The organism is Psychrobacter sp. C 20.9 (assembly GCF_001921765.1).
GTDB classification, from domain to species: domain Bacteria; phylum Pseudomonadota; class Gammaproteobacteria; order Pseudomonadales; family Moraxellaceae; genus Psychrobacter; species Psychrobacter piscatorii_B.
On the sequence record NZ_MRYC01000007.1, the window covers coordinates 57,672 to 115,342 of the forward strand.

The window sequence follows — 57,671 nt, forward strand, 5'->3', positions numbered from 1 at the left end:
GTGATGAGGCACAATCAGAGCCCATGACCCATCTACTACAGAGCATCGGCAAAAAAGAGCAACTGTTGATATTGCTGCCAGCTGCTGGTCTCAAACAAATCAATAACCATGTACAGGTCCATAGCATCATGCGCCCAACCACTGTCTATGAGCGCGAGTGTGCGATATTCGATGGCGGGAACGACTCGATGATTCAGCGTTTGGCAGATGTTCGTAATGCCGTGCTCATGATTGAAGACGAAGATGAGTCAGCGACATAGCAGTATTAATATGGGTAATTTATACTACAATTGTCCATTATATAACTGGTATCATAGTCTTGGTACTCAGGCTGAAATGTGACATATTAAGAAAAAGGATTGACAACTTTCAATAGAGACTTTATAAGGCATATATATATTGATGTATATTTAATACCCTTGCCTAAAAATGATAGGAGTTTGTCATGAGTGACGCTGATATTGACGACGATTTTGATGATGATTTTGTCGACGATGACGACGCAAAGATGGTAGAAGAGGCTGAGACCAGTGTGCGTACGCGCCTAAGCAGTCTCGAGAAGCGTCGACTAATCGATAATTTGCTAGAAGAAAAGCGTTTGGCAAAAGAGTTAAAAGACGACCTTGATGATCTAGATAACTTCGATGAAGATGGCGATGATTGGGATGATGACGATTTTTAATTCATTGGTATCATTGTCTAAGCTGACTAAAGTGCTTTAATGAGTGATAATTATCTACCCAGTTATACCGATTGCTCGCTGTTTGTTATTTTTGACAATGGCTCGCAATCTGCTCTATTCAATAATACTTACTTTATAAAGGCTGCTTGGTTACGATTATTCAAGCAGCCTTTGTTTTAAAACCCTTTTGCCTTTAACCGATCGATCACTGTGATTGACGATAGCTATCTCTCAAGGACTGTTAAGCCATGAATAACCAATTAAGTTTTGATGAACTGCTCGATTATTTGGACAACCAAGAGAGCCAGTTCGTGCTCGATAGTGTCGCCGCGCATGGGTTTTTGACAGCGACGGTCATTGGTCGCCCACTCCCTAACTGGATGGACGCGCTTTTTGAGGGTCATGTGAGTGAGATTCCAGAAAACGTCATCGATGGTATTCAGCGCTGGCGCGACTCGATCATGGCTGAGCTAAAAAATGAGACTCCGATTGAGCTGCCATTTGGTGAAGATGCTGGTGACGAAGAAGTGGCAGTTGATTTTTCAGATGAGTCAGATATCGTGGCTTGGTCGATTGGTTTTGTTGATGCCATGTATGGCGATGAAGCAAGTGATTGGTTTGAAGACGAAGAGACAGCAGAAGACGTGGCTGTGTTGACCTTACCAATGATTGTATTAAGCGGCATTGATGATGAAGATCCAGAGCTAGAAGCAATGCGTCGCGATGAAGATAAGATGGTTCAAATGGCCAACAGCATCGAAGGCAATTTGACCGAGCTGTTTTTGTTGTTTCATACCAATGACTAGTCATTCTAAAAGACAGTACTGCTGATAGTACTATCTTTTATTTATACTGCATCATGCAGCTCTGGTCATTCTTTTAGATACATTATAAGTCACCGATAAGGTCTTACTATGGCTGTGCAACTCTCCAATCTTGAACACTTACCTAATTATCAAATTACCGAGCGCTTAGATGTTGTGTATGGCAGTACGGTGCGCTCAAAGCATGTGGGCAAAGACTTGTTTGCTGGGCTAAAAAACATCGTTGGCGGCGAGCTGACCGCTTATACCGAGCTGTTAGAAGAGTCACGCCAAGAAGCGATCGATCGCATGATTGTCAAGGCAGAAGCGCTTGGTGCCGATGCTGTCGTCGGCTTGCGTTTCTCTACCTCTAGCATTGCACAAGGGGCTTCTGAGCTGTTTGTTTATGGAACAGCGGTCAAAGCGGTACCAGTATCGCAGCAGCTCCAGAACCCACCAAGCGATAATCACTATCCGTCCGGTCAAACACCCAACCCTCAAGTCCAGACTGCGCCAGAGGATTTACCGCGTTTTAATCCTTTTGGTTGATCTTAGCGCTTTAAAAGCTGTAGCACTAAAAACAACAATGCTAAAAACCGTAATGATTTTTATAATGAGAAACGTGCCATGAATGACTCACTCACGCAAGTGCTTATCAATTATGGGCCGTTTATCTTTTTATTCGCCGCTGGTTGGTTTTTTGGCTCACGTCACGAGCGTCAGCATTTGGCACAGCTAACAGTAGCAGAGCAGGCGCTAGGGGATATTACGGTTTCAAGCGAGCGTTTCTACCGTCCTGAGCTGGCTATCGGTAGTGAGGGCGCGCTAGTTCTTGGCAGCGTGGTTATCGCGCAAGACTACTTTAAGATGATTATTGCTCGCGTGCTTAGTCTCTTTGGCAAAAACCTAACCACCTATGAGACCCTGCTAGATCGCGCGCGCCGTGAGGCAATCGTCCGTATGCGTACACAAGCAAAAGCCAAAGGCTACACCCATATTTATGGCGTACGTCTAGAAGTCACTAACATCAACCAATTGGGCAGTATGGTAGAAGCCATTGCTTATGGCACGGCGGTCATCAGTACTGATCACATACCTATCGTTTCTGCTACACACACATCGCCTGCACGTGTACCTTCTGCACTTCCTAGCATCTCTTAATACCTCGTAGCACTGCTATTTAGATTCTCCTCTGTGGTTGTCGCAGCACAAAACCCAACGCTGACTGACCAGTAGTCAGAAAAATCAAATACATACACTTTTACAACGATATACTGACTTTCAATGTTTCGACATTTTTTGGGTGTATGTCAGTAGTGATGATTCCAAAAAGTGTTGTGTACAAAGTGTCGTATAAAAACGCTGACAATGTCGGTGGCTTTTACCCAAGATATCAGCAGGATTGGCTGATTGAGCATCATAACGTTGTCATAAACCTGCCCGTGTAAGGGTTCTATCTACAAGGATGTAGTTATGGAAGGTGTGGAGTTAGTCACGTTTGTCAATTCAAAAGTCATTCCCATTAGTATTTTTTTGATCATGATGGGAATGGGGTTGTCCTTAGTTACCAATGACTTTAAAAGAGTCGTCAAATATCCCAAAGCAGTCGCAATCGGATTGACCAATCAGCTACTATTCTTGCCATTGGTCGGTTTTGCCTTGGCAACTTTCATGTCACTCGAGCCTGAGTATGCCGTTGGCGTTATGCTGCTAGTACTGTGTCCTGGTGGCACGACATCTAACTTATTTACTTATTTGGCAAAAGGGGATGTCGCGCTTTCGGTCACGATGACGGCGATCGCCAGTGTTATCACCGTATTTACCATTCCTATCGTGCTGAGTTTTTCGCTCGTGTACTTCATGGGTGCCGGTAGTGAGTTTCAGTTGCCAGTCGCCAAGACCATGATCAGCTTGATTGCTCTGACGATACTGCCAGTTAGTATTGGTATGCTCATCAAAAACTATAAGCCTAACTTTGCTGATAAAGCACAGGTAATGGTATCCCGTTTTGGGGTGATTTTTTTGAGCTTCTTGGTACTTTTCTTGAGCTATGTACAAAGAGACATCATCGTAGAGGCCCTAATTGCCACTGGCCCTGTATCGCTCATATTGAACGTATCGACGATGGCGCTTGGTTATTACACCAGTAAATGGTTCGGTCTAAATCCTGCGCAGAGAAGATCAATCACGATGGAGGTGGGGCTACAAAACAGTACGCTGTCGATGTTTATGGCATTGACGCTGCTCGCTAACTATAAGATGTCGTTGACTCCAGCTATTTATACGCTAATCATGTTCTTAACCGCAGGTATCATGGTCAGAGTGTTTACCGCGCAACACAATAAAGCAAATAGAGTCGAAAGAGAAAATAGCGTGTTGGCTGCAAGAAGAATGTAGTTTAATCAGAATGTAAGCCGCAGTGCATTGCTAAGTACGCATTGCACGACCCAATAAAATAAGCCCACAATATACTTTTTATGATGAGAGTTATTGTGGGCTTTTATATTTATCATAGTTTCTTAAAGTGTGTGGGTTGATTCAATACGGATAGCATTGTTCAACGCTAAAATCTGCGCCTATCTACTTCTGCTCGTGCCTCGGCTGCTTGTTCTTTGACTCTTTCAATTTCAAACAAGAATGTGCGGTTTTTGAGTACCGCGACAAATACCACGCCGCCGACCGTATTGCCCACCAAGACCACGACTAAAAATATCAAATAGTGCCATAGGCTGACCGTATTGCCATACAGCAATGCTGAAAACACTTCAATATTGCCAACGATACTGTGGTGTAAGCCCAAAAACCCGATACTACCAGTGATAATGGAAACCAAAACAATACGGCTAAGGGTATCGCGTGCAGATGTGACTAGCCATGCCGCCACGCCCATCATCCAACCTGCCAGTACCGCACTACCAAAGATGACCCACCATTCAAATCCCAATATATGCTCAGCGTAAGCATCGATAGCATGGTCGGTAAACAGATGCATATGCAGCCCTAAGCCAATCATCAAGGCAGCAAACAAACAGCCACCGACGATATTACCAGCGATAACGATGCCCCATAGACGCAGCAGCTTATGCAGTGGTTCAATCTTGTTTAGCACAGGTAGACTGAGTAGGGAGGTCTGCTCAGTGAATAATAACGACTGACCAATCACCACGATAATAAAGCCGATCGGATAGAGCAGGGATGATAGTACCATCGCATAGCGACTCGGCAGCACATCATTAAGTAAGGCAAACGCCGATAAAATCACAAAAAAGCTAATACCAATCTCAAGCCCAGCCGTAAAGGCGCTGGTAAACAGTGAGCCAAGCGAGCGTTCAAAGGTTTCTTTGGCATGGATGACTTGCTCGACCAAGATACTGGCGTAGCTTTTTGCTTGACTTAGATTATCATCACCGGCAACTTTTTTGATGGTTTCCTTGTCTTCTTCGCTGATCTCTTCTGGCAGGTCATCATTATCCAGCTCTTCGGTGGCTTTTATATGGTCGTCTGGATGATGGCTGTCCACATGAGGATTGGCGTGACTGTCTTCTGGAGAGTGGCTGTGCTGTAGCGTATGACTGTGCGCCATATTGTCTTTTTTATGATGCTCGCTTGCATCATCATCCTGAGATGAATGACTGGTGGTACTCACGCGCGCGCTATCTGGTAGGATATCCTGAGCATCCTGACGACGGCTTTGGTTAGGTGTGTTATTTTGGGACAAGGGTGACTCACTGTTGGTCGGCTGGTATATGGATAGAGCTGATACAACGCTATCGATGCTATTTTAACGTATGACTGTGGTAGGTTCTATTGAGTGTTTAACCAATTGGGGTTATTAATTGTTCGATAACGGCATGAAAAATGACCTTCAGGCTTTATAAATTGCCTTACCATCTAACAAAATCTGACTATCTGCGTTAAAATCACTCTATTCATTATTTTCCTAATTTTTATATTCTCTTTAATTCAATTAACTTTGATCACATTCAATCAATAAAAGATAATGCCATTATGAGTAACCACAACCTAACTGCCTCTATTCAAGCGGCACTCAATCAATTAGAAAACGCCTATAACCCTGCACAAGTCGAGGCAGGCATGTATCAAGGCTGGGAAGAAAGCGGTTATTTTGCCCCAACGTTTGATAAAGATGAGTCGTTCTCTATCGCGCTACCACCGCCAAATGTCACCGGCTCTCTGCATATGGGTCACGGTTTTAACAATGCAATCATGGATGCGCTCACACGTTTCCACCGCATGGATGGTGATAATACGCTGTGGCAACCAGGTACGGATCATGCCGGTATTGCAACCCAAATGGTTGTTGAGCGTCGCTTGGAGGCGCAAGGCATCCGCCGCCGTGATATGACACGTGAAGATTTCATCGATAAAGTGTGGGAATGGAAAGAAGAGTCGGGCGGCAGTATCACTAGCCAAATTCGTCGTTTGGGTAGCTCGGTTGACTGGTCGCGTGAGCGCTTTACCATGGATGATGGTCTGTCCAATGCAGTAAAAGAAGTATTCGTTCGCCTGTTCGACGACGGCCTCATTTATCGTGGTAAGCGTTTGGTTAACTGGGATCCAAAATTCCAAACTGCGCTGTCAGATTTAGAAGTCGAAAACCACGATGAAAAAGGCAGCTTGTGGCATTTCCGCTACCATTTCACCGATAAAGACCTAACCACTCAAGATGGCAAAAACTATCTGGTCGTCGCCACCACACGTCCTGAGACGTTGCTTGGTGATACGGCGGTCGCCGTCAATCCTAGCGATGAGCGTTATGCACACTTGGTCGGCAAAACCATTACTTTACCGATTACGGGTCGCGTCGTGCCTATCGTCGCTGATGACTATGTCGAGAGCGACTTTGGGACGGGGTGTGTCAAAATCACGCCTGCGCATGATTTTAACGACTATGAACTAGGTCGTCGTCATAGCTTGCCATTGATTAACATCCTCGATGAGCGCGCCAATATCTTGCCTGCGATGGAAGTCTATCCTGACTTGCAGACACGTGAGCCAGAGCTAGAGACTACGCCTAGCGAGTATGCCGGACTTGAGCGTTTTGCCGCGCGTAAGTTCCTTGTTGAGCAAGCAGGCGATCAGGGCTGGCTAGAAGATATCGAGGACTACGCACTTAAAGCCCCACGTGCTGAGCGTGGCGGTACGATCGTTGAGCCATGGTTGACCGATCAGTGGTATGTCGCGGTCAAGGAGCTTGCCAAGCCTGCGATTGATGCGGTAGAAGACGGCAGCATCGAGTTCGTCCCTGCCCAGTACAAAAACATGTATATGGCGTGGATGACCGATCTACAAGACTGGTGTATCAGCCGTCAGCTGTGGTGGGGACATCGTATCCCTGCATGGTATGACGATGCGACGGGTGAGATCTATGTCGCCCGAGATGAGGCGGAAGTACGCACTAAATACAACCTAAGCAATGATGTCAAACTGCGCCAAGATGATGACGTGCTCGATACTTGGTTCAGCTCTGGTCTATGGACATTTAGTACACTTGACTGGGCAGACGTCAACGCTGATCCACGCGTGATGGAGACTTTCCACCCAACCAGCGTGCTGGTGACAGGTTTTGATATTATCTTCTTTTGGGTGGCGCGCATGATCATGATGACCATGCACTTCGTGAAAAACGAAGACGGCACGCCACAAGTACCGTTTAAGACCGTCTATGTGCATGGTCTGGTACGTGATGGTAATGGTCAAAAAATGTCAAAATCAAAAGGTAACGTCTTAGATCCGATCGATCTTATCGACGGTATTGAGCTAGAAGCGTTGGTCGAAAAACGCACCAGTAACATGATGAATCCAAAAGACGCGGCCAAGATTGAGAAGCAAACGCGTAAAGAGTTCCCAGAAGGCATCCCAGCGTATGGCACCGATGCGCTGCGCTTTACCTTTACTTCACTTGCCAGTACGGGTCGCGATATCAACTTTGATCTAAAGCGTGTCGAGGGCTATCGTAACTTCTGTAATAAAATCTGGAACGCCAGCCGTTTTGTCCTCATGAACTGTGTCGATGGTGAAGGTACTGCCAAGCCTATTGACCAAACGGCGAATCCTGACGTATGGGAATTACCAGAAAAATGGATCATAAGTCGCCTCAACTCTAGTATCAAAGACATTCATCAGCATTTCGCTCAGTATCGTCTCGATATGGTCAGCCAAGATATCTATGAGTTTATCTGGAATGAGTACTGTGATTGGTACGTTGAGCTTGCCAAAGCCAGCCTAAATGATGACTCGGTATCGGATACGCGTAAAGCGCAAATCCGCTATGTGCTACTGCACGTACTAGAGACTGCGCTACGCTTCACCCATCCAATCATGCCGTATCTGACTGAGCAAATCTGGCAGACCATCGCGCCGCTACTGGGTCGCAAAAACACTGACAGCATCGTGGTCGCTGACTATCCACAAACTGATGCCAGCCAAATCAGTGAGCAGACTGAGGCGGATATGGCATGGCTACAGGAGCTAATCGCGAGCGTCCGTAACATCCGTGGTGAGATGAAACTGGGCAATGCGGTACGTCTGCCAGTGCTGCTACAAAACGTCTCTGCCGATGAAGAAGCGCGTCTATCACGTATCAAAAACCAGTTCAAAGCGCTTGCCAAAGTCGAGAGTTTGGATATCGTCAAAGAAGGCAATGAAGTGCCACTATCGTCATCGAGTATGGTCGGTCAGCTACGGGTACTCGTGCCGATGAAAGGGCTAATCGATCCAACGGCTGAGCTGGCACGTCTGGACAAAGCGTATGAAAAGCTACAAAAGCAAGCTGATGGTATCGCGCGTAAGCTAGGTAATGAGGGCTTTGTCAGTAAAGCGCCTGCGGAAGTGGTCGAAAGCGAGAAAACGAAACTGGCTGAGTTAGAAGGTCAGCTCGATACGATGAATGCACAGATTAAGCAGTTAAAGGCGTTGTAAATAAAGCGTAAATATCTATAGTAATAAAAAACGCCATCACAACTGTGATGGCGTTTTTTATTGCTCGATTAGTGTCGAGATTTTTTGTTTCTGTGATATAACTGATGGCTAGCGAAATTAGAATGGTTTACTAACTTATCAGCAGTAAATAACGAGAGAGTTTTGAGACATGACATGTACCTTTGAAGGTTGTACAAACAATAAGTTTGCACCTCATGAAGAGTGTGCTCTTCATTGTATAAAAAGCAACTATCAAGATGATAGGTTAAAAGGTGTTTTATCTGAGTTTTACGACTTATTGAAGATTTACATAGCAGACTTGATTGATTCAAAACCATTGACTTCTTCTCCTAATCTTCAGAGTGTACTTAATTCCTCACCTAAGCCATTTGTATTAGGCTCTAACATAAACATTGGAGAAAAAATTCGAGAGGGTGATTTAAATGACATAGAATTAAGAGATTTGATCCGTAAATCTAATAAATCTAACGAAATAACTATTTCTGATATCTATTTTCCTTATAGAGACAATCGAGATGATTTTGATTATTTCAAATTATTAAATTTGTTCAGCAGTGCTCATTTAATTTATTGTCATTTATATATAGATAATTGGCAGCTAGATGATGTGGCTATTTTCTTCGATGATTGTATTTTTTACAACTCATTTGATATAACTCCAATTCAAATGTTCCGAAAAGTTACTAATTGCTTGTTTGCTGAATGTGAGTTTAAGTCTGCAGTAAGAGTTTCACCCATTGAAATGAATAGTATTTTTGAAGATAGTTTGTTTTCAGGCTGTGATTTTAAAAATTCACTTAGATTAGAAAACTCAGTTTTTAAGAAAGAACCTTTTTTAGATGTAGATGTAGATGAAAGAGAATTGAAACTATCTACTCTGGAGGTATATGATTGCAATTTCGATGGAGGATTTAAACTAAATAGTGTGCATATCTCGTATCTTTGGATTGAAAATACGAATTTTTTGGTAGGGTTTTGGATGCTGAAAGCCAATATCACTACTTTAAATTGTATAAATGTAGTCATAGATGGCATGTTCGACGCTTCTAATAGTTCATTTGTTCGAGCAAAATTTACCAGGACCAAGTTTCTTGATGTAGCAGATTTCGAGGAAGTCAAGTTTGGCAAAGCAGATGGAGAGTTCTTAGAGTCTGACGAGCATACAAATCAATTCAAATATGTAACTTTCGTGAACGCTTCAAATTTTAAGAACACTAGTTTTTTCTATAGTTTAGATTTTGAAAATGTAGATTTAAGAGAGCAGCCTAATTTCTTGAAATCATATATTAACTCATACAATACTAATCGAGAAACATTTAGAATTATAAAATATTCATTCGATTCTAGAGGTAATACTCTTGAAGCAAATAGGTTTTTTGTTCAAGAGATGAAAGCATTTAAAAATGAGTTGAAGGAAGAAGGGAATTTCTGGGATAAGTTAGTATATAACGTGAATGATCTAATATCTGAGTTCGGCAGAAATTATATAAGAGCCATTACTTGGTTAATTATTAGCCTGATTTCGTATACGATATTACTATATTTACATGACTGGTATTTTGATAATTTTGATTATTTCATTTGGAAAAAATTGGAATGGATTTGGATATTCTTAAATGATATAGCAAAAAACTTCCTACCTTTTAGTAGGTTTCTTGGATCTAAGAGTGGATTTGAGTTTATTAGTCTATTGTTCTACATTTGGTTTGGCATACTAATTTGGCAAATTGTTGTATCTGTTAAACGACATACTCAACGTTAAGGAACACCATGAACCATCTCACCGTCGGACAACGCTCGCCTTTAAGCAACCTTGCTATTGACGAGACCACACCCATCACGCTCAAATTTACCCGCCAAAGCCCGATAGAGATGGACATCAGCTGCTTTGCCTTAGACGCAGCAGGCAAACTGATCAATGATGATTACATGGTGTTTTATAATCAGCCAACCTCACCTTGCGGACAAATCAAGCTCACCCATTACGAGTCGCAGCCAACAGCAAATAAAGGCATCCAAGCCGAGTTTGAAGTCAATTTGTCTAAACTGGCTACTAATATTGACAGCCTGTTTTTTGTATTATCAGCCGATACACCGCTCAATCAAATCCAGTCGTTAGAGATTGGCATTTGGCAGCAATCGCAAAAGGCACAGGCAGCGTATCAAGCAGCAGACTTCGCCCAGCAGCAAGCCAGTATGTTGATGCAGCTGTATCGTAAGAGTGGCGTGTGGCGAGTATCTAACGTCGCACAAGGCTTTAATGGTGGACTTGCCGCCATCGTGCAGCATTTCGGTGGTGACGTAGAAGAGGGCAGCTCGACAGCAGCTGACGTAAACGCCACGCCAGTTAAAGCAAAACCGTCGCTCGAGAAGGTCATGCTAGAAAAAGCGCCAAAACTGGTTAATCTGGCCAAAAAAGCCACGGTATCGCTTGAGAAACGCCAATTGCAGCAATTAACCGCAAAAGTAGCGTTGGTGTTAGATGCCTCAGGCTCAATGAACAGACAATATAAACAAGGCCGCGTGCAAGAGGTAGTCAATCGCATATTGCCATTGGCAGTGAACTTTGATGATGACCAAGCACTAGATTGTTGGGCGTTTGCCCGAGATCCGCAGTATTTGGGCGAGATTGGACTGAGCAACTATGATGGTTTTATTGACAACGCTCATGGCGGCTGGCGCAAATGGGCACTTGGTCCACGCGTTAATAACGAAGCAGAGGTCATGAAAGCCGTGACGGAGTTTTATCAAAAAGACGGCTTAGATGTGCCTATCTACGTGCTATTTATCAGTGATGGCGGGGTGAATGACAATCGCGGTATTACAAGAGTTATGACGGAAGCGGCGAAACTGCCGATATTTTGGCAGTTTGTGGGCTTGGGTGGTCGTGGTTATGGCATTCTAAAAAAACTAGACGACATGACAGGGCGCGTGATTGATAATTGCGACTTTTTTGAACTTGATGACTTGGATGACATTAGCGAAGAAGCCTTGTATGAAAATATGCTAGAAGAGTTCCCAAGTTGGCTAAAAGAAGCTAAGCAACTAGGTATCGTCAATTCACTATAAAAGTATTAGTGCGCTAACCTCATTATTCGATTACAGCTAAATAAAAAACCGCCATAGCAAACACGATGGCGGTTTTTTATGGTTCAAAATATCTTAACTTCTAAAATGCCTACAGCGTCCACAGCGATTGATACTGCTCATCAGTTAACGTCACGATATCAATCTCTGCCAGCATCTCACGCAGCTCTTCCCACTTACTCGCATCAGGCGTAATCGGCGTGATCAATCTACCCAGCGTATTATCAATGATGGCATCCATCAGCGCGTCCGCCTCAGTTTTACTATAGTTGTAATACATATGGTGGGCAGTCTCTGGATCATTTTTACACAGCTCTGTCATTTGATTGGTCACTTGGATAAAAGTATCTATCGCGTCCTTTTTCGCGCTATAGATCTCATCCGTCGTGAGAATTTCTAACGCCGAAAAATTCGGATAAGGTGACAGATGCTGATCGATAAACGTAAAGTCCAGCCCTTCATGAGTCGCCTCAACGCCCTCAAAGTTATAAAAGCATAACCATGCACCATCGAGACTTGGGTCTTCTTGCAGGTTTTTTATATGATAAAAGTCTTTTTGTATAAAAGTCACATTATCACGGCTGATACTAAAGCCATTTTTCTTGGCATAACGCGCCAATATCTCAAAGCCAATACGATTGGTTTTTTCTTCAGCGGCAGGGGTACAGATGCGGATAGGTTGATTGTTTTTTAATTTGTCCATACTAGACTGCTGCATCAATATGCCGCCGTCGGTCTCAAAAAAGCAGCCCAGCGCGCGTAGATTAGGCGCGTAATGCTCAAACAGATGGATAGGCTCATTGACATGCAGATCAATGCTTTGATTTTGTAATTCGGCAAAGCCATCATAGTGATCGTCTGGCTCGATAATAGTGATATCAAGCCCTGCTTGCTCATACGCGCCCGTCGTCACACCCGCGATAAAAGGCAGGTGATCAGGGTTCAAGAACCATTCGAGAGTGAGAGTAAGTTTGGTAGTCGACTGCATGGTTGTTTCCTTTTTGGGTATAGAAAACAATCAGACTGATGCTGTTTAAATAAAACAAGCAAGGTAAAATCCTGAGATTAGATGCGCCATCATAAGCACACATCACCAAGAGATTTATTAAAACGTGTCACGCTTGTTTCCTACGTCAGTGCTAACTGCTTCAGGTTCACGGGTCTATCTCAGCGATGATATGAACTGTGTTTACAGCGTCAAATCAATGCACCCCGACAAGATTGAGTGGTATTACATTATTTTTGATCAGTACTACTAATGGCTATTATCGATAGCTACTGCATCATCATAGACGACTTGTAAGCGGTGATGCAAGCGTATCAGAAATGACAATGAAAGGTGATGACTGACGCTCGTTAACCGCCCTTTATAACAGTTCTCATTTTTGACGGCTTTTTATAAGCGCTTTCAATCTTATAAGCGCTTGCAATCGACGTGTTAATAGAAAAGCGCAGTATTTGCCATTGGTACTTACCCAATCACTAACCAACGATACTGATCGATAGCAAAAAGCTTGTATAAATGGGCTTGTACAATTTTTGGTGATATTGCATGCTTGGTTACTTATACAAGTAGCCATGTAAATACTTTTGATGGCTACCAAAATCATTCACCGCACCGTCCAACGACATCACTTATATGACCCATAATAAAAAAACGTTTTATCATAGGCCTAAGACCAACCAATCCAGAAGTCCAATGATACGCTGGACCTTTGTGACGCTTGGCTGGGTATTTTTTATTTTAGGTATTATTGGGATATTACTGCCCGTCATGCCGACTGCGCCTTTTATATTACTGGCGGCAGGGTGCTGGGCGCGTAGCTCGCGGCGCTTTCATTTTTGGCTAATCAATCACAAATACTTCGGCAAATACGTCCGTGATTGGGAAGAAAATCATGCCGTGCCGCTGTATGCCAAGGTTTTGGCAACGGTCATGATGGCCGCGTCAACTATTATGTTGTTTTATCGTCTGCCCGCTGATATGACATGGGTGGCATGGCTGGTAGCACTGGTCTGTAGCGGGGTTGCCGTCTATTTGTTTCGTCTGCCAAATGCCAAATAAAGTCGCCAATGTATAGGGCAATAGTTAAGTCCAGTTACATAAAACCTGAGATAAGGCTTGCGATACTAGGATGTTCCCCCTATAATACATCCAAGCTTAAGAGCAGTTCTGCACCAAATCATTACCTCGTAGTATTAGTTATAATCCTTCGTTTTAATATTTATCGTTCAGTAGCTATTTGCAAGCGTTATCGGTCTATTAGACCACAAATAAATTAAATATCAGGGTTATGACTATGTCAGACGTTCAAAAAGGTACAGTTAAGTGGTTCAACGAAGCTAAAGGTTTTGGTTTCATCGCTCCAGAAAACGGCGCAGACGTTTTCGCTCATTACAGCGAAATCTCAGGCTCAGGTTTCAAAACTTTGGCTGAAGGCCAAGAAGTTGAGTTCACTGTAACTCAAGGCCAAAAAGGCCCACAAGCACATAACATCGTTGCTATCTAATTTGTCTTTATAGACAGACAGATGAAAAGATGTAAAAAAGCGAACCTTCGGGTTCGTTTTTTTTCGTCTGTGATTTGGTATTAAATGAAACGACAGATATAAAAATGCCTCCGACTATATGGATAGTTAGAGGTATTTTTGTACTGGGTGCTGAGGTAAGTGAATAAGCGTGAGCAATTGACTTATTATATAAAGCTAATACCGATATTGATCAGACCACCGCCCAGTATTAACCAGCCAAACATCACCGCTCCTAAAATCAAAGGTTTAGCGCCCGCTTGCTTAATCGCGCTTAGATGAGTAGTCAAACCTAGCGCAAACATCGCCATCGTCAGCAATATGTCATCTAGTCTCACCATACTACGCTCAATGCTTGCAGACATTGGCACCCAAGTATGTAATAAGACGATACCGATAAAAATAAACGCAAACCATGGCACTTTGACTTGCTTTACGCGGCTCATAAATGACGCTGCCTCGTTTTTACTGTCCTCATCGTCTATAGCGGCATTATCTACGGGGCGATCTTTGGTTAGCGCAAATGATAATACGAGCAAAAAAGGCGCGAGCATCATAACGCGTATCATCTTAGTCACGACAGCGGTATCGCCAATCTCAGTATTGATTGCATTGCCTGCGACCACGACTTGCGCCACCTCATGTACGGTTGAGCCCGTGTACATGCCATACTGCTCGGCACTGAGCCAAGGCCGTAACCAACCAAGCTGATATAAAAAAGGGTAGAGCAGCATCGCAATAGTACCAAATACCACGACCGTTGCCACAGCAATGGTGACTTTATGGGCTTGCGCGTTGACCACTGGCTCTGCGGCGATAACGGCAGCAGCACCGCAAATACTTGCGCCCGAGCCAATCAAAATCACCGTTTCTTTATCGACTTTTAACCATCTAGTACCTAGCCAATAGGTCAGTAGAAAGGTCGACGTCAATACGAGTGCATCGGTCATAATCGCTGGCATACCAACGCTCGCAACTTGCGTCATAGTCAGCTTAAATCCATAAAACATAATCGCGAGGCGTAAAATCTGACCTTTAGCAAAGCAAACACCGCCGTTTAGACGCTCAGTGAACTTGGGATAAATGGTATTACCCAATATCATACCCAACAAGATCGCGAGCGTTAAAGACGATAAGCCAACGATACGCCCGTTTGACCACATATTCAAACTCGTGTTTAACCATAAGCAAAACAAACCACCGATCAGTACCACAGCCAAACCAGCCAAGTGGCGTTGGCTTGGAATGTAGTTACTCACTGAGCGACTGACTGATTTGGCTAGTGTATGCATAAGAGGCATATCCTATTACTGATATTAAAATAAGCATAAGCTTATGAGTAGACAGTATAAGCTGACTATATTTATAATAAAAACAGATTAATAAGATATAAACTATCGATATTTTAGGTTAGTGTTTACGGTAGAAATAGGTATACCGCGCATGAGTAGCAAAAAAAGATATGTATAGCGAATAAGACAGGCTAAAAAATGACATAAGGCATCATCAATAACATGAAAAAATCTGTACAGACATTGCCAAAGATTACACTTAAGCAGCTCGCTGTTTTTGTCAGTATTTACCAGACAGGTAGCACCAGCCGTGCCAGTGAAGAGATGCATTTATCACAGTCGGCGGTCAGCAGTGCGCTGACAGAGCTTGAGTCTAGATTACAGATGCCATTGTTTGAGCGCGTCAGTCGCAGGCTTAATCAGCATCCCAATGCCCATCCTATTTATATACAGGCACAGGCTATCTTGGGGCAATCGCTCACGCTTGAACATTATCACCAATATCAGGCGGGGCAGATACATATCGGGGCGAGTACCACGATTGGCAATTACGTGCTGCCATCATTGCTTGGTAAGTTATATGAGGCGCTACCAGATGCCAATGTCGATATGTATATTGCCAATACTCAGGAGGTGGTGAGTGAGGTTGAGCAGCTCAATATCGATATTGCTTTAGTAGAAGGGATGCCGCGTCCGATAGACATGAAAGCCATTGAGCAGCGGGAATGGCGAACGGATACGCTGATGATATTTGCCAAACGTGATAGTAAATGGTTAAAGAACGTCGCTACCTATAGCCAAGATAAGGGCTGCTATCAGCTGACTATTAATCAGCTAGCACAGTTGCCGCTACTCGTACGTGAGGCAGGGTCGGGCACACGGCAGATTATCGATGAGCAGTTGCTAAAGTATCTACCCAATGCAGAAGTGGTAAAGGCCATACACCAATCAGAAGCCATCAAACATATGGTGAGTGCAGACATTGGTCTTGGCTGCCTATCACAGCACGTGATTGAGTCAGAGCTTGCAACAGATAAGCTGGTGCAAGTAAGCGTTGCAGGAATCGATCTATCGCGGACATGGTGGCTGGTCTGGCACAAAGCCCGTCATCAAAGCCCCATTTGGCAGACGTTTATAGATATTCTCCAACAAGATTAACTGAGGTAATGTCAAAACATGAGGAATAAAAAAGCGCCGTATCAATCATGATAGGGCGCTTTTTGTTAACTGATAATTCCATATAGCCAAAGCAAATTACTACGTCGAAACCGGTTTATCAAGCCTTACTACAAAGCTGTCGCAAGGCACGTTAGGCAAGATATTATCTGCTGTCGCGCCACTGATCCATGCGGCAATGCCCGTGCGCTTATGGCGACCAATTACCAACAGATCGACGTCGTGTTTATGACAGTAGCTGACAATACCTTCACTGCTAGAGATAGCGGTAGTGACTTCTGACGTTGCCGCATTGAGCTGGTTGCGTTCAAGGAATTGCGCCAGTTTTGCCCGTGCTTCTTGGCAGCGTTCGTCATCAATCTCATCGTATAGGCTAGAGGCGGGTACCAGCTCGTAGCCGAAGCCCACCATGGTATCTTTGACAATATGTAGTACAGACAACTTAGAACCGGGACGGTTTTCAACGATGCGCTTGGCCTTTTGCGCGACGATATCCGCATCAGAGAGTAAGTCGGTGACCAGTAAAATATGTTCGTAACTCATAACGTCTTCCTCATGTCAGATAGTATTTACTATAGCACTACTATAGAGCGCTGTTAAGTAATGCTTGTCTATCTTTGTGACATAGACTTTGATATAGAACAACACCCGAGTGCAGCGCTAACAAATAACAGATTAACTCGAATACAGATTAACTCGAATGTTGAGCCAGACCCCTTATTCTGATACTGGTTCATCAAGCTTGACGACTAGGCTGTCGCAAGGGACGTTTGGCAAGATACTATCGGCTGTTGCACCGACTAACCAAGCCGCGATACCGTGACGTTCATGACGCCCAATAATGAGTAAGTCGACCTTTTTTTCATGACAGTAGTCAACAATGCCTTTACTGTTAGAAATGGCAGCTGTCACCTCAGAGTTGACTGCTTCTAGCTCGTTGCGCTCCAGAAACTGCGCCAGCTTAGCTCGCGCTTTTTGCCATTTTTCATTATGGACATCGCCTGATAGGCTAGAGGAAGGTACTAATTCATACCCAAAGCGCACCATATCGTCTTCCACAATATGCAGGACAGACAGTCTGGCCTTAGGAGAGCCTGCGAGTATACGTTTGGTTTTTAGAGCAACATTGTCTGCATCGGATAATAAGTCAGTAACCAGTAAAACGTGTTGGTAGCTCATGAGGTGCTCCTATTGGTAGTGAACTTCATGGTAGCAGTGCAAACGGTCTCTGTTAAGCGATATGACCATCATTTGAATATGGCTTTTGTTGGAATTGTGTTTGGTCATCAAGATATCAATGTTGACTACGCTAATGTTGACTACGCTATAGAGTATTGCCTGATTGCTGACTTGACTTATCAACGACCAAACCCCACTAATAGCGCTAAGCCAATTCTTTTTTAGCCAATATAGTCACTATAAATACCTGCATAATTGAGTTCAAAAGCCAGTATTGGGTTTTAGCATTCAGTTTTTTCAGAAATTGTAAGTCAAAATGTTTTAATAGCCATTTTTACGACTGATAGTTCAATAATTTTTACCACTCTATTTACCCTGATAGTCAGGGCACACGATACGCATTGTAAGCGATAAGGATAACTATGACTGATACCCCATTTACTGCTGATCTCACGTTGCATCCAGCATTTGAGCTGATTGAGCATCGCCATATTGAGGCGCTATCGATGGATGTGCTGATCAGTCAGCATGTGAAGACAGGCGCGATGCACTATCATTTAGCGCACCCAAGCGATGAAAATGCGTTTTTGGTGGGTTTTCGTACTCAGCCGATGGACTCAAAAGGCGAGGCGCATATTTTGGAGCACGTCGCATTGTGTGGCTCTAAGAAATTCCCAGTACGTGACCCGTTCTTTTCAATGATAAAACGCTCATTAAACACGTTTATGAATGCGATGACCGCAGCCGATTGGACGGCGTATCCGTATGCCACGCAAAACAAAAATGACTATTTTAATTTGCTTGCTGTGTACCTTGATGCGTCGTTTTTTCCCAATATCCACCCGCTTGATTTTGCGCAAGAAGGCATCCGCGTAGAGCTGGACGAAAATGATAAGCCACAGTTTAAAGGTATCGTCTTTAACGAAATGAAGGGCGCGATGAGTGGTGAGATTGATCAGCTTTATCATACGGTTGCGCATCATCTATTCCCAACGACGACCTATCACTACAATTCAGGTGGCGATCCTGCTCAGATTCCTGACTTAACGCATACTGAGCTGACAGCTTTTCATGAGAGTCACTATCACCCATCGAATAGTGTCATCATGAGTTTTGGTAATATTCCTGTTGCTGAGACGCAAGCGAAAATACACGAAGATGCTTTGATTCAATTCGAAGCAGGTAAAAAACACGTATCGCGTCCAGAGCAGCGTTTGTCTGCACCTATTAGTGCAGTTGACACGTACACTGCTGATGAAGCCGGTCCAGATCAGACCCATCACGTGGTCGCTTGGTTGTTGCCGTCGATCACTGATCCTAAGCAGCGTTTGGCATTACGTTTGCTCGAAGGCGTACTGATTGAGCATTCAGGCTCGCCACTACGTGCTTATTTGGACAGCCATCCACTGGGCAAAGCGCCAAGTCCGCTATTAGGGCTGGATGACAGCCATTATGAAATGGTCTTTTATACGGGACTGCGCGGCTCTAACCCAGAGCATGCCGAAGCGGTCGAGCAGGGCATTATTGACTTGCTGACTGAAGTGGCAAACTCACCAGTTGATGACGAAACGATCGAAACTATTCTGCATCAGATTGAAATTGATCAGCGTCACATCGGCGGTGATAGCATTCCTTATGGTCTAAACCTGATGTTAGAGGGCTTTAGTACTGCCATTCATGATGGTAACCCTATCGATGTGTGGGAAGTGGATGAGCATCTACAGTGGTTGCGCGAGCAAGTGGTCGATCCGCAGTGGCTACCGAACTTAATCAAAACGCATTTGCTGGACAATCAGCACCGTGTACGCGTGACCATGACGCCAGACAGCGAAAAATCAGCGCGCCTTGCTGCAGCAGAGCAAGTGCGTTTAGATACCATCGCGATGGACTTGAGCGCTGATGATAAAGATATCTTGCACAAGCAAGCATTAGATCTGGCCGCACGCCAAGCCGCGCCTGATGATTTGAGCTTATTGCCAAAGGTAGGTCTAGAAGACGTACCAACCGATATTAGCTTTAAAGAAGGCACCCAAAAGCAGGTGCGTCTGAGCGGGCAAGATAGTACGCTATTTGAATATGAAGCGGGCACCAATGGTATCTATTACTATCAGGTGATCGTACCGCTCACTGAAGCCATTGGCAATCAGGACACCAGCAGTTTGCCTGTGAACGAGGTGATCAATCATCCATTGTTGCCTATCTATCTGAGCTTGCTGTCTGAGCTGGGCACAGACTCGCTCAGCGCCCATGAAATGCAGGCCAAGCAAGCCGCGCATTCTTCGGGTGTGACCGCGCGTATCAGCCAGCGTACCCACGTGGATGATAGTCAATCGATTAGCAGCTACTTTGTCGTGGCAACGCGCGCGCTCAACCGCAAACCTGAAGCGATTGATTTGCTCAAAGAAGTGATGGAACACAGCATCTTTACTGAGCATGATCGCATCAAAGAAATCTTGCAGCAGCGTCAAGCCAGCTGGCAATCTAATTTGGCAGGTTCTGGTCACTCATATGCAATGCAAACCGCCAGTCGCGGTATGAGTCGTCAAGCGCAGCTAGAATATGTGCGTAGTGGTTTACCAGCACTAAACGCACTAAAAGCGTTCTTGGGTCATGCCAGTACTGATGATGCGCAGTGGGATCAATTAGCGACCAGTTTGATGGATTTGCATCAACGTTTGATCAGCTTACCTAAGCATGCCGTCATCATTTGTGAAGCCGAGCAAACGGAACGCTTGAGTGGCTTAATCGTCGATAGTTGGAAAGATAGCCAAGCACTACAAGCTGCTGAGAATGTAATCAACACTGAAGCTAACATTCCAAGTGAGTTTGCAAATCTGCATTTAGACACTGCTCTAAATGGTGAAAAAGACGCAGTCAAAGCGAGCGAGCATGGGACTGCTCTTGATGTTGCAGATTTAGCGTGGTTAGTACCGACCAACGTTTACCATAATGCCAGCGCTTATACGGTACCAGCGGCTGACCATCCTGATACTGCGGCACTCATGGTATTAGCGCCTTACCTACGTAATGGCTATTTGCACAGTGCCATTCGTGAGCGCGGCGGTGCCTATGGCGGCGGTGCAGGCTATGACGCCAATGCATGTGCGTTTAAATTCTTTAGTTACCGCGATCCGCAGTGCGCTGAAACCTTTGAGCATTTTGAGGCCAGTATCGAGTGGATCTTAAACGAGCCACAAACCGATGAGCAATTAGAAGAAGCCATTTTGGGTATTATATCCGGTATGGATAAACCGGGCTCGCCTGCAGGAGAAGCAATCAAAGCGTGCTTTGCCAACTTGCATCATCGCGGTGCTGACTGGCAACGTAAAATGCGTGCCGCTATCCTCGCCGTGACTATTGATGATTTGCAGCGTGTTGCCAAGCAATATCTGCAAGGTCAAAACCATGTACGTGCCGTGTTAGCACCTTATGATAAAGAAGAGACGGTGAAAGGTCTTGGTTTTGAAGTATGTAGAATTAAGAGCTAAGACAATTAGGTTTGTTCTTTATTAAAAGTTAAATATAAAAAGCCAAGCATGATGCTTGGCTTTTTTGTATGTAGTATTTGCTTAGTACCGTTTGATACTCAAATCTTTGCCGATTTTGTCTTGATGGATCGGGAATTCTGACAACTCGTTATACTGCTTACGATCAGAAAAATAGTTTTTTAAGGTAAGGCGAATGGCCTCAAAGGCGAGCGTATCCCATGGAATATCTTCTTCACTAAATAGCGCACAATCAAGGCTTTCTGAGCCAATACCGTACGCACCATCTTTTAGATCGGCGAGATAGATAGAATAGATCTGCCCAATATCTGGTAGGTCATAAATGCAGTACAGATGCGGATTCAGTACGATGGCATCAGCTTCTTCGTAGCTCTCGCGTGCGGCGCCTTCAGCCATGGTTTCGCCGTTTTCCATAAAACCTGCAGGTATCGTCCATAGTCCATATTGCGGCTCAATCGCTCGGCGGCACAGTAGTACTCTGTCTTCGTGTACGACTAGCGAACCACAGATAACCTTTGGGTTTTCGTAGTGGATATAGTGACAATTGGGGCACACCAAGCGCGGCATATTATCTGTAGGTGGGATTTTTCGTTCTGCTTTATGACCGCATTGGAGACAATAGCTCATACCAACTACCTTTATTAATGAATATTGTGTGTCCACTTATCTTAAAAGTTTTTTTGCCGTTCTGATGTTTGCTTTTGTATACAGCAGCGATAGTGACAAATACTTTTGAGGATATCCTTTTACTTTTAACGAAAAAGTTATTTTATTTAATTTTTATGATTACAACGAAAACGCTCTGACAGCGCATTTTAATTGCCATCAAAGCGTTCTTATATTATCGAGTATATCCTACATAGGAATTGGGTTTTTGTTTCGAGCATCTGTGTGCGTAGTCCACCAGCTACCGACGCAGAAATAGGAATTAATGGCGTTACAGTGGCTTGAAAGTCATGATAAAGATCTTCGCGCGTCGGATATACGACCGTACTTAAATTGCCATCTGCATCTACCTCATGACGCCAGCCGCCGTGCTCAAGATCAATCAAAGTACTGGCAATATAATCCCAAGCTAAGCGGTAGTAATGCTCAAAGCGCGGGTCATCCGTACGGCGCGATAGCATCAGTGCGGTATTAGCCATCTCAGCCTGTACCCAGTAAGGACGGTTTGGTATTGAAATCTCATCATCCCAGCCAATGGTATAGACCATGCCGGACTGACCGTCAGGTGCCCAGCCGCGATCGATAGCGCTATCAAATAATGCAACGGCATCAGGTAGCAGCCAATCAGGTATGTCATAATCATGCGCGATACAAGCAGACTCAACCTTGAGCAGCAGTCCTGCCCATTCTGCAAAGTGACCAGGTGTGAGTCCCCAAGGACGCAGGTCATCAGAAGGTTCATTCGCATCGTAGTCGGGCAACAGATTCCACTCACTATCAAAATGTTCAGGTAGGCGACCATCGTAAGTACTAGGCATATCATGGCCGAAACGCTTGGCTAAGTGTAGTGCGCGGTCTAGCCAGCGCGTTTCACCCGTGGCATCTGCCAGTGCTAAGCAGGCTTCGGTCGTATGCATGTTGCAATTGGCGCCGCGATAATCTTCAGGATCAGACCAGTCAGCCGCAAAGGAAGGTAGCATCGATTGTTCATCTTTTAGCCAGAAATGCTCATCGATAACATTTATCGCAGCTTGCATGAGCTCTGAACCGCGCGGGCGACCAGCAATGCTAGCAGACGCGCCAGCAAGCGCGACAAATGCATGCAAATAGGCGTTTTTGCGTGATGGGTTTTCATGAGTTGAGGAAGCGTCACTGAACCAACCGCCATGTACCGAGTCTCGTAATGGGCCATCAAGTAACGCGTTTATACCATGGTCAGCAAGTGTTGCCGCCCCTGGTATGCCCATTAGTGCCGCTAGCGCATAGCAATGCACCATCCTCGCAGTGATGATGCTCTTTGCTGTGTCATCTACCATGCTCCCATCGTGACCCAAAGTAGCAAACCCTGATGGCACGCGCGCTTTGGCATAATGTTCGAGCAAACGCTGTCCTTCAGCAAGCAACCAGCGGCGATGACTACTGCTATCTGCCCAACAGACAGATAGCAGGTCAGAGGAGTCAGGAGAATCCATGATATCAGCATAGTCTTACTAGCAGCCATCATAATACCCAAATGCATTTTTTGAAATATTACTCAGTTAATGTTTGGTAATTTAAAGATGCAGTTATGATACTTATTATCATTGATAAGTACCAAGCAAAAAGGATATTGAAAAAATCTTAATTAATAAAGCGATCACCGTCTGAAACAGACAGTATGAGATATTGAGTGATTTAGAAAGGTGTAAAGACGCGGCAAAAAAATAGACATTTAGTTGAAAGGCTCACTTGGATAGAGGCTCAGTCTATATAACAAAGCTTATACACAAGCGGTAAGCCGTTTTATATTTATCATAGTGACCACATATATGTATAGCAGTCAGCTGATGCATCAATAAATCGCACTTTGTCGGAAATAGCGTAAATATGAGATACATCTACAAAAGCGATAATCTGATTAATAAAAAAGGCTGCCATACTAGCGACAGGTTATACTGTTATGCTGGCACCGGTATTTTCATGAGTAATATGAAAATGACCACTCATAGGATTTGATAATGACCGTACCCGAAAATATTGATTTTTTTAATAAGTTTAGCGTCGCTGTCCCAAGCTTTATTCGTCATCCCACACTTAGAAAACTGGCCGAGCGAGTACAACACGAGACATTGAATGCGCTCACGAGTCCAGCGATGTACGAGAGTGGCAACACCTCACAAAGTACGCGTATTTTGGACAGCTTATATCAGACACCCATTGCTGATGCATCGATATTGGTCGCGATCACTCATGAACGTAAACCAAAAATATTATTGACGCGCCGAGCCGCTCATATGAACAGCCATGCGGGAGAGGTCTCCTGTGCAGGCGGCAAACATGAGATAGGTGATGGCAACAACGTCGTGACCGCATTACGTGAAGCTTGTGAAGAGACGGCGCTGCCACCTAATAAAGTGCAATTACTGGGACAACTACCGATCCAAACGTCCAAAAGCGGTATGAGTGTACGTCCAATTGTCGCGCTCATCGCCCCAGGTCTGGTATTAGTTCCTGAAGTGGGAGAGATATCGCGTATCTTTTGGGCGGATTTAGAGTCGTTAGTCAACCAGCCAACGGTGGAGTATGCGGTAGAATATAAAATGCAAGAACAGACCGCGACCATACTGACGCCGAGTTGGCAAGTGGATGGTGAGACGGTGTGGGGACTGACAGGGCGCGTCATTGCCAATTTGCTAGAAACTGGGTTTGATCGTCAGCTAGAATGGTATTACCGCGTAGAAAACAAACGCTGATAGATATCATCTACTTATAATAATCATCGTTCTTTTTAAGCCACCAATTCATATTGTCTTGGCGCTTGGCACGAAATGCTTCTAATTTTTGGGCAACCGTTACATTGTGCTGCCGCGCAGTATCAAGCGCAAAAAGTATCGGCACTGAAGACAATACGCCAAAGCGTATCTTTGATTTTGGTAAAGCTAAGCCGTCACCAATGTCATCACCGACTAAGGTGCGTGTCACACTGGCATTGACCATCTCCACAAAGCGTCCACGTCGATTGTCTTCGCCCATCAACTGACGCGGTAGATCATGCAAGGCTTTTGCCAGTGGCTGCCCCGTCTTAAAGTCTAGCTGCTGTATTGATAAGTAGGTATACAGCCATTCCCAGCTAGCCGCTTCATCTTTTGGCAGACGCTCTAAATCAACGCCCATCCAGTAGCTGGCAAGATTCCATAAGTGCAAAATACCTTCCGCTTCCTCAGGGCTAATACGGGCGCCGAGCAGGCGTAGGCCACGCATAATTAACAACGAGAACTGTAAATGGGTGGCAATCATATCGGTTTGGTTAATCGGCACGCCCCAATAATCGGTATTCCAGCTACCATCAGGATTGTGATGTTGCTCGGCGTTTGGTATCACGCCAGCTGCCGCATTGCCCTTACCTTTGAGCAAGTTTTGCCGTACCAATGTATGAATCTGACGTACTTTGATGGATTGTCGCCAGCCCTCAGAGCCAATCGCCAATACTTGATCGATAGGTTGAGAGTGATTGCGCATGCTCATATGTGATTGTGGATGCTCAGACACCGCCAAGATATAGGCATAGGTACGCATGAGCCGTGGTAGCGCATCGTGCATCAACGCGCCCGTCTGAATGAGTGGTAGTGATAGGGCTGGGATGCTATAACCTGCCATCAGCGCGACATTACGCAGTAGCCAAATCAGCATCAGTGGATAGCGTCGATAGGCGACCGCACCGATTTGAGCGAGTTTGGGATCGAACCAATCAGGATGACTGCTAAATTGCTCGTTTAGTGCATTAAATGAGGCATTGGTTGCGAGATCGCTATTTAGGTCTAGACCATCGCCGCCGCTGATAATCTGTTGTAGGGGCTTTGCAAAGCGGATATTGTTAGCGGCCAAATCATCTGTGAGTGGATCGCCAATATCGTAGCCGGCGACTATCTCCTCTAGTAGCGTAGGCGAGATAGCAAAGTCTTTTGGCAGTAGATATCGCTTAATCCGCTTTAACACTTGCAAATCACTATGGTCATCGATAGCAGTCGTACGCCCATGACGCAAATACAACGCTGTTGATGGATGCTGCGTCTTATTGATTGAGATATTTGCAGTATTGCTGATTTTCTTATCCATATGATCAAGCACCTTTATAAGTCAGCTATAAAACAACATTCGTATCGTAAGAGCGATCCATAACCCTCACTTATAAGCGTTAATTGATGGATTCAATGACTCTCGTTGTCTTTGTATCGTACTGATACGAGATTTTAGGTCACGTATTTCATCAGATAACAACAGCAGTCTTGCACGCGCGTCTTTCGCACTAACGATAGGGCAGGCATGATGTATTGGATGTTCTCGTCTGCCCACATTACAATGATTGCTGACGGTTCATTAACAATAATCAACCTTGGCTAAATACCTATTTTTCATTAAAAGGTTTTGCAGATAATAAAAAGCGACTTATAAGCTAATAGGCTCATAAGTCGCTCGTTTTGCTATTAATGAGAGCGAGTCAAATCGACTGATGTGCCGCTGACATTATCTTTCAAGCTCACTTTGAGCATGATGTAACCTGCGATACCAGAAACGATAGAACCCATGATGATACCCAAGCGCTCATCAAACATAGTGGTGTCGCCAGCGAACGCCAAGCCACCGATGAATAAACTCATGGTAAAACCAACACCGCACAATAGCGCTGCGCCGTAGATTTGCTTATAGTTCATACCTTTTGGCATGGTTGAGATACCAAGCTTAAAGATTAACCAGCACATAATCATGACGCCCAACTGCTTACCGATAAACAGACCTGCGGCAATACCTAGTGGTACTGAATGGAATAATTCAGCAAGACCTGCGCCTTCGAGTGAGATACCTGAGTTGGCAAAAGCGAATATTGGCAAAATACCAAAGGCGACGGTGTTATGTAGGTCATGCTCTAGCTCTTCAAGCGGAGAGTGCTCAGGATCAGTGCGGTCAAACATAGGAATAAATAGTGCTAAGACCACACCGGCCAATGTTGCATGGATACCCGATTTGAGCACTGCAATCCACATGATAATACCAATAAGTAGATAAGGCGTGATGCTAGTGACGTTACGACGATTAAGAAGGTACAAGAATGGCAGACATAGGCCAGCCAAAGCTAACGACTCTAGTGACAACTCACTGGTATAAAACAGAGCGATAATCAAAATCGCACCGATATCATCAAAAATAGCAATAGAGACCAAAAAGACTTTTAGAGAGTTGGGTACACGGTTGCCAAGAAGGCTCAAAATACCAAGCGCAAAAGCAATATCTGTTGCCGCAGGAATGGCCCAACCTTTCCAAAACTCAGGCTCATTGTAGTTAAAGAGTAGATAAACAATTGCAGGCATGATCATACCGCCCAGTGCTGCACCAGCTGGTAGGATAATCTGCTTGACGTTAGACAACTCACCAATCAATACTTCACGCTTGAGCTCAAGCCCGACCAAGAAAAAGAAAACGGCCATTAGACCATCATTGATCCAGTGGTGAGCATCTTTGGCAATGGCAAACTCACCAATTTGAATGGCAACTGGTGCGTGAATAAAACCTTCGTACCAAACATTAAGAGGGGAGTTGGCAATGATCATTGCAGCAACGGCAGCCAATGCTAAGACGATACCACCTGCTGCCTCAAATTCAAAAAATGCCTTAATCCTTCGTATTGCCATATTATCCTCATCTCCTAAGTACAATTTACTAAATAATCTCAAATATCCACGCTACTATTCATGACGATATAGCAAGCAGACAAAAACAGTTTCTCACACTCTTATTAATATAGACAATAAAATACGCTGAAATAACGCCATTAGCCCATTATATCGTCTCAATGATAGTGACATTATAAAGGCGCTGCGATGAGCAAAATAGTTGTAAGTCGTTAAATCTTTTTAACAAACTGTCCGTTATATGAGAGATTTGGAACACTATTGGCTAAATCTAGCAGACTTTGTGACGTTTTTGGCTTTTTTTGCGGTTTTATATCTATAATGATCGACGCATTATGACGTTATTTCATGTCTTAAGAAGTTTTCAGGGAATTTATCGTCTCATCACTACTATTATCAACAATAGCTATTACCAACGATAGTAGTGTCATTAGTAAGTTTTTAGCCTAGTATCTGAGGCTTCCTTTTCTCTTATCACCATATTTTGTAGGTCAGTATTATGGACTTAACCTTCTCACTAGAGATTATTTTGATGCTTGCGGCTGTCGCAGCATTGGCAGGATTTATTGATGCGATTGCTGGTGGTGGCGGACTATTGACCATACCTGCCATGCTACTGGCCAATATCCCGCCAGTGCTCACGCTTGGCACCAATAAGCTACAAGCTGCTTCTGGCGCATTGGCCGCATCCATTACCATGATAAAAAAGGGCGTCGTCAAACCGCAGCGTATTAAAGTGGCTATTATTGCCGCGTTTATCGGTTCAGTTTTGGGTACCATTGCGGTGCAGATGTCACCACCTGATTTGCTCGAAAAACTGATTCCTTTTTTGATTGCCGCTATCGGTATTTATACCTTATTTGCTCCTAGGCTTGGTGAGGTAGAGGCGGCTCCCCGCATATCAGAGGGTAAATGGCAAAAAGGGGTGGCACCTTTGATTGGTTTTTATGATGGGTATATTGGACCCGGCACAGGGATGTTTTTTGCGCTGGGTAATGTGGCATTGCGTGGTCGTCAGATTATTGAAGCGACAGGCACCGCAAAAGTGTTGAACCTATCGACCAATATTGGCTCATTGATATTCTTTATCTTGGGTGGCAATGTGTTGTGGAAAGTGGGATTGGCAATGATGGTGGGACAAACCATCGGTGCCTATTTTGGTTCACATATGGTCGTCAAAGGCGGTAGTAAGCTGATTCGTCCGATGATTGTGCTGGTGTGTTTGGCAATGTTGACCAAATATGTGTTTGGCTAATGAGAGTAACCACACACGTGATCTACCACAAAAAAACCTCAGCCACTGAACTGACCCCCATGAGTTGTGTCCAACTCATGGGGGTCGGTTCAGCTTAGGCTGGGTTTTTTATTTTGTGAGTGTCTATCTAGCAAAGATGATTAGTGGCGACGATCAACGTCATCGTACTCACTACCCATGATGCCATCATTCATGACTTTAGAGAACTCACGCTCGTTGTCTTCATCGATATGACCGTCAAACACGTCTTTAGCACCAGCGTTAGGATCGTTGTATAGCGCCAGATCCATTTTACCTTCTGATTTTGCTACGATAGCAGTCACTGCCGCATCACCACCAACGTTGACCGCAGTACGTAGCATATCTAGGATACGATCCACACCCAAGATCAGACCGATACCTTCGATAGGCAGACCGACCTGAGCAAATACCATAGACAGCATGATCAAGCCGACACCAGGGACACCAGCCGTACCGACAGAGGCCAGTACTGACATCAAGATAACGGTTAGATATTCGGTCACGCCCAAATCAATACCATAAATATTGGCAATAAAGATGGTCGCTGTCCCTTGCATGATGGCTGTACCATCCATGTTGATGGTGGCACCAAAAGGAACGGTAAACGAAGCAACTGAGTTGTTTACACCCATACGTTTGGTAACGGTACGCAAGGTAATCGGAATGGTCGCGTTTGAGCTTGATGTACTAAATGCAAAGATTTGTACTTCGCGCATTTTTGCCAAAAAGGTCTTGATAGATAGACCTGAAGAGACTTTTAGTACAATCATCATAGTAACGAAGAAATGGAAGGCCAAAGAACCAACCAATACTGCCATATAGCTTAGCAGTGACAAAATTAACTCAAAGCCTAGCTCAGACATTGCTTTGGCTAACAGTGCAAATACACCATAAGGGGCTAGGTTCATAATGATGGTTACCATCTTTAGGATGACTTCATTGATAAGCTCTAGACTTTGAACCAAGCCTTTGGCAGGTTTACCCACCATCAAAATACTGATACCGATTAGAATGGCAAAGAAAATAATCGATAGCATGTCGCCATTTGCCATCGCACTGATGGGATTTGATGGGATAATGTTTGAGAACACATCAAGCAGTGGCGGCGCTGATGCGGCTTCAAACGTGGCTTCAGATTCGATATTCATGCCTTTACCGATACCAAATAGCACACCCAATCCAATCGCCGTTGCAATAGCAAGCGCGGTTGTCATCATATAGATCATAAATGTTTTGGTACCAATACGTCCTAGCAGACGGATATCACCAATGCCACACACACCGCAAATCAGTGAGATAAGTACTAAAGGTACGACCAACATTTTTAGCGAGTTAACAAATAGCTTGCCGATAATAGCAAAGACACCATTTGTGATGTAAGTATTAACGAAGCTGCCTTCGCCATTCAATCCTGAGTAGTTTAAAAATAGACCCAGTATGATACCGAGCACCATGGCAACGATAATCTTGCCTGTCAGTCCCATATTTTTCCACATATCCATATCCTTTGTGTGCATAACAGCGCTATAGTCAGCGTCACCCAAATCTATGTGACCGTGTTTGCCAATCTAACTATAATGCGTGTTATGACTATTAAGTTCTTGTGATTTTCGCTTGATGTCACATTTTCGAGGACAATATAAAAGAATAGTTAAGGGCACTGCAAGATTTTTTTATCATTTTATTCCAAGAGAACAATCTCTGTCACAACTATGTGCCCATAAAATAGTGATGATTTATTGTAAACGGTTTGTTTCTGATATGAAACAATATATTCATGAAAGAGTTTTTAGGGTAAATGGATATATCAAACTATTGATATTAAACCAGTGTTATCACTTTGATGTCATAAAATACGTTTGCATTTTGGCAACCCCAAAAAAACCAGACTGTCATGTGTGAACAGTCTGGCTTTTGAAGTTTTATATTTATCGTCATGAATAATCACGACACTCATGAGTTTACGCGTTTGAATTGACCTTTTAGTTATACCTTGTCATCTTCTTCACGTTCGCGCGGCAGATGCGTCTGATCATCTAAGGTTTGGAGATGTTTGTCACTTGCGCTTTCGTCGACCTCATCAGGTGGAGCAATGTGGCGACTGTGGTTGTTACTCATACGCTCATTGAGGTGTGACTCTGCATCACGGTAGCGATGATCAAGCGCTTCGGCTTCAGGATTTGATTTCTCAAAATTTGCCTGTGACTTGATTTCTTTTACAGTATCTTGCTCACTGACCATTTCTACATCACCATCGCTCTCATAGCCGTGATTGGGATTGGCATCACCAGTCTGTGGTTCTGTATTTGTCGTATCGTTTAACGCATGCGTGGCTGGCATCTCACCGTCAGTCGATACGCTACTTTTGTCTTTTGCTTCTTTTTTTAGCGCTGCATAATTTGTTAGTTGATTGACAGCGTTTTCGAGCGTATGCGGATTATCACGCTCTTGAGCGTCTGATAGGTGCTTGTCAAATACATCGGTCAATAATGAATCAAAGCGCATGGCATTGTATTGAATCAGCACTTCTGCCTCTTCTTCAGTAATACCGCCGTTTTGGCTCGCATGTACCACGTGGTCTTCGAAGGTCAGGCCTTCAAAGCTGTCCTGATGTTCTGCCTTTTTAAACTTCTGCCACAGTGGTTCGATCTCAACCAAGGTCTGATAAGCATGCTCCATACGGCCTGTCACATCATCTGGGTCGGTATTGTAATAAACCATGGTTTTGAGATAATCGCGGAATGGATTGGCAGCAAAATCATCCATAAAGGTATCACCCAGCTGACGTTTTAGCTCATCGCTTGCTGGCGTAAAGATACGTCCACTTGGGAAAGTCACAAAGCTCACCACATTGGCTGCCATACGATTAGGGAAGTTGGCAAAGAAAGATACAAAGGCCTCTTGAATCGTGTATAGGCTGTTTTGTAGCGCCACTTCAGCATGTAAACGCTCAGCTTCTGATTTACTACCATGCTCATAAAATTGCAAAATAGCCGTCGCGATAAATAAGTGGCTATGAATATCCGCTAAGCGACCAGACAGCATCTCTTTACGTTTTAGATCCCCTGCTAACAGTCCTAACGCCATATCCGCAGTTAGGGCAAAGCTTGCGCTTAGGCGGTTGATATGCTTGTAATAAGGACGAGTAAAGGCATCAGCAAAACGTGGCGCATTATCACTACCACCGACGTAACCTGCGATAAACGCTTTTGCCCCGCGGTTGAAGGTATAGCCTAAATGTTTGAAGAAAAGCGTGTCGAATTTTTCAGTCGCTGCTTTTTTATCTTCACTCTGTAGCAGTTGCAGCTCATCGAATAGATAAGGATGACAACGCATCGCGCCTTGACCAAAAATCATCAGCGAGCGGGTCAAAATATTGGCACCCTCAACAGTGATAGATACAGGAATCGCTTGATAAGGTATCGCTAAGAAGTTACGTGGGCCCATCTGTACGGCACGACCACCAACGACATCCATACCATCATTGACCACACTACGCATGGTCTCGGTCGCATAATATTTTGCCATTGCAGTCATGACTGATGGCGTACCGCCTTGGTTTAACCCGCAAGTTACCAAATGACGGAACGCTTCTAACATATAAGTATTACTTGCCATGCGACTGGTGGCGTCCTGTACACCTTCAAATTTACCGACTGATATTTTGAACTGTTCGCGAACTTTTGCAAATGCACCGACAGACAGATAGGTCATTTCACTGGCTGAGGTCGATAGAGCAGGCAAGGAGATACCACGACCCACGCCCAAGCACTCCATCAGCATACGCCAGCCGCGACCAGCGTTTTCGACACCGCCAATGATGTAATCTAAGGGGATAAAAACATCTTTGCCATCGACCGTACCATTCATAAATGGCGAGCCGATTGGGTTATGACGTGGGCCCGTGACCACGCCTTCATGATTGGCGGGGATCAGTGCACAGGTGATACCGTAGTCGGTTTTGTCCGGATCACCAAGCAGCCCTTCGGGATCATGCATCTTAAAAGCCAAACCCACGACAGTAGCGATAGGGGCTAACGTAATCCAGCGTTTGGAGAAGTTCATACGCAGACCAAGTACTTGCTCGCCCTCATGCGTGCCATAACAGACCACGCCTGTGTCAGGAATCGCGCCTGCATCAGAGCCTGCCTCAGGTCCAGTCAAACCGAAGCAAGGTACTTCATCACCTTTGGCGAGACCCGGTAGCCAGCGCTGTTTTTGCTCGTCCGTGCCATAGTGCATTAGTAGCTCACCAGGACCGAGCGAATTGGGTACCATACAGGTCACTGCCGCAGTCGGTGAGCGCGACGCGATTTTACTCATCACGCGGCTTTGCGCGTAAGAGCTAAATTCTAGACCACCAAACTCTTTTGGAATAATTAACCCCAAAAAGCCATTACTTTTGATAAATTGCCACGCTTCAGGTGACAGCTCTTTATCTTTGTGCTGGATTTGCCATTCATCGAGCATAGCGCATAGCGTTTCTACTTCGTTATCAATGAAGCTTTGCTCTTCCTCTGAGAGCTTTGGATAAGGGTAATTGGCAAAAGCCTCCCAATTTGGCGCTCCCATAAACAGCTCTTTTTCCCACCAACTGGTACCAGCATCCAGTGCTTCACGCTCCGTATCACTCATACTCGGCATTGCACCACCCAAAGCCTTATAGACAGGTTTGGTAATGAGTGATTGGCGCAGTGGAGTGATGAGTAAAACCAAGCAAAGCAGCGCGATGGGCACCCCTAAGAGGAGCGACCATGGACTAATAATGGCAGTAACAATGACGGTGATCAAGGCAACAATACTGCCCGTGACTCGTGATAAGGACAGCAAAAAGATGGCCAAGACCACAGCTAATTGAATGATGACTGCCAAAATAAACAAGCCAATTGCCATGACTATCTCCTGTGGGATACTAAATAAAAAGTGTGAAATATAAGAAAATAAAAAGATATGAACCGTTATGATTATTGTTGTGTTTTATAACAAACAGTTCTATCCATATAATAGTTGGCAGCATAAATAACCTTGGTGCTGCTAGCAGACTCTTGTACTGTATACGGCTAAAACAAAAGCGTACTGCGTCAGCTGCCATAGAACAAGCTACTAATATGAAACAGATGTTGATGACTATCAATAGCCAAAGTGCTACGCTGTGTCGATAATATGTATCAAAGATTATCGTTAAAACGCTGCGATCCTTAAGGGGTGAGCAACTATCAAAATTGATAAGTCGCCCAGCCGCTCGTGTTAGTCGGTGCCAAAAGGTATCAGATTGCTTTCGGCATAAGATAAAGTATCGTTACGTCCAACGATGATGTGATCAACCAGTGAGAGATCTAATAAGTCACAGGCTTTTTTTAGCTCATAGGTCAATAGATTGTCAGCAGCTGAGGGCTTGGCATCGGTATGAGGATGGTTATGCGCAATAATGAGCTGGCTAGCCGCGTGGCTTAGTGCGTGCCGGAGTACATGCTTGATACAGACGGAACACGATGAGATGCCGCCTGTGAACAGTATTTCAAAGTTTAACAGGTTCAACGCATTGTCCAGACAGAGGACAGCAAATACTTCACGATGCTCACCGCGTAACTGGGTGCTGATATAATCTTTGACCATTTGCGAGCGCCCAAGTGCTTGCCCCGTTTTTAGCTTACTATCCAGATAACGTGTGCCCATCTCAAGCGATGCCAATATCTGAGCGTACTTGGCGGGACCGATCCCATGACAAGCAAGAACGGTTTTTTGCGGTGCGGCAAGCAGCTCAGCTAGGCTGCCAAACTGATCGATCAAATGACGTGCGAGCTCAATCGCTGACTGTGACTGCGTACCCGTCCGCAAAAATATGGCCAGTATCTCCGCATCAGACAAATGAGCGGCACCGAATTTCAATAATTTTTCGCGTGGTCTGTCATCCTCATGCCAGTCTTTAATCGCCATTGCCACTCCTTAAGAATAAATTGCTAGTTGTTATCTGAGTTAAATACGGAAAATTTTACCCAATTTATCTCATAGTTGTTACTATAAGCGCAATTTTATCTTTTCACTTTTTTATTGATGCCACGCTTATGTCCAATATTGTGCTTGCTATTACCGGCGGTATCGCCGCTTATAAATCTGCTATATTTGCCCGCTTGTTGATTAAGGCAGGCTTTGATGTGCGCGTCATTATGACGACAGGCGCACAAGCATTTATCACACCGCTGACTCTGCAAGCGTTGACGGGTAACGAGGTGCATGTCTCATTACTCGATGAGCAGGCAGAAGCGGGGATGGGGCACATTGAGCTGGCTAAATGGGCGGACTTATTTGTCATTGCCCCTGCGTCCGCCAATACGCTCGCACGTCTGGCTATGGGAATGGCTGATGATTTGTTGACCACAGTGTGCCTTGCCACAACCGCACCAGTTATTATTGCTCCTGCGATGAATCAGCAGATGTGGGCGCATCCTGCGGTAAATCTGAATGTACAAACCCTGCGTGATATGAACTATCAGATTATCCAGCCAGCTAGCGGTGAGCAAGCGTGTGGTGACGTGGGTGCAGGGCGGCTGCCTGAGCCTGAGCAATTATTAGATGAGGTACTCTTGTTCAAAGCAATGAACACGACGCCGCAATTATTAGCAAGTAAAAGAGTGGTCATTACCGCAGGACCTACAGTAGAAGCAATCGATCCTGTGCGCTATTTGTCCAATCATTCTTCAGGAAAAATGGGCTTTGCTTTAGCGCGCGCTTGTGTGGCGGCTGGCGCAGAGGTGATCCTAATCGCTGGTGGTAAAGTGGCATTGCCCACGCCGCTTAATGTCACACGAATTGATGTGCTGTCTGCCAAAGATATGCTGATCGCTGCCCAGCAATGTGTGGATGGTACGCATAGCGAGCTTCAATTGGATCTTGAAGATGAGCATGACCATTCTCATGAGCACGCACATGAACACGCACATGAACATAATCATTCTCACACTCATGAGCACCATCATAGCGATTGTGGTTGCGGTGATGAGCATGGACTACCGCAGGCTTATACTGAACACCAATTCGTAAAGGCAGATATCTTTATCGCCACCGCAGCCGTGGCAGATTATCGTACAGAAGAAGCCGCACCGCAAAAAATCAAAAAAACACAAGATGCCATGACGCTCAGTCTGGTTAAAAACCCTGATATTCTAGCGACAATTTCTCTTGCTCATCCAGAACTGTTTGTCGTTGGTTTTGCCGCAGAAACACAGGATGTCGAGCGTTATGCGCGTGGTAAGCTCGCCGCAAAAGCGCTAGATATGATTGCCTGTAACGATGTCTCACGGGCAGATATTGGTTTTGCTAGTGACGATAATGCCATGCAGGTATTTTTCTCTGAGCGCTATGAGCGTGATGCGATAACGTTAGACAAAGCCAGCAAAGACAAAATCGCTGAGCAGTTAGCCAGTATTATTGGTGAAACAATCGCTCAACGTCAAAACAGCTAGTGGTATAAATATAGGCGCTGAGCCTCAAATGGTATAAACAATATGACCAATATAGCTGGTAACGATAGCACTCAGATGCTAGTGCTGACGCTCATTTTTGCGCTGGCATCGCTGCTACACGGTATTAGCGGACTTGGCGCGACGCTCGTCACGACTACCGCGCTTGCTAGCATGTACCCATTGCCATATGCCATTGTATTGGTGATTTTCCCCTCGCTAGTGGTTAATGTCATGACTTGGCTAGCAGGTGGTGAGCGCACCATTTGGCAAAACTTTATCTACTATGGCAGACGCTATTGGCTGCTTGCGCTTACCAGCTTGCTAGGCAGTATTCTAGGTGCGAAGCTACTGCTATGGGTCGATAGCGCTTATATCCTTTTGTTGTTGGCGGCTGTGATTGCCTTTTACGTCGTGAGTAGCTTGCTCGGCAAACAAATCCGCTTACCAGATACGAAGCCCATGTTGATAGCCGTTGGTTTTGGTGCAGGCGTCATTGGCGGCTCAACCAATGCGATGTCGACCATCCTGATGATGTATCTGCTCTCTGCAAGTGACGATAAAAACACCATCGCCAAAGTGGGTAACATGTGTTATTTCTTAGGCAAAGTGGCACAAATTATCGTGTTGCGTGAGCCTATCATGGCATTGAGTAGCGGTGAGTGGCAGCTGATTGCCTTGCTCAGTGTGATATCTATTGTTACGCTTTTAGTCGGAATTCGTCTACGTCGTTATTTGCCACAAGCGCGTTTTCGTCAGCTTATTTTATTGATTCTAGTCGTGCTTGGAATACGCGTGGGCTGGCAAGGCGTGATGGCGTTTTTGTAGTATGGTCAGTAATAAACAGAATCAAACCATCAACTATTACGGGCTACTGGTATAAATCTTGCTTGCGTGCTGCTATCGTTCGATGCGGCACAAACAACCTCCCAGTAGCACTGACTCGGTTTAAAGTAAGTTGACTATAGGGAGTGTTTTTCAGGTTAACGATTGAATAAATTTAACACGATGGTCGCGATAACACTGATAACTACCATAGTGACCACTGGAAAATAAACCCGTGTATTACCTGAGGTGTGTTTGATATCGCCTGGCAGATTGCCGAACCACGAAAAGGCATTGGGAAAAACCAGCCAAATGACCCCGACAACCACTAACACGATGCCAATTACAATCAGTATTTTTGCCATATCATCCTCGCCATCTCTCTTATACCAGCTTTTTAATATCAGCTCTTTTATACCTATTACTTATCCAGTCATTAATCCGCTGCGGTATCAAAAAAGATCTGCTGGGCGAGGCGAAAGGTATTGCAGTGCGCCTCGACCACATCTTCGATATCTTCTGAATAGCCGCCGCCCATGACGATGGCAATCGGAATATTGGCAGCTTTTGCTTGCTGCAATACGTACTCGTCACGCGCCTTACAACCTGCTTGTGTCAGTCCAAGTTTGCCGAGCTTATCGGTAGCGAGTACATCGACAGCAGATTGATAAAAGATCATATCGGGCGCAACCTCGCTAATTAGGCGTGGCAGTGTGTCTTTTAATATCTCTAAATACTCGTCATCACCAGTATCGTTTTCCAATTCAATATCTAGGTCTGATACCTGCTTGCGAAACGGATAGTTCTTGGCGCCATGCATGCTAAAGACAAAAACGCGTGGCTCGCCCTTCATAATGCTGGCATTGCCATTGCCTTGATGAACATCCAAATCCACAATCAAAATTTTCTTCGCTTGTCCGCGATTTAATAATAAATTGCTAGCGATACAGACATCGTTGAACACACAAAACCCTTCTCCATGATCGGCAAAAGAATGATGGGTGCCGCCTGCAACATTCATGGCCACCCCATATTGCTGAGCATATAGCGCGCACTCATAAGTTGCATGGGCAATATAACGACCGCGCTCCACCAGCTGCGGTGTCATCTCAAACCCAATCGCCCGAGCGGCTTTGCGTGGTAGTGTTTGGGTTTTGAGCTGATACCAGTACTCTGCTGTATGAGTGGTCAAAATCTCCTCTTCGCTTAAGCAGGCAGGGGCAAAAAAGTTATCTTGACTGATCGTGCCCTCAATCAATAAGCGCTCAGGAATCAAGATGTATTTTTGCATAGGGAAGCGGTGCTTTTCGGGCACAGAGTAACGAAAGACGTCAGAGTAGGCAATTTTTAGCATAAGAATTCTAGCTTAGTATTGATGATTTTTTGGATATGCAAATAGATAGATGAGCGACCGCTAAGGGCGGCCTTATGGCGTAAACTATATGACTGAACAAACTGGCGCACTACTGAACAAACTGCGTCGGTAAAAAGAATGTGCGTGCATCTGATTGCTGGCGCAGCTCTGTCAGTAATGTCTGCATGTCTTCAGCAGGGTCCTGATTATTAATCAAATCGCCAAACAGCTCGCTTGCAACCGTGGTCATCGCAACAACGCTTTGTAGTGAGTGCTCAATGATTTCAGTATCGATACCGACCGCTTCGACATCGATCGCGTTTTTGTAGCGTATTTCCCCATCATTGACATCCATCTCTAGGTTGCCAATGAGCATATCGTAGTTAATCTGAGTGATAAGTAGTAGGGCAGCGCTCTGATGACTCTCTGGTATCAAAAATGGCAAAATGCCATAGATTGCTAACAGTTTATTTTTTTCCTGAACACGAAACAGATAACCACAGTCTATTTTTTTATGACGCATTCTTAGGGATAAATGATGCGATTGCTGGCTGTCGCCGGTTTTGGGACGATAGTGCGTATAGTGCCATTGCTTGTCATTGAAGTATTGCTTTAGACAGTCAACAATGGGCGTGTCACTATGATTTTGTGTCTCTGAACTTGGGTTGTCAGTTTTAAGGTGAGACGCATTTGCTTGCGCTTTCTCGTTGCTTTGAATAGTATCGTCTTTGGGCGCAGTTTTAGAGGTGGAATTATCAATGTCGCTGTCAGCAAGTGATGACTGTGCTGGCTCGCTTATACCATCGATTACTGACTGCGGTGCGGAAGCCGTCAATAATCGTTTGATTTTTTGCCATAAGCTGAGTTTATTGGCTTGACTCATAATAGTATGCTAACAAATAAAAGTTATAGATTAATCGTGATTGAGAGCCAAACCTTCTTTGATAGCAGGCTGTGCATAGAATGCTTCTAGCATGTCACGAATATGAGCTGTTAACCAAGGCGTTTCAATGGCGTCGTATACGATAGGTAATAGAGCGCTGCTACATTGCGCCATAGCCTCTTCATTGATATGCAAACTCGCCGCAATGGTAGCTATCGTGTCGGATTGATGATTGGCATACCAAGTATCAATACTCGCTGATACCAAACTGTGCAAATACGGTGACAGTCGCAGGCGGTTGTAGCTTTGCTGGATACCCGCTTCGATATGGTCGATACTGCTATTATCAGGCTCATCGCTTAAGTAGGTTTGTAGTTCACTGATTGGTTGGTCTTTGATACGATCCCAGCCCATGACCATTAGACGCGCCACTTCTTCATTTGACAAATGCTCTTGTGCATTGGCTTCAGCTTTGCGCGTCAAGTCTTTGATGTTGCGATGCAAATACGTTTGCAATTTTTCATCGAGGTTTCTATTGGTCGCTTTCTCAAACGAGCTGCGCCCAAGCTTCATCAGTTTACCAACGCCGCCCGCTTTATCAAGCGTGGTCTCCATAAAATCATTGATAGCGTGATAGAGCGTTTGGGTCAACAGATCGGCAAAGGTTTCGTTACCCACCAGCGTATGAATGAGGACGTTACGCTGCTGCTCATGGCTACCAATATAGTTAGCAAGAGTCTGAACTTGGGTGTCATCGACCAGCTCAGACAAAGGCACGTTGTCATTGACTGGATGATAGATAATGGTATGCAAAATATCACGGATATCTGTACGCATCACCTCAGTCATTGGCTGATTTAACAGCCAGTCTTTCATTAAATGCTGTAAATGGTCACAGGTGATGTAGTTGCTTAAGGGCTGAGCACCAAACCAGCGCCAAGCTTCCATCGATAAAGGCTCGGCCTGCTTGTGCAACCACTGCTGCATAAAATCAACTTGCGCGTCAATCAAGCTGTCTATCGTCAAGCGGCTGGTTAATGGTGCTTTTGACAAGTTGGTGTCTACATTGACACTGTTAGTCTCTGCATCTGGCATTTGATTTTGGCTATCTTGTGAAGTCTGCATAGGTTTTGAAGTCATATTTTGAGGTCGTACTTTTTGAAGTAAGAGTAATCGACAATTTGTTATACTGTGTGTTTGCGGTGAGCATAGGGTATTATGCCACGAACATTACCTTTGTTTGTGATGAATATTGACTGCTGCTTGATAAATAACCAGAGGTTTTGATGACGGTTTTGGATACGCCTGTACTAACGCTTGATGAGATGACGGTTCAGCGCGGCGAGATACCGCTCTGTGAAGGGGTGACGCTGCACTTGTCAGCGGGTAGTATTTGTCATCTGATTGGCGCAAATGGAACCGGAAAGACCACGTTACTCATGCAGCTGGCAGGATTATTACCTATTCTGTCAGGAGAGTTTACTTATCAAGGACAAGCGTGTTTGCCTATTCAACCTTTATATGTTTCGCATCAGTTGGGTATCCATCCGAATCTAACCGTGGCACAAAACCTGACATTTTTATTGAATTTATATGGCATCACGCCTAGCGCTACCGATATTGACGATGCACTCACTTGGGTTGGGCTACAAGGGTTTGAAACGATCAGCTCGAGTCATCTATCCGCTGGTCAGACACGGCGCATCACACTGGCAAGATTGTATTTATTGACGCCAGCTGTCACACCGCTGTGGTTACTTGATGAGCCGTTTACCGCGCTAGATGTCGATATGGTGGCACGTATGGAAGAACGGTTATGCGACTTTGCGCAGGCTGGCGGCTCGATACTCATGACCAGTCATCAGGCAGTAGGTGTCGCCAATCAAATGCTCGATTTGTCAGATTACATGGTCTAAATGTGACTGCTATCAGTACCATCAGTATCGGTAAAAGGATGAATAATGACAGACAGTCCAATGCAAGTGAGCACAACCATAACCGCGAATAAAAAATCAAATGTTATTGTCACAACGCCGCGCAGTATTGGGTTTATGCAGTTGTGGCGCCGTGAATGGCAAGTTAAGCAGCAAGGGGCGGTACAATGGTTGTACCCATTGGTACTGTTTTTAGTGATTATCACCTTGTTTCCACTAGCGGTCGGTAGTGAGCCTGCGCTTTTGCAGCGTCTTGGCGTATCAGCCGTGTGGATTGCTGCATTGCTGTCCTTGGTGATGGGTGTTGATGGCTTGTTCAAGCCTGCACTTGATAACGGTACGCTTGCGCAATTGGTCGTCGCCAAAGCATCACTACCGTTATGGGTATTGATTAGACTGGTCATTCATTGGATTTTTAGCAGTGGTATTGTGGCATTGCTTAGTCTGCTTGCTGTGCCGCTATTTCAGCTGAGTTGGTTTGAAGCGTGGATATTGATGGCGTCTATCGTGACAGGCAGTCCGATGCTTTTGATGCTATCAGCGGTCGCCAGTAGCTTAACACTGTCATTAAAAAATGGAGCGGTACTGGTACCATTGATTGCATTGCCAATGCAGCTGCCTGTATTAATTTTTGCTACAGGCGCGGTTGATTTATTTGCCACTGGCCTGAATGGCTTACCCATCTTGGCGCTATTGCTGGCAGGAAGTATTATATCCGTCCTAGTGATGCCATGGGTCATTGCGCTGACCCTAAAAATGTCATGGCTCAATTGACTAATGTATTTGCCAGATATTAAAAAACCCAGTCGTCTAAATCCAGTTATCTGAACGCCATGTATTAACATCGTGTTGAAAACGGGCAATTTTGCTATAATAGTCAATTGAATACGTAAACAGCTCTTTGTAGATTCTATCCAGTGTTTAACGCCAGCAGGTGAGCTGATAGTGTGCTTTTGTAGGCCACGTCGGTCATGACCAGTAAGCTGTGTAATAGGTTTATTCCCATGCCCAACCTGAATAACGTCTCGTCTCCTAGCCTATGGCAGCGCATTTGGCAGGGCTTCTTGACCACCGTAGGCACCAAGCAGTTCTTTCAGATTTTTAGTCCTTGGGTCAAGTGGCTCGCGATATTAGCCAGTCTCTGTTTGCTCATTGGTAGCGTATGGGGTCTTGCTTTTGCGCCGCCTGATTATTTGCAGGGCAATAGCTACCGTATTATTTTTATCCATGTTCCAGCAGCCAGTCTTGCTATCTCTATCTATTTCTCCCTTGCCGTCTTGGGGGTGATTTATTTGGTGTGGAAGATTAAGACGGCCAGTCTGGTCGCGCAGGCACTTGCTCCGATGGGGTTTTTGCTTTGTGTGATCAGTTTGCTCACAGGGTCTATTTGGGCCAAGCCAACATGGGGGACCTACTGGGTATGGGATGCGCGTCTTACTTCAATGCTGATATTAGCGTTTCTGTACGCAGGGGTGATGGCGCTGTTTGCTGCTTTTGAGCACACGGCCAATCGTGGTAAAGCGGCTGCTATTTTATCTATTGTTGGTGCGGTGAATCTACCGATTATCAAGTACTCAGTAGAGTGGTGGAACACCTTGCATCAAGGGGCAACCTTTAGCCTGACCGAAGCGCCAAAGATGTCAGCAGACATGTGGATGCCGCTGCTGCTCATGATTATTGGCAGTTACTTGCTGGTTGCGACAATGGCGATTTATCGTACCAATACGCTGATTTTACATCGTGACCAAGGCAAAGCGTGGGTCAAAGAATACATTCGTGCTCAACACAAATAACGGCTAGGAACCTACTATGCAGCCTTACTTTTATAGCATATCTGAGTTTGTCGCCATGGGTAAGCATGGGGTCTTTGTATGGTCATGTTGGGCGATTACCATCGGTGTGATGCTGGCCTTTATTATTTATAGTCGCAGACAAAGACAAGCGCTTATCAAGCAGCTGACGATTCAACAAGCACGTCAGGCACAGCGCACGACCAAAAAATCCACACCGATCACCAAGCAATCTGACTGAGAAAATATATTAATATCAGGGTTTTAGCGTAAGAAACTATATGCTTTTATTGACAAAAATATGACCTCGCGAGTAGCTATAGGGCTTATTGATTTGTCCGAAAAATGCTATCATATGATCATTAGAAGATTACGATTAGAAAGATTTTTTGACAATGTTTCTTGCAAGCGTTTTTCTAATCGTCGTTTCTTTAATATTTTCTGTTTTATGGGCTAATTGTATTTAAAACAGAGACTCATCAACGAGGTAGAGGTATGAATGCAGTTCGTCGGAAAAAGCTAATGTGGGTGATGTTTACGCTGGCAGGTGCAGCTGTAGCAGTCATATTGGTTATTTATGCTATCGGGCAGCAAACCGACTATTATTTTGATGCGACCGCTATCGCTCAAGGTGAGGCGCCTCAAGACAAGCGTATTCGTGCTGGTGGTATGGTGGTTGCAGGTAGTGTGCAGCGTGCAGCAGACAATCCATTGAATGTTGAGTTTGCGATTACTGACTTTCAATCAACCGTACCTGTGACTTATCAAGGTATTTTGCCAGACTTATTTGCCGAAAACTCAGGTGTCGTAGCCACCGGTAAAATGCAAGGGGATACCTTTGTCGCTGGTGAAGTATTGGCAAAGCATGATGAAAACTATATGCCACCAGAAGTCGCTAAATCCATGAAAGAAAACAATCGTAATGGGGTAGCAGTACCTTCTTCTGAACAATATAATCCTGCCGAAAGAATTCATGAGACTGAAACCCTGCAACAGTAATTATCATAAGTATTAACCATATATAAAAAAGGCCACCGATTATCGGTGGCCTTTTCTTGAGCTGAGACTATTCAATCAATGATTAGTCGTCCCATACAGGGCTATAATCAGGATGCTCAATCTTACGACCATCAGAACTGGCTAGCTTACCGATTCTTTCTAATTCATCTGCACTCAACTCTACTTTGATGGCGTCTAAATTGCCTTGTAAGTGATCAGGGTTAGACGTTTTTGGGATGGCAACGCGGTGTTTGTCTGATAAGATCCATGCCAATGAAATCTGTGCTGGCGTGACGTTGTGCTTATCTGCAATCTCTTTGATGATATCGTTATCAAATACATCGCCACGTGCCAGTGGTGAGTAAGCTTCTAGCAAAATATGATGGTTATTCAAAAATGCCTGCAAGGTATCTTGCTTGATAAACGGATGGAATTCTACTTGGTTCACAACGATTGGTACATCCGCATATTTTTTGGCTTCGATGATGTGATCAATATTAAAATTAGACACACCGATATGGCGGGTCAACCCTTGCTTTTGCAGCTCACACAAGGCAGGAATGGTTTCTGATAATGGTACACGATCATCTGGCCAATGTAGTAGCAATAGATCGACATAGTCCACGCCCAAATTTTCTAATGACTTTTGGGCAGCAGCTTTAAGCTTTTCTGGCTCAAACTTCATGTCATCTGGAAATATTTTGGTGGTTAAGAAGAATTTATCGCGCGCCACGCCGGATTGCTTAATACCTTCACCCACTTCTTTTTCGTTGCCATAAGCTTGAGCGGTATCAATGTGCTCGTAGCCCATTTCTAGGGCTTTTTTAACCACGTCTACGCAGTCTTGACCAGTTGATTGCCAAGTACCCAGTCCTAAAACGGGAATATTTGCTTGTCCTGCGGTACGAATATTATAATTTTTAGCGCTCATGCTGTTATCCTTATTTTATTTATAATGTCTTATATGTCTTGAATGAAACATCGTTTCAAGCAGAGGTTTTAATATAATGAATAGTAGTAAAACTTAGCCAATATAGGCAGTTGTTTAGTTAATCTAACAACTAAGCCTGTTTACTATAAGAAAAACTAGAGCAAAGTGGAAGAGCGTGTGACGCATCCCTACAAAGGACAAACAGGCTGTAACGTGAACTCGATAACCTGTTAGGATGATAGGAAGCTTAAAAAGAGGTAAGATCAGCAAAACGAAGACATTAAAAAACGCCCACCAGGGTTAAGTGATGAGCGCCGATAATCATTGAGGTACCCGTATGACTGGGCACTGATGATTTTAGTGTCTTACTGAGCAGCGGCTTCTGTTTCTACCGTTTCAGTACTGTCAGTTTTAGCTGCGGTATCAATGCTTGCACTAGTGTCAGAACCCCAGATTTTTGGGTACTTGTAGCCAGGGAAGGTTTCATGGGCGTACTTTTTGAAAGCCTCTGAGTTATAGGCGTTGGTGACATCTTCAACCCATTTCTTACCAGTATCAGCAGATTTGATCGCTGACCAGTTCACATAAGCAAAGCTTGGCTCTTGGAACAATGCTTCGGTCAGCTTGATGCCAGAGTCAGTTGCATAGTTACCGTTGATTACTGCAAAGTCAACTTCATCACGCGCGCGTGGTAATTGAGCCGCTTCTAGCTCAACGATGTCGATATCGTATTTGCTGTTGTCAGCGATGTCAGCTTTTGACGCTGTCAGTGGGTCGATGTCGTCTTTTAGTTTAATCCAGCCAAGATCGTCCATCATGACCAACGCACGAGCAAAGTTACTTGGATCATTCGGCGCAGAAACACTCATGCCTTTGAATGCTTCATCTAGGCTAGACTTTTTGCCTGAGTAGATGCCAAGCGGGGCAGTTGGCACTTGGAATACTTCAACGAGATCAAGGTTGTTCTCTTTTTTGAAGGTATCAAGATATGGCTTGTGCTGGAAGATGTTGATGTCCAAGTCGCCTTCTGCCAAGGCAAGGTTAGGACGAACATAATCAGTAAATGCAACTAACTCAACCTCATAACCCTGAGCTTCAAGTGTGCCTTTTACTTGGTTACGAACCATATCAGCAAAATCACCTTCAGTCGTACCGATAACAATTTTGGTGTGTTCAGGATCGATGTCACTAGTACTCGCAGTCGTTTCTGCGGTGGCACCTTCGGTTACTGGCTCTTGGTTCGCTTCTGGCGCTGATGAGTTGTTGCAACCGACTAAGACCAAACCTGATACGCCAACAGCGGCAAATGCGGTAGCTAACTGACGGCTGATATCTGTTAATTTCATAATATGTCCTTAATAATGAATAAAATTGAGTAAAGCGTTTATCGTCTGAACATTAAAAAAGCAACATTATGAATAGTAATGCTGCTCTTGTTTAAGCGCTGAGATAAGGGTTGAGTGTTGCCAAAAATAAACCTAGTCGCTCGTAATGTCAAGTATTCTCTAAAGCGGTTTAACGTTTGTCTAAACGATTGGCGAGCCAGTTACCAGAGGCTTGAATCGAGACGACCATGATTGATAATACAATCACGATAAAAATCATTACCTCAGTTTGATAGCGATAATAGCCATAACGAATGGCTAGATCACCCAAACCGCCACCACCGATCATACCAGCCGCTGCTGAGTAAGAGAGTAAGCTGATACAAAGAATAGTGACCGAGAGTACCAATCCTGAGCGCGCTTCATTGAGCAGTACTTTGATGATGGTAAAAGGTCTGGCGCCCATCGATTCAGTTGCTTCAATAATACCGCGCGGTACTTCACGCAAATTTTGCTCAACCAAACGCGCAAAATAAAACGATCCTGCAATCGCAAGGACGAGAGAGGCGGCGATAGGACCGATACCAGTACCGACGATAGCTTTGGTAAACGGACTCATCGCAATCATCAAAATTACAAAAGGGAAGGCGCGCATAAAGTTGGTAATGGCGCCAAGTACGCCATACAGTGTCTTGTTTTGCAAAAACTGTCGGTCACTAGACAAAAACAAGAATACGCCAAAGAGCCCACCGATAAGGATGGCGACCGTGGTTGAAATACCAAGCATCACGAACGTATCAACAAACGCGCTCACAATCTCTTTGCGTAGGGTAAGCAGCTTGTCTATAGAGGCGGATAATTCAGTACCAGTTAACATATCTATTTCTCCTGCCTCATTAGTCCTCAACGACTAAGCCTTTGCCAATCGGGGTAGTTGCCTGAATCAGACCATCTCGTACATCGGCCACTTCTAATAGCTGACCTTGATGCAATAATGCTGCGCGATCACAGAGTCTGCGAATGACGCTCATCTCATGGGTTACGATGACGATGGTCACACCAAGTTGCTCATTGATATCGCGCAAACAAGTCAGCAAACTGCGAGTCGTTGCAGGGTCAAGCGCACTGGTTGGCTCATCGGCCAGCAATACTTTTGGACTCGGGGCAATCGCGCGGGCAATACCGACACGTTGCTTTTGCCCACCGGATAGCTGCGCAGGATAATGTCCAGCGCGATCAGTTAAATCGACAATCTCAAGACATTCCATAACGCGTTTATGAATATCGCGGCTAGGATAGCCTGACACTTTTAAATTAAATGCTACGTTGTCAAAAACCGTTTGATTAGACATGAGATTAAACTGCTGAAAAATCATACCGATATTATGACGAGCAATACGCAGTTCACTGGCAGATAGCGTGGTCAAGTCAGTACCGTCTATCACCACTTGGCCTGAATCTGGACGCTCAAGCATGTTAATCAAGCGCAACAAGGTAGATTTACCTGCGCCTGAATAGCCCATTAGACCAAAAATCTCGCCTTGTTTGATAGTCAGAGATGTCGGCTCAACAGCAGTAAACCAATGTGGTTTGCCGTCTTTGTCTTTGATTGATCGGTCGCTTAAAAACCTTTTGGTCACATCGTTTAAGACAATCATGTCATTCATGGAGGGCTCAAAATTCAATAAATTTTTTAATGGTCATCGTGTGTTGTTATGCTTCTATTACTAGATAAGAAGCCCATCAAAACGACAATAGTCAATAACCGTATAATAAGGGGCGGTAATATAGCATATTATCAGTCACTTTGGATATGCACATCCGTGACTGACTTATGATGAATAGCTATTAAGGAAGGAATGTTTGAGGGGTATCAGTGGGAGTAATATCAACAAAGTAACGTGTTTTCAAATATAGCTGACTACTCATGCTGATTGTAATGAGGGTCATGTTCAACGGGTATGGCGACTAAAAAGCGAGTATGACCGTTTAGCGTATCAGTAGTGATCCGCCCTTGATGCGCGGTGACAATCTGTGAAACCAAAGATAAGCCCAAACCAGAACCTTTGTTTTTCTGCTGTAACCGTACGAAGGGACTAAACACTTCTTCGCGTTTTTCTTCAGGAATACCTGTGCCTTCATCAATCACCGCTAGCACCGCGTATTTCGGGAGTGGGCGCACCGGCTCAGTTTTTGCCTTTTTTAGATGCTTAGCAAATAAGCCTTCTTTACGCGGTGTGGCTGCGGCTTCGTTATTATTTTGGGTGTTGGCTTTAGCACTGTTTTTCGCTTTATCTTTGCTGCCATTTTTGCTGATAGTTGTATCAGTTGCTACTTTGTCAGTTTTTCTATTGCTATCGTTTTCAAGAGCATGCGCCCGATTGTCGATTGTTCCATCTGTAGATTCGATAAGATTATTATGTACGGATTTCTTAGCGTCTTTATTAGAGTCTAAAGTGTCTTTAGAATCAGGAACGGCCTTCCAAATCACTTTATCTAAATCGGTGCTAGCAATATGAGCATTAGGTTTTACAGAACTTGGGATGTTTTTAATAAAGTTAAGGTCAGCATTTACATCTTCATCGACTGTTAGATTTTCACCATTTTTGTAGATTGGCGGTGCTGGCAAGACAGCTATTGGCTCGACTGAATCAATTTTGTCTTTATTGCTCAGAGTAGAGTCGGCATTTTCGGGTGAAGCAGACTCCTGCTCATCTATATTGGTATCAAGCGGCTCTTCATGAGAGTCAAAATCCAACAAGCTATTATAATCGGTGAAACTGCTAGAGAGCACGGTCTGCAATAGGTAATCAGGAACAGTCCCAGCATCTTCGATAGTCTGAACGCCGTACAGTAACACGGTAACGGGCGGCTTGCCATGAAGCATGGCATTGGTCAAAAGGTTGCGAATGAGATGAGTCAACATTGATGATTGACCATCAATCATGATGTGCTCACCAATCAACGTGGCTTCAGGATAGTGCTGACGTTCTTGATTGACCAAATCGTATAAATCCAAGTTCTCAATTTGCTGCAAGGCATGACCTGCGTCTAGACGGCTGACCAACAATATACTTTCGACCAAATCATTGAGACCTGATAGATCGCGAGTGATGGCATGAGCGCGTTTATCAAACTTGGCTTTGGTGTCAGATGGTAGCGCACCAGCCAACATATCCATCATTTCAATCTGCAAGCGAATGCGCGTAATAGGCGTACGCAACTCATGAGAAGCATGCGCCAATAATAAATTGTTGGCATCAACGAGGTGCTCAATCTTTTGCGCTGCTTGGTTGAACCCACGCGCCAATGAGGCAATTTCATCATTACCACGCGCGTTCACTCGAACCGTAAAATCCCCGTCGCCTAACTGAGCCATCTGCTGACTTAACTGATCGATACGCCATGTCATGGTACGGGCAATCAGCCACAGAACACCTGCCATAATAATGAGCAGCAACAACGTACCTGTAAACAGATTCAGCGCTGCAGAAAGCACGGGCTTTTTAGGAGGTAAACGCGACTCATATAGCAGAGTATAGCCAGTGCTGCTATAGACTTGAGCCTGCTTAGTAGGGGATGTATCTGCAAACGAAGGAAAAACACGTGAAAATAAAGATGGCGTAGGTGGTAGCTCTAGCGGCAAATCGCTATTATCGGTTTGCATGAGCAACCGACCTTCGCTGTCGTACAAGCCCATTTTGGCCTGTAGTGACTCATCAAAAATATCGAAGCTTTTTTTGACAACAGCTAGCATAAATCGTGATTGTAGGCGATTGTCCTTACTGATAGAGATATTTAACTCATGCAGAAAGGGATCAATCTGACCCAAAATCTGCGTGGCCAATATCTCTGATCGGATTCCTGCGTCCTTGTCATGCACCAGTTGGGTCAATAGCACCATAGCAACTGCAAATAAAATAAGTGCCAGCATAACGCTGGCAAATAGTTTGGCAAATACGGAACGAAAACCCAATTGCTGCATTAAACAATCTCTGTTATTGGACACTAATATCGACTGAGCTTAATATGCTCTCTATCGATTAATCCATCTTTTATGATCAAACCTGATCAGTGGCAAATTGATAACCAACACCGCGCACCGTGATAATGCGTTTTGGTTGACGTGGGTTGTCTTCGATCAAAGCACGCAAACGTGAAATATGCACATCAATGGCACGATCGATGTTGTCTGAGCTGTCGTCGTTTGGCATTGCCTGCCAAAGCTGCTCGCGATTTAGCACTTTGCCAGAATGGGTAGCAAAATAGTGTAGTAATTGGAACTGATGTGTCGTTAAACGTACAGGTTCATCATCGATAGTAACTTCGTGACTGTCAGGGAACACACTCAAACGACCAAAGGTTAAGCTATCTGACTGGCTATCTGCTTGGTTTGGCTGCTCATGACGGCGGATAACCGCACGGATACGGGCAAGAAGCTCACGCGGCTCGAAAGGCTTTGCGATATAGTCATCAGCACCCATCTCCAAACCTAACACGCGATCAGTTGTATCCCCTTTTGCGGTCAGCATAATAATAGGCACTTTATTGGTCATATTATTCTTGTTGCCACGAATTTTTTGACATACTTGCATACCATCCATGTCAGGCAGCATCAAATCAAGTACGACCAAATCGATATCACGCTCTTTGGTATCTAACAGATCAAGGCCTTCTTGACCCAAACCTGCATGATGGACGTCATAGTAATTCATGGTCAAATAATCACTGATCAGCTCTGCTAAATCTGGATCATCTTCAATCAATAAAATCTGCTTGCTCATAGGATATCCTCTAATTGTTCTTATAATTTGCCAAAGGTCTAATGTGTGCTAGTCGCTTAACTATGATAGAAGTATCAATAGTTTTTACATTCTATGCCATTAAACCTCTGAGCCTCTAAGTTTTCAGGTGTTTTAGAGTACTGAACTATCATGATGATAAAAATACGTAATGATAAAAATAGTCCTAAATACTCGGATAGTGCTATATATAGTACGACTATATTGCCTAATGATGCTGTTACAAAACAAGATAGGCTTTGTTAATGTTTCTACCAAATGTAACTGTCAGCGTGAATGGCTATGACACGATGACTTTTTTGCCTTCAGAGTCAATAGGTAAGTCAGCCAAGCAAATTAAACTATCGTTACTCACACCAGCAATCAAATATTGTTGCGTGGTCGGATCATACTCAACAACCTCAATAGGCTGGCGTGTCAAACGCTGGTCTTGGCCAATAATCCAGACATTGGCGGTCAACGGTTTAAGCGGCATATATGGCGGTTTTTGTAACTCTGTTAAGTCAACATCATGTAAGGCGCGCTTAGGCACGATAGTACCTACGTCTATTTGTCCATAATTGACTCGCCCCGTGACCTTCATTTCTGGTTGTAGCTTGTCACGGCTGGCTTCATTGTCAATGACGTTAACATACACCAACAGTTTTTTTGGCTGGCTGGTAGGCACAAGCTTACTGACCTGACCTGTAAACTTGTCAGTGATACCTTCGGTCGTAAAATTGACAGTCTGACCAACTGAAAGCTGAGGCTCCGCTTGAATGGGTAGTGTCGCCGCAAAGTGCAATTTGGTCTCGTCACTAATTTCTAATAGGGGTGTGCGCGCCGCCATTTTTTCACCAGTTGTGGCATATAGGTTTTCTACACGACCTGAAAAGCTAGCAGTTATCGTCACCAAATTATATTGTGGGTTCGGTTTTTTAGTAGCAGCTTTTATACCATTACTATCGGTGTTGTCACTATTATCTGTGACAAGGTTTGCTGCTGACGACTCTTTTTTATCATTGCTAGTATTATTTACATTAGCATCATTATCAAAAGATAAAGCCTTAGTAGAGCTAGAGTCAGAATTGTCGTCAATACTTGGTGTATTCTCTGGTTTCTTATTATTGGTAGTGCTTGTCACTATCTCTTCTTTAGAAGAGTTGGCTTCTGTAGATGTGTCTGATTTTACGGTAGGATCACTCACCGCCGCCAAACGCCTGACAACTAGTAAAGGCGTACCTTTTTCTACCCATTGACCTTCGCTAACGAACGTTTTTTCTATATTGACGGGATGTACTGCAACAAATCTGGTTTGTTTGATAGGCTCGATGCTACCTTGCAGCCCTAGACTTGGCTGATAACGGGAAGACTTTATACTGAGTATGTGTTCTGGTGTGATCGTGACACTATCACTGGTAATGACAACGGGGGAGTCTGCCGTTGCCGTGTTTTCAGGAGCGACTGATTCATTCTCAGATGGTGAGGGTTGACAAGCAGCAAGCAATAAAACGCTGAGCAAGTAGAGGCTTTTTTTGGAATGTTTAAAGGCTGTCATAGCAGTCACCGTTATAGTCGTCGTTTCATTATATAGTGAATAGATACGCGGTGGAACAATTGCGCCATACTTACTAATCTTAAGTAGCGTAAGCGTTTGTCATAAGAAAATAGATGAGGTTGCCGACTTATTAAATAAGAACAGCGGTTTATGATACTCATTAGTTAGAACATTAATTCGCTAATGACTGGAAAAGCATCAATAACTGTGCTAAAACAAACATAACGAAATACTGTGATACATTTTTATCACAAAAGAAAATTATTCAGCAATGTGGTTATTGATTCTATATAATGCAGGAATATCATAAAGTTGGTTGCCTCGTTGTTTAAATGACGTTGTCACTGACAGTAAGTAAGTTCAAAAACTTTTGAGTGTTTTAAGAGATAATACGACTTTGCTTGATGGTTATAGAAGTAAAATATTAGGCCTAAAAAGCTAAGAATCGCACTCAATTTTATGAGCTTATTACGAGCAAAGTGCGTATAGTAACTCATGTTGACGCTGTGTTTGATGGGCAGACACTGATAAAAGGTATTCCTGTCATAAAAGGTCTAATGAAGTCTCAGTCTTTTGTATTGGTCTCATATTGACTGATATCATGACTTAAGATGATTGTTAGAGCTTTATATAGACAGAGAGCGTTACGAATAAATAGTCGTTCATAGGATAATGATAATGGAAAATAATTTTGAAGGTTTAAAAGTAATGGTGATTGATGATTCAAAAACCATTCGCCGTACCGCAGAAACCTTGCTACAAAAAGCGGGTTGTGAAGTCGTAACCGCTATAGATGGCTTCGATGCCTTAGCAAAAATTGTTGATAACAACCCAGATATTATTTTTGTCGACATCATGATGCCGCGCTTAGATGGCTATCAGACTTGTGCACTCATAAAAAATAACCCTGATTATGCTAATAAACCCGTGATTATGTTGTCATCTAAAGATGGCTTATTTGATAAAGCCCGTGGCCGCATCGTCGGATCTGATGAGTATTTGACCAAACCATTTAGTAAAGATGAGCTTTTTGATGCGATTAACCAGTACCGTTAATCAGCTCTATAGACTCAAATATAGTGATTGCTAAGATTAAAAATAATGACTCACTATTTAAGTGACTAGCATAAAAATAAATCCCGAATAAGTTGTTGGGCATTATTTTCAGTCGTTTTATCAACAATATATCCTCATAGATATTTTAGAAAATAAAGGAAAATCCTATGGCTACCGTTTTAGTCATTGACGACTCGCCATCAGAAATGGCGAAATTTCGCGACATGCTTTCCAAAAATAATTTTCAAGTATTAGAAGCATCAAATGGCGAGCAGGGCTGTCAGATGGCAGCTGATCACCTGCCAGATGTCATCTTAATGGATGTGGTCATGCCAGAAATGAACGGTTTTCAGGCTACACGAAAAATCACTCGTGGTAAAACCACCGCTCATATACCTGTCATTATGATTAGTACCAAAAATCAAGAAACCGATAGAGTGTGGGGTAAGCGTCAAGGTGCCAAAGAGTATATGAATAAACCAGTCGATGAAAATGGATTGGTCAATATGATTCGTAAAGTGATGGAGTAACTTGTGGCCTCTAGAGGATTTATTGAGCTTCTGCGTCTAGCAGACTTGGCACGTGCGCGCAAAAGTGGTCGCCGCGGTGGTCAAGAGTTTGATTGGCAGGGGGTGGTATTTGAGATTGGTGGGCAGCGCTTAGTTGCTCCTATGGGTCAGGTATCAGAGGTATTATCCATGCCAGAATATACTAGCTTACCTCTAGTAAAGCCTTGGATGCTAGGTATTGCCAATATTCGCGGACGACTACTACCTCTGACGGATTTGTCACGCTTTTTACAAGTGCCAAGCCGCTTGCCACAGCTAAGCCAGCGCAAAGTTATTGTGATCGATCACGATAATAACTTTTCAGGGCTACTGGTCGATCAAGTGCTTGGTATCGAACAGTTCACTCAGGAACAATACCGCCCAGAAGCGATTGATTCCAATTCACCATTTGCACCTTATAACCATGGTAAGTTTTTGAAAGACGAGCAGGAGTGGTACGTTTTCATGCCAAGCTTGCTGGCACAAGATCTGCAGTATTCAGATGCTGCGATATAGTAATCGACAATAAAACATCTATTTATTCGGTAACGACAGATTAATAGCGGCTGACACGATACAGTGGGATGTCAGTATTTATACAGGCTTTGCTAATCATTGTTTTGATAACAACAAGATTGTCAAAGTCAGTCACGATAAGACTTTGACGATTGTTTGAAAGGGATACGCAAGATGAGTGATGTTAAAAGAAAACCTGTAGCTGGTACAGGCAACACAACTGTAGAAGGCAAAGAGACCAATAATACGTGGAAGCTATTATTAGGATTTTTTATTCTGCTGAGTGTGGTCTGTGTCGTTTGGTTGGCTAACGCGGTGTTATCGGTGAGTCAAGACTTTACTAACTTTAATCAAACAATTGTTTTACCAGCACTTGTCTTTGCTATCGGTGCTTTGGGTATTATGTTTGCCTCGTATCAGTTGCTTAAGCAACGTGGTGGATCGGAGCGTTTGCTGATTGAAAAAGAAACCTTACGCCGCCGTCAAGAAGCAGAAGCAGAGTCTGAACGAGCTCGTCAAATTCAAGAAGAAAATGAACGTAACCAGATCGCTATTCTACGCCTACTTGATGAGTTAGGGGATTTGGCAGAAGGTGATTTGACGGTCAATGCTACCGTGTCAGAAGACTTTACAGGGGCAATTGCTGACTCAGTCAACTTCGCAATTGACCAATTACGTCAATTGGTCTTGGTTATTAACAGTACTGCCGACCGAGTTGCACAGTCTTCAGATCAAACGCAGATGAACGCTGTGGAGCTTGCTGAAGCTTCTGAACATCAAGCGCAAGAAATTGCTGGTGTATCAGCCGCTATTAATGAGATGACCGTGTCAATTGACCAAGTTTCGAATAATGCGTCAGAGTCTGCGACGGTTGCTCAGCGTTCAGTTGCCATTGCCTATAATGGGGCAGAAGTTGTACAGCGTTCGATTGAAGGTATGAACGTTATTCGTGATCAGATTCAAGAGACATCGAAACGTATCAAGCGCCTTGGTGAGTCTTCTCAAGAGATTGGTGATATCGTTGGCTTGATTAACGATATTGCAGACCAAACCAACGTTCTGGCATTGAACGCCGCCATTCAGGCATCGATGGCAGGTGAGGCTGGTCGAGGCTTTGCAGTTGTTGCTGATGAGGTTCAGCGTCTGGCTGAGCGTTCAGCGAATGCGACCAAACAGATTGAAACATTGGTAAAAACCATTCAGGCGGATACCAACGAAGCGGTTATGTCGATGGAATCGACGACATCTGAAGTAGTACGTGGTGCTCGTTTGGCAAAAGATGCTGGTGAAGCACTAGAAGAGGTACAGAGCGTTTCTAACACGTTGGCTGACTTGATTCAGAACATCTCAAATGCTGCATTACAGCAGGCTGAATCTGCTGGCCATATTTCTCATACTATGAATATCATTCAAGATATTACTTCACAAACCTCATCTGGTACGTTGGCCACAGCACGTTCTATTGGTGAGTTGAGTGAAATGGCTGCCGCACTACAAGAATCTGTTACTGGCTTTAAAGTATCGAACGATGATGAATTGTTAGATGATGAAATGATTAACTCTGAACAAACCTTATCAGAAATTGTCTAACCTTTTAGCTTGAATATTGAATCGATATTGATACGTCTTTTTGTATAAGGTTTTAATTAAAATGCTGTATAGGTTCTGACACCGTGCAGCATTAATAATAGCAGGCGACGTGAACAATCATATACAAGCAGAAAAGGCTCTATCTAATACATTTGAACCTGTATGGGGTGATGAGATGATACAGGGCGATAGTGCTAATTTACAGCAATGGCAGAGATATATAGAACAAGAGATTGGCTTTATATTGCCAAATATGCAGCTGCAGTGGTTGACCAATGCCATTGACCACACAGCAACATTAAATGGACTCACTACTCAGCAGCTCTGGTATCAATTACCAAAGAATAATGAGATTCGTAAGCAGCTATTAGACAAAGTGCTCATTCATGAGAGTCGCTTTTTTCGTCATAAACCTTCTATCGATTTCATCACACGATATGCAATAGACAAGTGTGCAGATGACAGGAGTAAGCCCTTTCGCATTTGGAGCGTTGGTTGTGCAAGTGGGCACGAGACTTGGTCACTGGCCATGAGTCTGACAGCAGCGCAGTTATCCAATCATGTGATACTGGGAACAGATGTGAGCGAGCAAGCGATTACAAACGCGCGATTAGGACAATATGATAAACGGCAGCAGTCATTAATTCCTCAAAATTGTCAGCAGTTTGTTTACCCTTTGATCACCAAGAATGCAGGCAATGAGCTGAGTATGACTGACGCTTCTAGTAAAGTAGACAGGTCTATCAGTACTCATGTTGACTGGCAAGTAGCGCCAGCTTTACGACCTTATGTTAGCTTTGCTCTACACAATGTTATTGAACAAAAATCACCCACGTCGCACCTCCAAAATGTGATTATCTGCCAAAACATGCTGCTGTATTTTCGCAAGTTTGATCAGCGTGATATTTTGGCATGGCTATCAGAGCAGTGTGCGGTAGAGGGATATATTATATTGGCTCCAGGTGAGGCGTTGTTTTGGCGCCCTTCGAATATGCGCCGTATTGCGCACCCACAAGTGAATGTGTGGCAAAAAATTAGTGCCTAAATTAGTGCCTAGACGAGTTAGGATAAACCTATGAAAAAGCAGCCCAATGACATAGTGACGCTTGAGTGGTTGTCGCCACTGCTCAATCAGCAATTATCACAGATATCTGATGGCTGGCAATCAGGTGCTGATATCGACAGTTATCAACAGATGACATCGCACTACTATCAAGTTAGTGGTGCGCTGACTATGATTCGCTTGCCTCTACTAGCAGATCTTGCCAATAAGTTGAGTTTTATGGCGAGCTTGGGG

General features: G+C 44.2%; 50 protein-coding genes, 1 pseudogene and 1 riboswitch (2 of these 52 cut by a window edge). Of the genes and pseudogenes, 28 read left to right on the plus strand and 23 right to left on the minus strand.

The annotated features are described in order from the left end of the window. The 6 genes from BTW00_RS06280 to BTW00_RS06305 all read left to right on the plus strand — a co-directional run. On the plus strand, window positions 1-260 hold the 3' portion of the coding sequence (locus BTW00_RS06280) for a hypothetical protein (RefSeq protein WP_075106711.1). 1,201 nt of this gene lie to the left of the window's left edge; 260 of the gene's 1,461 nt are visible here — the last part of the coding sequence; the start codon falls outside the window, past its left edge; the stop codon is at window positions 258-260. A 185-nt stretch (window positions 261-445) separates the two neighbouring features. Continuing rightward, on the plus strand, window positions 446-682 hold the full coding sequence (locus BTW00_RS06285) for a PA3496 family putative envelope integrity protein (RefSeq protein WP_075106712.1): 237 nt from the start codon (window positions 446-448) through the stop codon (window positions 680-682). 248 nt (window positions 683-930) lie between these two features. Then, entirely contained in the window at window positions 931-1,488 is a 558-nt protein-coding gene (locus BTW00_RS06290; RefSeq protein WP_058024449.1) for a UPF0149 family protein, read from the plus strand. A gap of 108 nt (window positions 1,489-1,596) precedes the next feature. After that, window positions 1,597-2,034 carry a YbjQ family protein gene (locus BTW00_RS06295; protein WP_075106713.1) on the plus strand — a complete coding sequence of 146 codons (438 nt, stop codon included), beginning with the start codon at window positions 1,597-1,599 and terminating at the stop codon, window positions 2,032-2,034. Between the two features lie 78 nt (window positions 2,035-2,112). Then, window positions 2,113-2,646 carry a YbjQ family protein gene (locus tag BTW00_RS06300; protein WP_075106714.1) on the plus strand — a complete coding sequence of 178 codons (534 nt, stop codon included), beginning with the start codon at window positions 2,113-2,115 and terminating at the stop codon, window positions 2,644-2,646. 312 nt (window positions 2,647-2,958) lie between these two features. Beyond that, window positions 2,959-3,882, plus strand: a complete 924-nt coding sequence (locus BTW00_RS06305; RefSeq protein ID WP_058024446.1) for a bile acid:sodium symporter family protein — start codon at window positions 2,959-2,961, stop codon at window positions 3,880-3,882. A gap of 166 nt (window positions 3,883-4,048) precedes the next feature. Here the strand turns inward: BTW00_RS06305 and BTW00_RS06310 are convergent, their stop codons facing one another. Then, complete coding sequence (locus tag BTW00_RS06310; RefSeq protein ID WP_256714017.1) at window positions 4,049-5,203, minus strand: formate/nitrite transporter family protein; 1,155 nt, start codon at window positions 5,201-5,203, stop codon at window positions 4,049-4,051. Between the two features lie 290 nt (window positions 5,204-5,493). Here BTW00_RS06310 and BTW00_RS06315 point away from each other — a divergent pair, with 290 nt between their 5' ends. The 3 genes from BTW00_RS06315 (at window position 5,494) to BTW00_RS06325 (ending at window position 11,517) form a co-directional block, all read left to right on the plus strand. Beyond that, complete coding sequence (locus BTW00_RS06315; RefSeq protein ID WP_075106715.1) at window positions 5,494-8,427, plus strand: valine--tRNA ligase; 2,934 nt, start codon at window positions 5,494-5,496, stop codon at window positions 8,425-8,427. A gap of 169 nt (window positions 8,428-8,596) precedes the next feature. Then, a complete protein-coding gene (locus BTW00_RS06320) occupies window positions 8,597-10,210 on the plus strand; it encodes a hypothetical protein (RefSeq protein ID WP_075106716.1) in 1,614 nt (537 codons plus the stop codon). Window positions 10,211-10,218: 8 nt separating this feature from the next. Beyond that, entirely contained in the window at window positions 10,219-11,517 is a 1,299-nt protein-coding gene (locus BTW00_RS06325; RefSeq protein ID WP_075106717.1) for a VWA domain-containing protein, read from the plus strand. A 109-nt stretch (window positions 11,518-11,626) separates the two neighbouring features. Here BTW00_RS06325 and BTW00_RS06330 read toward each other — a convergent pair whose 3' ends face one another. Then, entirely contained in the window at window positions 11,627-12,523 is an 897-nt protein-coding gene (locus BTW00_RS06330; protein WP_075106718.1) for an ABC transporter substrate-binding protein, read from the minus strand. Between the two features lie 120 nt (window positions 12,524-12,643). Then, window positions 12,644-12,760: riboswitch (TPP riboswitch) on the minus strand. Between the two features lie 414 nt (window positions 12,761-13,174). Here BTW00_RS06330 and BTW00_RS06340 point away from each other — a divergent pair. Further along, on the plus strand, window positions 13,175-13,600 hold the full coding sequence (locus tag BTW00_RS06340; protein WP_075106720.1) for a YbaN family protein: 426 nt from the start codon (window positions 13,175-13,177) through the stop codon (window positions 13,598-13,600). A 235-nt stretch (window positions 13,601-13,835) separates the two neighbouring features. Beyond that, window positions 13,836-14,045: a cold-shock protein gene (locus BTW00_RS06345; protein WP_025644841.1), complete on the plus strand. Its 210-nt coding sequence runs from the start codon at window positions 13,836-13,838 to the stop codon at window positions 14,043-14,045. Window positions 14,046-14,230: 185 nt separating this feature from the next. Here BTW00_RS06345 and BTW00_RS06350 read toward each other — a convergent pair whose 3' ends face one another. Next, complete coding sequence (locus BTW00_RS06350; RefSeq protein ID WP_075106721.1) at window positions 14,231-15,355, minus strand: YeiH family protein; 1,125 nt, start codon at window positions 15,353-15,355, stop codon at window positions 14,231-14,233. A gap of 222 nt (window positions 15,356-15,577) precedes the next feature. On the opposite strand from BTW00_RS06350, the gene BTW00_RS06355 reads away from it, so the two are divergent. After that, complete coding sequence (locus tag BTW00_RS06355; protein ID WP_075106722.1) at window positions 15,578-16,513, plus strand: LysR substrate-binding domain-containing protein; 936 nt, start codon at window positions 15,578-15,580, stop codon at window positions 16,511-16,513. 99 nt (window positions 16,514-16,612) lie between these two features. On the opposite strand, the gene BTW00_RS06360 is transcribed toward BTW00_RS06355, so the two are convergent. Together BTW00_RS06360 and BTW00_RS06365 are read right to left on the minus strand one after the other, a co-directional pair. Beyond that, the gene (locus BTW00_RS06360; protein WP_058025444.1) at window positions 16,613-17,074 is read right to left on the minus strand and encodes a universal stress protein; all 462 of its coding nucleotides are present in this window, start codon (window positions 17,072-17,074) and stop codon (window positions 16,613-16,615) included. A 174-nt stretch (window positions 17,075-17,248) separates the two neighbouring features. After that, window positions 17,249-17,710, minus strand: a complete 462-nt coding sequence (locus BTW00_RS06365; RefSeq protein ID WP_075106723.1) for a universal stress protein — start codon at window positions 17,708-17,710, stop codon at window positions 17,249-17,251. A gap of 422 nt (window positions 17,711-18,132) precedes the next feature. Here BTW00_RS06365 and BTW00_RS06375 point away from each other — a divergent pair, with 422 nt between their 5' ends. Then, window positions 18,133-21,198: an insulinase family protein gene (locus tag BTW00_RS06375; protein WP_075106725.1), complete on the plus strand. Its 3,066-nt coding sequence runs from the start codon at window positions 18,133-18,135 to the stop codon at window positions 21,196-21,198. 81 nt (window positions 21,199-21,279) lie between these two features. On the opposite strand, the gene BTW00_RS06380 is transcribed toward BTW00_RS06375, so the two are convergent. After that, window positions 21,280-21,843 carry an NUDIX hydrolase gene (locus BTW00_RS06380; protein WP_058025448.1) on the minus strand — a complete coding sequence of 188 codons (564 nt, stop codon included), beginning with the start codon at window positions 21,841-21,843 and terminating at the stop codon, window positions 21,280-21,282. A gap of 209 nt (window positions 21,844-22,052) precedes the next feature. After that, window positions 22,053-23,354: an AGE family epimerase/isomerase gene (locus tag BTW00_RS06385; RefSeq protein ID WP_075106726.1), complete on the minus strand. Its 1,302-nt coding sequence runs from the start codon at window positions 23,352-23,354 to the stop codon at window positions 22,053-22,055. Window positions 23,355-23,879: 525 nt separating this feature from the next. Between BTW00_RS06385 and BTW00_RS06390 the strand changes: the two genes are divergently transcribed. After that, window positions 23,880-24,614: a CoA pyrophosphatase gene (locus tag BTW00_RS06390; protein WP_075106727.1), complete on the plus strand. Its 735-nt coding sequence runs from the start codon at window positions 23,880-23,882 to the stop codon at window positions 24,612-24,614. Window positions 24,615-24,624: 10 nt separating this feature from the next. Here the strand turns inward: BTW00_RS06390 and BTW00_RS06395 are convergent, their stop codons facing one another. Together BTW00_RS06395 and nhaA are read right to left on the minus strand one after the other, a co-directional pair. Beyond that, window positions 24,625-25,977 (minus strand): oxygenase MpaB family protein, encoded by a 1,353-nt coding sequence (locus BTW00_RS06395; RefSeq protein WP_075106728.1) that lies wholly within the window; start codon window positions 25,975-25,977, stop codon window positions 24,625-24,627. A 368-nt stretch (window positions 25,978-26,345) separates the two neighbouring features. Further along, window positions 26,346-27,548: a Na+/H+ antiporter NhaA gene (gene nhaA / locus BTW00_RS06400; protein WP_058025452.1), complete on the minus strand. Its 1,203-nt coding sequence runs from the start codon at window positions 27,546-27,548 to the stop codon at window positions 26,346-26,348. A gap of 499 nt (window positions 27,549-28,047) precedes the next feature. Here nhaA and BTW00_RS06405 point away from each other — a divergent pair, with 499 nt between their 5' ends. Beyond that, window positions 28,048-28,803, plus strand: coding sequence for a TSUP family transporter (locus BTW00_RS06405; RefSeq protein WP_058025453.1), 756 nt, complete (start codon window positions 28,048-28,050; stop codon window positions 28,801-28,803). 140 nt (window positions 28,804-28,943) lie between these two features. On the opposite strand, the gene BTW00_RS06410 is transcribed toward BTW00_RS06405, so the two are convergent. The 3 genes from BTW00_RS06410 to radC form a co-directional block, all read right to left on the minus strand. Continuing rightward, a complete protein-coding gene (locus BTW00_RS06410; protein ID WP_075106729.1) occupies window positions 28,944-30,320 on the minus strand; it encodes a dicarboxylate/amino acid:cation symporter in 1,377 nt (458 codons plus the stop codon). Window positions 30,321-30,810: 490 nt separating this feature from the next. Next, on the minus strand, window positions 30,811-33,717 hold the full coding sequence (locus BTW00_RS06415; RefSeq protein ID WP_083603590.1) for an acyl-CoA dehydrogenase: 2,907 nt from the start codon (window positions 33,715-33,717) through the stop codon (window positions 30,811-30,813). Window positions 33,718-34,071: 354 nt separating this feature from the next. Beyond that, window positions 34,072-34,761, minus strand: a complete 690-nt coding sequence (gene radC / locus BTW00_RS06420; RefSeq protein WP_075106730.1) for a DNA repair protein RadC — start codon at window positions 34,759-34,761, stop codon at window positions 34,072-34,074. Window positions 34,762-34,889: 128 nt separating this feature from the next. On the opposite strand from radC, the gene coaBC reads away from it, so the two are divergent. Beyond that, window positions 34,890-36,287, plus strand: coding sequence for a bifunctional phosphopantothenoylcysteine decarboxylase/phosphopantothenate--cysteine ligase CoaBC (coaBC, locus tag BTW00_RS14295; protein ID WP_075106731.1), 1,398 nt, complete (start codon window positions 34,890-34,892; stop codon window positions 36,285-36,287). A 42-nt stretch (window positions 36,288-36,329) separates the two neighbouring features. After that, complete coding sequence (locus tag BTW00_RS06430; protein ID WP_075106732.1) at window positions 36,330-37,112, plus strand: sulfite exporter TauE/SafE family protein; 783 nt, start codon at window positions 36,330-36,332, stop codon at window positions 37,110-37,112. Between the two features lie 155 nt (window positions 37,113-37,267). On the opposite strand, the gene BTW00_RS06435 is transcribed toward BTW00_RS06430, so the two are convergent. From BTW00_RS06435 to BTW00_RS06450, 4 genes are all read right to left on the minus strand, one after another. Next, window positions 37,268-37,474, minus strand: coding sequence for a DUF2905 domain-containing protein (locus tag BTW00_RS06435; protein WP_071002974.1), 207 nt, complete (start codon window positions 37,472-37,474; stop codon window positions 37,268-37,270). A 71-nt stretch (window positions 37,475-37,545) separates the two neighbouring features. Continuing rightward, window positions 37,546-38,463 carry a histone deacetylase gene (locus BTW00_RS06440; protein WP_075106733.1) on the minus strand — a complete coding sequence of 306 codons (918 nt, stop codon included), beginning with the start codon at window positions 38,461-38,463 and terminating at the stop codon, window positions 37,546-37,548. A gap of 109 nt (window positions 38,464-38,572) precedes the next feature. After that, on the minus strand, window positions 38,573-39,346 hold the full coding sequence (locus BTW00_RS06445) for a YbjN domain-containing protein (protein WP_075106734.1): 774 nt from the start codon (window positions 39,344-39,346) through the stop codon (window positions 38,573-38,575). A 30-nt stretch (window positions 39,347-39,376) separates the two neighbouring features. Continuing rightward, window positions 39,377-40,486, minus strand: coding sequence for a hypothetical protein (locus BTW00_RS06450; protein ID WP_075106735.1), 1,110 nt, complete (start codon window positions 40,484-40,486; stop codon window positions 39,377-39,379). Between the two features lie 146 nt (window positions 40,487-40,632). Between BTW00_RS06450 and ccmA the strand changes: the two genes are divergently transcribed. From ccmA to ccmE, 5 genes are all read left to right on the plus strand, one after another. Further along, window positions 40,633-41,262, plus strand: coding sequence for a heme ABC exporter ATP-binding protein CcmA (ccmA, locus tag BTW00_RS06455; protein WP_075106736.1), 630 nt, complete (start codon window positions 40,633-40,635; stop codon window positions 41,260-41,262). 135 nt (window positions 41,263-41,397) lie between these two features. After that, window positions 41,398-42,054: a heme exporter protein CcmB gene (locus tag BTW00_RS06460; protein WP_058025499.1), complete on the plus strand. Its 657-nt coding sequence runs from the start codon at window positions 41,398-41,400 to the stop codon at window positions 42,052-42,054. Window positions 42,055-42,284: 230 nt separating this feature from the next. Next, on the plus strand, window positions 42,285-43,073 hold the full coding sequence (locus BTW00_RS06465) for a heme ABC transporter permease (protein ID WP_058025463.1): 789 nt from the start codon (window positions 42,285-42,287) through the stop codon (window positions 43,071-43,073). Between the two features lie 16 nt (window positions 43,074-43,089). After that, window positions 43,090-43,311, plus strand: a complete 222-nt coding sequence (gene ccmD, locus BTW00_RS06470; protein ID WP_058025464.1) for a heme exporter protein CcmD — start codon at window positions 43,090-43,092, stop codon at window positions 43,309-43,311. Window positions 43,312-43,565: 254 nt separating this feature from the next. Next, window positions 43,566-44,069 carry a cytochrome c maturation protein CcmE gene (gene ccmE / locus BTW00_RS06475; RefSeq protein ID WP_058025465.1) on the plus strand — a complete coding sequence of 168 codons (504 nt, stop codon included), beginning with the start codon at window positions 43,566-43,568 and terminating at the stop codon, window positions 44,067-44,069. Window positions 44,070-44,151: 82 nt separating this feature from the next. Here the strand turns inward: ccmE and BTW00_RS06480 are convergent, their stop codons facing one another. The 7 genes from BTW00_RS06480 to BTW00_RS06510 form a co-directional block, all read right to left on the minus strand. Beyond that, entirely contained in the window at window positions 44,152-45,000 is an 849-nt protein-coding gene (locus BTW00_RS06480) for an aldo/keto reductase (RefSeq protein ID WP_075106737.1), read from the minus strand. A 365-nt stretch (window positions 45,001-45,365) separates the two neighbouring features. Further along, window positions 45,366-46,346 carry a MetQ/NlpA family ABC transporter substrate-binding protein gene (locus BTW00_RS06485; protein WP_075106738.1) on the minus strand — a complete coding sequence of 327 codons (981 nt, stop codon included), beginning with the start codon at window positions 46,344-46,346 and terminating at the stop codon, window positions 45,366-45,368. A 169-nt stretch (window positions 46,347-46,515) separates the two neighbouring features. After that, entirely contained in the window at window positions 46,516-47,202 is a 687-nt protein-coding gene (locus tag BTW00_RS06490) for a methionine ABC transporter permease (RefSeq protein ID WP_075106739.1), read from the minus strand. A 19-nt stretch (window positions 47,203-47,221) separates the two neighbouring features. Beyond that, entirely contained in the window at window positions 47,222-47,992 is a 771-nt protein-coding gene (locus BTW00_RS06495) for a methionine ABC transporter ATP-binding protein (protein ID WP_178379262.1), read from the minus strand. Window positions 47,993-48,246: 254 nt separating this feature from the next. Continuing rightward, window positions 48,247-50,310, minus strand: coding sequence for a sensor histidine kinase (locus BTW00_RS06500; RefSeq protein WP_075106740.1), 2,064 nt, complete (start codon window positions 50,308-50,310; stop codon window positions 48,247-48,249). 76 nt (window positions 50,311-50,386) lie between these two features. Beyond that, entirely contained in the window at window positions 50,387-51,109 is a 723-nt protein-coding gene (locus BTW00_RS06505; protein WP_058025471.1) for a response regulator transcription factor, read from the minus strand. Window positions 51,110-51,407: 298 nt separating this feature from the next. Beyond that, window positions 51,408-52,664, minus strand: a complete 1,257-nt coding sequence (locus tag BTW00_RS06510; protein WP_075106741.1) for an HlyD family secretion protein — start codon at window positions 52,662-52,664, stop codon at window positions 51,408-51,410. Window positions 52,665-53,342: 678 nt separating this feature from the next. Here BTW00_RS06510 and pilG point away from each other — a divergent pair. The 6 genes and pseudogenes from pilG to BTW00_RS06540 all read left to right on the plus strand — a co-directional run. Beyond that, a complete protein-coding gene (pilG, locus tag BTW00_RS06515) occupies window positions 53,343-53,720 on the plus strand; it encodes a twitching motility response regulator PilG (protein WP_057761576.1) in 378 nt (125 codons plus the stop codon). 167 nt (window positions 53,721-53,887) lie between these two features. Further along, window positions 53,888-54,250, plus strand: a complete 363-nt coding sequence (locus BTW00_RS06520; protein WP_058025473.1) for a PleD family two-component system response regulator — start codon at window positions 53,888-53,890, stop codon at window positions 54,248-54,250. Between the two features lie 3 nt (window positions 54,251-54,253). Continuing rightward, window positions 54,254-54,784 (plus strand): chemotaxis protein CheW, encoded by a 531-nt coding sequence (locus BTW00_RS06525; protein ID WP_058025474.1) that lies wholly within the window; start codon window positions 54,254-54,256, stop codon window positions 54,782-54,784. Window positions 54,785-55,300: 516 nt separating this feature from the next. Continuing rightward, window positions 55,301-56,374 (plus strand): annotated as a pseudogene (locus tag BTW00_RS06530) (methyl-accepting chemotaxis protein); the annotation flags it as partial. Between the two features lie 109 nt (window positions 56,375-56,483). Beyond that, window positions 56,484-57,419, plus strand: coding sequence for a protein-glutamate O-methyltransferase CheR (locus BTW00_RS06535; protein ID WP_256714018.1), 936 nt, complete (start codon window positions 56,484-56,486; stop codon window positions 57,417-57,419). 30 nt (window positions 57,420-57,449) lie between these two features. Then, window positions 57,450-57,671, plus strand: partial view of an Hpt domain-containing protein gene (locus BTW00_RS06540; RefSeq protein WP_075106742.1) — the 5' portion only. 6,687 nt of this gene lie beyond the right edge of the window; the window shows 222 of its 6,909 coding nt (coding positions 1-222); its start codon is at window positions 57,450-57,452; the stop codon falls past the right edge of the window.

Coding starts and splice junctions, on each gene's coding strand:
- BTW00_RS06285 (WP_075106712.1), top strand. CDS start 446: ATGAGTGACGCTGATATTGACGACGATTTTGATGATGATTTTGTCGAC.
- BTW00_RS06290 (WP_058024449.1), top strand. CDS start 931: ATGAATAACCAATTAAGTTTTGATGAACTGCTCGATTATTTGGACAAC.
- BTW00_RS06295 (WP_075106713.1), top strand. CDS start 1,597: ATGGCTGTGCAACTCTCCAATCTTGAACACTTACCTAATTATCAAATT.
- BTW00_RS06300 (WP_075106714.1), top strand. CDS start 2,113: ATGAATGACTCACTCACGCAAGTGCTTATCAATTATGGGCCGTTTATC.
- BTW00_RS06305 (WP_058024446.1), top strand. CDS start 2,959: ATGGAAGGTGTGGAGTTAGTCACGTTTGTCAATTCAAAAGTCATTCCC.
- BTW00_RS06315 (WP_075106715.1), top strand. CDS start 5,494: ATGAGTAACCACAACCTAACTGCCTCTATTCAAGCGGCACTCAATCAA.
- BTW00_RS06320 (WP_075106716.1), top strand. CDS start 8,597: ATGACATGTACCTTTGAAGGTTGTACAAACAATAAGTTTGCACCTCAT.
- BTW00_RS06325 (WP_075106717.1), top strand. CDS start 10,219: ATGAACCATCTCACCGTCGGACAACGCTCGCCTTTAAGCAACCTTGCT.
- BTW00_RS06330 (WP_075106718.1), bottom strand. CDS start 12,523: ATGCAGTCGACTACCAAACTTACTCTCACTCTCGAATGGTTCTTGAAC.
- BTW00_RS06340 (WP_075106720.1), top strand. CDS start 13,175: ATGACCCATAATAAAAAAACGTTTTATCATAGGCCTAAGACCAACCAA.
- BTW00_RS06345 (WP_025644841.1), top strand. CDS start 13,836: ATGTCAGACGTTCAAAAAGGTACAGTTAAGTGGTTCAACGAAGCTAAA.
- BTW00_RS06350 (WP_075106721.1), bottom strand. CDS start 15,355: ATGCATACACTAGCCAAATCAGTCAGTCGCTCAGTGAGTAACTACATT.
- BTW00_RS06355 (WP_075106722.1), top strand. CDS start 15,578: ATGAAAAAATCTGTACAGACATTGCCAAAGATTACACTTAAGCAGCTC.
- BTW00_RS06360 (WP_058025444.1), bottom strand. CDS start 17,074: ATGAGTTACGAACATATTTTACTGGTCACCGACTTACTCTCTGATGCG.
- BTW00_RS06365 (WP_075106723.1), bottom strand. CDS start 17,710: ATGAGCTACCAACACGTTTTACTGGTTACTGACTTATTATCCGATGCA.
- BTW00_RS06375 (WP_075106725.1), top strand. CDS start 18,133: ATGACTGATACCCCATTTACTGCTGATCTCACGTTGCATCCAGCATTT.
- BTW00_RS06380 (WP_058025448.1), bottom strand. CDS start 21,843: ATGAGCTATTGTCTCCAATGCGGTCATAAAGCAGAACGAAAAATCCCA.
- BTW00_RS06385 (WP_075106726.1), bottom strand. CDS start 23,354: ATGGATTCTCCTGACTCCTCTGACCTGCTATCTGTCTGTTGGGCAGAT.
- BTW00_RS06390 (WP_075106727.1), top strand. CDS start 23,880: ATGACCGTACCCGAAAATATTGATTTTTTTAATAAGTTTAGCGTCGCT.
- BTW00_RS06395 (WP_075106728.1), bottom strand. CDS start 25,977: ATGGATAAGAAAATCAGCAATACTGCAAATATCTCAATCAATAAGACG.
- nhaA (WP_058025452.1), bottom strand. CDS start 27,548: ATGGCAATACGAAGGATTAAGGCATTTTTTGAATTTGAGGCAGCAGGT.
- BTW00_RS06405 (WP_058025453.1), top strand. CDS start 28,048: ATGGACTTAACCTTCTCACTAGAGATTATTTTGATGCTTGCGGCTGTC.
- BTW00_RS06410 (WP_075106729.1), bottom strand. CDS start 30,320: ATGTGGAAAAATATGGGACTGACAGGCAAGATTATCGTTGCCATGGTG.
- BTW00_RS06415 (WP_083603590.1), bottom strand. CDS start 33,717: ATGGCAATTGGCTTGTTTATTTTGGCAGTCATCATTCAATTAGCTGTG.
- radC (WP_075106730.1), bottom strand. CDS start 34,761: ATGGCGATTAAAGACTGGCATGAGGATGACAGACCACGCGAAAAATTA.
- coaBC (WP_075106731.1), top strand. CDS start 34,890: ATGTCCAATATTGTGCTTGCTATTACCGGCGGTATCGCCGCTTATAAA.
- BTW00_RS06430 (WP_075106732.1), top strand. CDS start 36,330: ATGACCAATATAGCTGGTAACGATAGCACTCAGATGCTAGTGCTGACG.
- BTW00_RS06435 (WP_071002974.1), bottom strand. CDS start 37,474: ATGGCAAAAATACTGATTGTAATTGGCATCGTGTTAGTGGTTGTCGGG.
- BTW00_RS06440 (WP_075106733.1), bottom strand. CDS start 38,463: ATGCTAAAAATTGCCTACTCTGACGTCTTTCGTTACTCTGTGCCCGAA.
- BTW00_RS06445 (WP_075106734.1), bottom strand. CDS start 39,346: ATGAGTCAAGCCAATAAACTCAGCTTATGGCAAAAAATCAAACGATTA.
- BTW00_RS06450 (WP_075106735.1), bottom strand. CDS start 40,486: ATGACTTCAAAACCTATGCAGACTTCACAAGATAGCCAAAATCAAATG.
- ccmA (WP_075106736.1), top strand. CDS start 40,633: ATGACGGTTTTGGATACGCCTGTACTAACGCTTGATGAGATGACGGTT.
- BTW00_RS06460 (WP_058025499.1), top strand. CDS start 41,398: ATGCAGTTGTGGCGCCGTGAATGGCAAGTTAAGCAGCAAGGGGCGGTA.
- BTW00_RS06465 (WP_058025463.1), top strand. CDS start 42,285: ATGCCCAACCTGAATAACGTCTCGTCTCCTAGCCTATGGCAGCGCATT.
- ccmD (WP_058025464.1), top strand. CDS start 43,090: ATGCAGCCTTACTTTTATAGCATATCTGAGTTTGTCGCCATGGGTAAG.
- ccmE (WP_058025465.1), top strand. CDS start 43,566: ATGAATGCAGTTCGTCGGAAAAAGCTAATGTGGGTGATGTTTACGCTG.
- BTW00_RS06480 (WP_075106737.1), bottom strand. CDS start 45,000: ATGAGCGCTAAAAATTATAATATTCGTACCGCAGGACAAGCAAATATT.
- BTW00_RS06485 (WP_075106738.1), bottom strand. CDS start 46,346: ATGAAATTAACAGATATCAGCCGTCAGTTAGCTACCGCATTTGCCGCT.
- BTW00_RS06490 (WP_075106739.1), bottom strand. CDS start 47,202: ATGTTAACTGGTACTGAATTATCCGCCTCTATAGACAAGCTGCTTACC.
- BTW00_RS06495 (WP_178379262.1), bottom strand. CDS start 47,992: ATGAATGACATGATTGTCTTAAACGATGTGACCAAAAGGTTTTTAAGC.
- BTW00_RS06500 (WP_075106740.1), bottom strand. CDS start 50,310: ATGCAGCAATTGGGTTTTCGTTCCGTATTTGCCAAACTATTTGCCAGC.
- BTW00_RS06505 (WP_058025471.1), bottom strand. CDS start 51,109: ATGAGCAAGCAGATTTTATTGATTGAAGATGATCCAGATTTAGCAGAG.
- BTW00_RS06510 (WP_075106741.1), bottom strand. CDS start 52,664: ATGACAGCCTTTAAACATTCCAAAAAAAGCCTCTACTTGCTCAGCGTT.
- pilG (WP_057761576.1), top strand. CDS start 53,343: ATGGAAAATAATTTTGAAGGTTTAAAAGTAATGGTGATTGATGATTCA.
- BTW00_RS06520 (WP_058025473.1), top strand. CDS start 53,888: ATGGCTACCGTTTTAGTCATTGACGACTCGCCATCAGAAATGGCGAAA.